Origin of the sequence: Wenyingzhuangia marina, from assembly GCF_900130035.1 — a bacterium.
In the GTDB taxonomy this organism is placed as follows: Bacteria; Bacteroidota; Bacteroidia; order Flavobacteriales; family Flavobacteriaceae; genus Wenyingzhuangia; species Wenyingzhuangia marina.
In genome coordinates, this window is sequence record NZ_FQXQ01000003.1 from 57,672 (window position 1) to 115,342 (window position 57,671).

General features: G+C 30.7%; 44 protein-coding genes and 1 tRNA gene (2 of these 45 cut by a window edge). 15 read left to right on the forward strand and 30 right to left on the reverse strand.

Annotated elements, in window-relative coordinates; translation table 11 throughout:
- From BUB70_RS07185 to BUB70_RS07195, 3 genes are all read right to left on the reverse strand, one after another.
- A protein-coding gene (locus BUB70_RS07185; RefSeq protein WP_073119986.1) for a TonB-dependent receptor crosses the window boundary here: on the reverse strand, positions 1 to 784 show its 5' portion. Its footprint begins 1,685 nt before the window's first position; only the first 784 of its 2,469 coding nucleotides appear in the window; the start codon lies at positions 782 to 784; the stop codon falls past the left edge of the window.
- Between the two features lie 461 nt (positions 785 to 1,245).
- On the reverse strand, positions 1,246 to 3,648 hold the full coding sequence (locus BUB70_RS07190) for a glycoside hydrolase family 127 protein (protein ID WP_073119988.1): 2,403 nt from the start codon (positions 3,646 to 3,648) through the stop codon (positions 1,246 to 1,248).
- A 24-nt stretch (positions 3,649 to 3,672) separates the two neighbouring features.
- Positions 3,673 to 5,622, reverse strand: a complete 1,950-nt coding sequence (locus tag BUB70_RS07195) for a glycoside hydrolase family 97 protein (protein ID WP_084730216.1) — start codon at positions 5,620 to 5,622, stop codon at positions 3,673 to 3,675.
- Positions 5,623 to 6,103: 481 nt separating this feature from the next.
- Between BUB70_RS07195 and BUB70_RS07200 the strand changes: the two genes are divergently transcribed.
- Genes BUB70_RS07200 through BUB70_RS07220 form a run of 5 tightly spaced genes read left to right on the forward strand, consistent with a single transcriptional unit; the run spans position 6,104 to position 17,388 of the window.
- Positions 6,104 to 9,319 (forward strand): SusC/RagA family TonB-linked outer membrane protein, encoded by a 3,216-nt coding sequence (locus BUB70_RS07200; protein ID WP_084730217.1) that lies wholly within the window; start codon positions 6,104 to 6,106, stop codon positions 9,317 to 9,319.
- 15 nt (positions 9,320 to 9,334) lie between these two features.
- Positions 9,335 to 11,122, forward strand: coding sequence for a RagB/SusD family nutrient uptake outer membrane protein (locus BUB70_RS07205; protein ID WP_073119993.1), 1,788 nt, complete (start codon positions 9,335 to 9,337; stop codon positions 11,120 to 11,122).
- 32 nt (positions 11,123 to 11,154) lie between these two features.
- A complete protein-coding gene (locus BUB70_RS07210; protein WP_159431419.1) occupies positions 11,155 to 14,226 on the forward strand; it encodes a SusC/RagA family TonB-linked outer membrane protein in 3,072 nt (1,023 codons plus the stop codon).
- A gap of 17 nt (positions 14,227 to 14,243) precedes the next feature.
- Positions 14,244 to 15,926, forward strand: coding sequence for a RagB/SusD family nutrient uptake outer membrane protein (locus BUB70_RS07215; RefSeq protein WP_159431420.1), 1,683 nt, complete (start codon positions 14,244 to 14,246; stop codon positions 15,924 to 15,926).
- Positions 15,927 to 15,951: 25 nt separating this feature from the next.
- Positions 15,952 to 17,388, forward strand: a complete 1,437-nt coding sequence (locus BUB70_RS07220; RefSeq protein WP_084730218.1) for a DUF1735 domain-containing protein — start codon at positions 15,952 to 15,954, stop codon at positions 17,386 to 17,388.
- A 425-nt stretch (positions 17,389 to 17,813) separates the two neighbouring features.
- Here BUB70_RS07220 and BUB70_RS07225 read toward each other — a convergent pair whose 3' ends face one another.
- On the reverse strand, positions 17,814 to 21,893 hold the full coding sequence (locus tag BUB70_RS07225; RefSeq protein WP_073120004.1) for an FG-GAP-like repeat-containing protein: 4,080 nt from the start codon (positions 21,891 to 21,893) through the stop codon (positions 17,814 to 17,816).
- A 332-nt stretch (positions 21,894 to 22,225) separates the two neighbouring features.
- Positions 22,226 to 23,170 (reverse strand): calcium/sodium antiporter, encoded by a 945-nt coding sequence (locus tag BUB70_RS07230; protein ID WP_073120007.1) that lies wholly within the window; start codon positions 23,168 to 23,170, stop codon positions 22,226 to 22,228.
- A 249-nt stretch (positions 23,171 to 23,419) separates the two neighbouring features.
- Between BUB70_RS07230 and BUB70_RS07240 the strand changes: the two genes are divergently transcribed.
- A tRNA-Arg gene (locus BUB70_RS07240) sits at positions 23,420 to 23,493 on the forward strand.
- Between the two features lie 118 nt (positions 23,494 to 23,611).
- Here the strand turns inward: BUB70_RS07240 and BUB70_RS07245 are convergent.
- The 3 genes from BUB70_RS07245 to prmA are packed head-to-tail and all read right to left on the reverse strand — an operon-like array spanning position 23,612 to position 25,009.
- Positions 23,612 to 23,884 (reverse strand): hypothetical protein, encoded by a 273-nt coding sequence (locus tag BUB70_RS07245; RefSeq protein WP_073120012.1) that lies wholly within the window; start codon positions 23,882 to 23,884, stop codon positions 23,612 to 23,614.
- A gap of 1 nt (position 23,885) precedes the next feature.
- Positions 23,886 to 24,161 (reverse strand): ATP-dependent Clp protease adaptor ClpS, encoded by a 276-nt coding sequence (locus tag BUB70_RS07250; protein WP_073120015.1) that lies wholly within the window; start codon positions 24,159 to 24,161, stop codon positions 23,886 to 23,888.
- Between the two features lie 20 nt (positions 24,162 to 24,181).
- Positions 24,182 to 25,009 (reverse strand): 50S ribosomal protein L11 methyltransferase, encoded by an 828-nt coding sequence (gene prmA / locus BUB70_RS07255; RefSeq protein ID WP_073120018.1) that lies wholly within the window; start codon positions 25,007 to 25,009, stop codon positions 24,182 to 24,184.
- A gap of 194 nt (positions 25,010 to 25,203) precedes the next feature.
- On the opposite strand from prmA, the gene BUB70_RS07260 reads away from it, so the two are divergent.
- Both BUB70_RS07260 and BUB70_RS07265 read left to right on the forward strand, forming a co-directional pair.
- Positions 25,204 to 27,273, forward strand: a complete 2,070-nt coding sequence (locus tag BUB70_RS07260) for an AAA family ATPase (RefSeq protein ID WP_073120897.1) — start codon at positions 25,204 to 25,206, stop codon at positions 27,271 to 27,273.
- A complete protein-coding gene (locus BUB70_RS07265) occupies positions 27,258 to 29,273 on the forward strand; it encodes a UvrD-helicase domain-containing protein (RefSeq protein ID WP_073120021.1) in 2,016 nt (671 codons plus the stop codon). The genes BUB70_RS07260 and BUB70_RS07265 overlap by 16 nt, the downstream gene beginning before the upstream one ends.
- 80 nt (positions 29,274 to 29,353) lie before the next feature.
- On the opposite strand, the gene tpiA is transcribed toward BUB70_RS07265, so the two are convergent.
- From tpiA to BUB70_RS07280, 3 genes are read right to left on the reverse strand one after another with little or no spacing between them, the layout of a single operon-like run.
- Positions 29,354 to 30,112, reverse strand: a complete 759-nt coding sequence (tpiA, locus tag BUB70_RS07270) for a triose-phosphate isomerase (RefSeq protein ID WP_073120024.1) — start codon at positions 30,110 to 30,112, stop codon at positions 29,354 to 29,356.
- Between the two features lie 11 nt (positions 30,113 to 30,123).
- Entirely contained in the window at positions 30,124 to 30,612 is a 489-nt protein-coding gene (locus BUB70_RS07275; RefSeq protein WP_073120027.1) for a TlpA family protein disulfide reductase, read from the reverse strand.
- Positions 30,613 to 30,619: 7 nt separating this feature from the next.
- Positions 30,620 to 31,690, reverse strand: coding sequence for an ABC transporter permease (locus tag BUB70_RS07280; protein WP_073120031.1), 1,071 nt, complete (start codon positions 31,688 to 31,690; stop codon positions 30,620 to 30,622).
- Positions 31,691 to 31,803: 113 nt separating this feature from the next.
- Here BUB70_RS07280 and BUB70_RS07285 point away from each other — a divergent pair, with 113 nt between their 5' ends.
- Positions 31,804 to 32,820 carry a Gfo/Idh/MocA family oxidoreductase gene (locus BUB70_RS07285; RefSeq protein WP_073120034.1) on the forward strand — a complete coding sequence of 339 codons (1,017 nt, stop codon included), beginning with the start codon at positions 31,804 to 31,806 and terminating at the stop codon, positions 32,818 to 32,820.
- Here BUB70_RS07285 and BUB70_RS07290 read toward each other — a convergent pair whose 3' ends face one another.
- From BUB70_RS07290 to BUB70_RS07305, 4 genes are all read right to left on the reverse strand, one after another.
- On the reverse strand, positions 32,821 to 33,774 hold the full coding sequence (locus BUB70_RS07290) for a transglutaminase family protein (protein ID WP_073120037.1): 954 nt from the start codon (positions 33,772 to 33,774) through the stop codon (positions 32,821 to 32,823).
- On the reverse strand, positions 33,774 to 36,329 hold the full coding sequence (locus BUB70_RS07295) for a circularly permuted type 2 ATP-grasp protein (RefSeq protein ID WP_073120041.1): 2,556 nt from the start codon (positions 36,327 to 36,329) through the stop codon (positions 33,774 to 33,776). Before BUB70_RS07295 ends, BUB70_RS07290 begins: the two co-directional genes overlap by 1 nt.
- 10 nt (positions 36,330 to 36,339) lie before the next feature.
- Positions 36,340 to 39,684: a transglutaminase family protein gene (locus tag BUB70_RS07300; protein ID WP_073120044.1), complete on the reverse strand. Its 3,345-nt coding sequence runs from the start codon at positions 39,682 to 39,684 to the stop codon at positions 36,340 to 36,342.
- Between the two features lie 163 nt (positions 39,685 to 39,847).
- A complete protein-coding gene (locus tag BUB70_RS07305) occupies positions 39,848 to 40,741 on the reverse strand; it encodes a YihY/virulence factor BrkB family protein (protein WP_073120048.1) in 894 nt (297 codons plus the stop codon).
- A 223-nt stretch (positions 40,742 to 40,964) separates the two neighbouring features.
- Here BUB70_RS07305 and BUB70_RS07310 point away from each other — a divergent pair, with 223 nt between their 5' ends.
- Positions 40,965 to 41,528, forward strand: a complete 564-nt coding sequence (locus tag BUB70_RS07310; protein ID WP_234950297.1) for a hypothetical protein — start codon at positions 40,965 to 40,967, stop codon at positions 41,526 to 41,528.
- A 2-nt stretch (positions 41,529 to 41,530) separates the two neighbouring features.
- On the forward strand, positions 41,531 to 43,066 hold the full coding sequence (locus BUB70_RS07315) for a GH3 family acyl-acid amido synthetase (protein ID WP_073120054.1): 1,536 nt from the start codon (positions 41,531 to 41,533) through the stop codon (positions 43,064 to 43,066).
- Between the two features lie 52 nt (positions 43,067 to 43,118).
- Here the strand turns inward: BUB70_RS07315 and BUB70_RS07320 are convergent, their stop codons facing one another.
- From BUB70_RS07320 to BUB70_RS07335, 4 genes are all read right to left on the reverse strand, one after another.
- Entirely contained in the window at positions 43,119 to 44,024 is a 906-nt protein-coding gene (locus BUB70_RS07320) for a carbohydrate kinase family protein (RefSeq protein WP_308691427.1), read from the reverse strand.
- Positions 44,025 to 44,139: 115 nt separating this feature from the next.
- Entirely contained in the window at positions 44,140 to 44,346 is a 207-nt protein-coding gene (locus tag BUB70_RS07325) for a hypothetical protein (RefSeq protein WP_073120057.1), read from the reverse strand.
- A 50-nt stretch (positions 44,347 to 44,396) separates the two neighbouring features.
- Positions 44,397 to 44,603, reverse strand: a complete 207-nt coding sequence (locus BUB70_RS07330; RefSeq protein WP_073120061.1) for a hypothetical protein — start codon at positions 44,601 to 44,603, stop codon at positions 44,397 to 44,399.
- A 33-nt stretch (positions 44,604 to 44,636) separates the two neighbouring features.
- The gene (locus BUB70_RS07335) at positions 44,637 to 44,798 is read right to left on the reverse strand and encodes a DUF1328 domain-containing protein (RefSeq protein WP_073120065.1); all 162 of its coding nucleotides are present in this window, start codon (positions 44,796 to 44,798) and stop codon (positions 44,637 to 44,639) included.
- Positions 44,799 to 45,005: 207 nt separating this feature from the next.
- Between BUB70_RS07335 and BUB70_RS07340 the strand changes: the two genes are divergently transcribed.
- Complete coding sequence (locus BUB70_RS07340; protein WP_073120068.1) at positions 45,006 to 46,049, forward strand: AraC family transcriptional regulator; 1,044 nt, start codon at positions 45,006 to 45,008, stop codon at positions 46,047 to 46,049.
- A gap of 5 nt (positions 46,050 to 46,054) precedes the next feature.
- Here the strand turns inward: BUB70_RS07340 and BUB70_RS07345 are convergent, their stop codons facing one another.
- From BUB70_RS07345 to BUB70_RS07375, 7 genes are all read right to left on the reverse strand, one after another.
- The gene (locus tag BUB70_RS07345; protein ID WP_073120071.1) at positions 46,055 to 46,261 is read right to left on the reverse strand and encodes a hypothetical protein; all 207 of its coding nucleotides are present in this window, start codon (positions 46,259 to 46,261) and stop codon (positions 46,055 to 46,057) included.
- 10 nt (positions 46,262 to 46,271) lie between these two features.
- On the reverse strand, positions 46,272 to 46,628 hold the full coding sequence (locus tag BUB70_RS07350; RefSeq protein WP_073120074.1) for a hypothetical protein: 357 nt from the start codon (positions 46,626 to 46,628) through the stop codon (positions 46,272 to 46,274).
- On the reverse strand, positions 46,628 to 46,957 hold the full coding sequence (locus BUB70_RS07355) for a YtxH domain-containing protein (protein WP_073120077.1): 330 nt from the start codon (positions 46,955 to 46,957) through the stop codon (positions 46,628 to 46,630). The genes BUB70_RS07350 and BUB70_RS07355 overlap by 1 nt, the downstream gene beginning before the upstream one ends.
- Before the next feature lie 40 nt (positions 46,958 to 46,997).
- On the reverse strand, positions 46,998 to 47,642 hold the full coding sequence (locus BUB70_RS07360; RefSeq protein WP_073120080.1) for an SOS response-associated peptidase family protein: 645 nt from the start codon (positions 47,640 to 47,642) through the stop codon (positions 46,998 to 47,000).
- Positions 47,643 to 47,680: 38 nt separating this feature from the next.
- Positions 47,681 to 48,172: a Dps family protein gene (locus BUB70_RS07365; protein WP_073120085.1), complete on the reverse strand. Its 492-nt coding sequence runs from the start codon at positions 48,170 to 48,172 to the stop codon at positions 47,681 to 47,683.
- Positions 48,173 to 48,297: 125 nt separating this feature from the next.
- On the reverse strand, positions 48,298 to 49,221 hold the full coding sequence (locus tag BUB70_RS07370; protein ID WP_073120089.1) for a mechanosensitive ion channel family protein: 924 nt from the start codon (positions 49,219 to 49,221) through the stop codon (positions 48,298 to 48,300).
- A gap of 109 nt (positions 49,222 to 49,330) precedes the next feature.
- Entirely contained in the window at positions 49,331 to 50,095 is a 765-nt protein-coding gene (locus BUB70_RS07375) for a TIGR02757 family protein (RefSeq protein ID WP_073120092.1), read from the reverse strand.
- 336 nt (positions 50,096 to 50,431) lie between these two features.
- Here BUB70_RS07375 and BUB70_RS07380 point away from each other — a divergent pair, with 336 nt between their 5' ends.
- Together BUB70_RS07380 and BUB70_RS07385 are read left to right on the forward strand one after the other, a co-directional pair.
- Positions 50,432 to 51,976 carry an alkaline phosphatase PhoX gene (locus BUB70_RS07380; RefSeq protein ID WP_073120096.1) on the forward strand — a complete coding sequence of 515 codons (1,545 nt, stop codon included), beginning with the start codon at positions 50,432 to 50,434 and terminating at the stop codon, positions 51,974 to 51,976.
- Between the two features lie 96 nt (positions 51,977 to 52,072).
- Positions 52,073 to 53,788: a cytochrome-c peroxidase gene (locus BUB70_RS07385; RefSeq protein WP_229742981.1), complete on the forward strand. Its 1,716-nt coding sequence runs from the start codon at positions 52,073 to 52,075 to the stop codon at positions 53,786 to 53,788.
- Between the two features lie 28 nt (positions 53,789 to 53,816).
- On the opposite strand, the gene BUB70_RS07390 is transcribed toward BUB70_RS07385, so the two are convergent.
- The 3 genes from BUB70_RS07390 to BUB70_RS07400 form a co-directional block, all read right to left on the reverse strand.
- Positions 53,817 to 54,116: a hypothetical protein gene (locus BUB70_RS07390; protein ID WP_073120102.1), complete on the reverse strand. Its 300-nt coding sequence runs from the start codon at positions 54,114 to 54,116 to the stop codon at positions 53,817 to 53,819.
- A 114-nt stretch (positions 54,117 to 54,230) separates the two neighbouring features.
- A complete protein-coding gene (gene cydB, locus BUB70_RS07395) occupies positions 54,231 to 55,304 on the reverse strand; it encodes a cytochrome d ubiquinol oxidase subunit II (RefSeq protein ID WP_073120105.1) in 1,074 nt (357 codons plus the stop codon).
- A 3-nt stretch (positions 55,305 to 55,307) separates the two neighbouring features.
- A complete protein-coding gene (locus tag BUB70_RS07400) occupies positions 55,308 to 56,639 on the reverse strand; it encodes a cytochrome ubiquinol oxidase subunit I (RefSeq protein WP_073120108.1) in 1,332 nt (443 codons plus the stop codon).
- A gap of 190 nt (positions 56,640 to 56,829) precedes the next feature.
- On the opposite strand from BUB70_RS07400, the gene BUB70_RS07405 reads away from it, so the two are divergent.
- Entirely contained in the window at positions 56,830 to 57,507 is a 678-nt protein-coding gene (locus tag BUB70_RS07405) for a DUF2461 domain-containing protein (RefSeq protein ID WP_073120111.1), read from the forward strand.
- On the opposite strand, the gene BUB70_RS07410 is transcribed toward BUB70_RS07405, so the two are convergent.
- A protein-coding gene (locus BUB70_RS07410; RefSeq protein ID WP_073120114.1) for a carboxypeptidase-like regulatory domain-containing protein crosses the window boundary here: on the reverse strand, positions 57,500 to 57,671 show its 3' end. The gene runs 635 nt beyond the window's last position; the window shows 172 of its 807 coding nt (coding positions 636-807); its start codon lies off the right edge, out of view; the stop codon is at positions 57,500 to 57,502. The genes BUB70_RS07405 and BUB70_RS07410 overlap by 8 nt on opposite strands.

The following is a 57,671-nucleotide window of genomic DNA, read 5'->3' on the forward strand; positions in this document are numbered from 1 at the left end:
TTAAACCGTAAGTACCTGCTGTATAAGAAATATTACCACCTGTACTATAATAAGGTTTTTTAGTATTCACATTAATTAGTCCTCCATAGGATATTAAACTACTTCCAAATAAAGTTCCCGAAGGTCCTTTTATAACATCAATACTTTCTATGTTGGCAGGATCAGGACTTCCATTTGTTAAACCAGGTAAACCGTTAATCATTGTTGGTTGTACAGCAAAACCTCTTAAGGAGAAGTATCCTGCACCATCACTTCCTCTACCGGTAGATTCCCACAGTTTATCAATTCCAGAAACGTTTTTTAAAGCATCATCAAAATTTGTAGTAATTTGTTCTTCTAGTATAGTTTTAGAAATGCTGTTATAAACTTGTGGATTTTCAATATCTTTTAAAGGCATTTTAGAAACAACTTGACTTTCTTTTGCTAAAAATTTATTTTGTTTATGACCTTCTAAAACAACTTCTTTTAATTGTTCTTGATTTTCAATTAAAGTAATTACAGAAAGAGTGGTTGTTTTACTAGAATTTATAATGATTTCTGATGTATATTCTTTATATCCTAAAAATTTAATACTCAATATATATACTCCAGTTTTAATGTTTTCTATTTTAAAGTAGCCATTTTTATCTGTAATAGTTTTATAATTTGTTTTATTTAGTTGGATATTAGCATAAGAAATAGGATGGTTATTTTTAGATACTACTTTTCCGGATATAGATCCTGTTTGAGCATTTGCAAAAACACTTATCAACATGATGAATGATAAGATTATTAATTTTTTCATTTTAATTGTTATTTAGATTTATTTAAAACAGTTCAAAAGTATAAAGTATTTTTGTTTCTGAAAATTTATTTAGATTTATTTTAAATAAACTTATGTTAAAATAATATTTATCCTAATCAGCAATTTTTGAATGATGATTTTGTTTAGATATTAAATAGATATTGTTTTTGCTGTAACTATTGTTATTTTAGGGTTGATATGTAAGAGTGATAAAAACTTTGTTAGATAAAGAATCTATTAAATGTGGATTGTTTAGGTATTATTTTAAACTTACCTATGATAGAAATAACTTTTGTAGCAAAACCATTATGATAAGGATGGATTTTAATATTTTTTCTGTAATAACAAATGAATTAAGAAGACAAAGAAATTAAGTCAATATTTTAGGATAATAAAAAAATGCCTTCGTGAAATCTTCACAAAGGCATTTTTATATATGTATTTAGTTTTATAGAAGAGTTTTACTCAATTTCCCATTCAAATATACCCGCAGCATTTTTTTCTGCTAATTTTACTTCTAACTTTAAAGCTTTTGTTTTTACAGGTTTAAAACTAACTTCATTTCCAATTCCTTTCACAGTACCATAATCAGACGTATTTTCTACAGGAATCCATTCGTTATTATCATTTTTATAGTATAAGGTCCAACTATCAGGAACTTTACATCCCCCCCAAGGTTTATCATCATACCAATAAATCGTTGATCGGCTTATTGTTTTTGCTTCAGAAAAATCATAGGAAATCCATTCAGTAGTTCCTTCTTTTGGCCACCAATGGTAATATGGTAAAGCTTTATCGTTTTCATCTTTAGGAATAAGTCCATCATTAATAGCCACAATAGGTTTAGTATTGTGTGAAGCATTTATTTTACTTTCAGAAGCAATAGTTGGGGCTATAGTAGGACGTGTTGCATTTATATCAATTGGCAACCAAACGGCCATGTCTCCATTTCCACGATGTGCCCATGAATAATATGGAATCATATTAAGGTTTACATCTTTAACAACTAATTTACCATCATCATCATAACTTAGAGATTGTGCATTGGTTTGGATAGTGTTAATACCATAAAGTAAATCGTCTTTCTTTTCTACTTTAAACTCAGGTTTCTTGCTTAAAATAGTACTAAAAATATCAAAATCATTATCAGGCCATTCTGCACAATAAACAATGGGACCACGTTCAATAGATACTTTACCTTGATCTTCTTTAACAGCAGGATGTGCTTTTACAATTCTAGGTTCCATTTCAAAACTGATTTCTACTTTATCTTCTTTTTTCCACTTTCTATTAATATCAAAATACCCCTTGTTAATAGTACTTGTGACTACTTTTCCGTTTACTTTAACTGAAAAGCTAAGTTCTTTTTTATCAGCATAGTTATAAAGATCTGAAGGTACAACAGTATTTTGTAACCATCCAGGAAGACGAACCTTAAGATTAAATTTTTGACTATGTTTAGGAGTTATTTCAATATTTACATTACCAGACCAAGGGTAATTGGTCGTCTGAGTTATTTTTAATGATTTACCTTTTACTTTTAAATCTGATTGATTTGCCATAAATAGGTTTACATATACATCAGATTCGTTAACGGCATAAATATAGCCTGGAACTGATGGAATAAAACGGCTAATGTTTGATGGGCAACAAGCACAACCAAACCAAGCTTTACGTTGATGTTGACCAATTGATTCTAGTGGATTAGGGTAGAAGAAGCTTCCACCATCTAAAGAGACACCAGAAATAAGTCCGTTGTATAAAGTACGCTCTAAAACATCATAATACTTAGCATCACCATGTAACAAGAACAAACGATAATTTAAATATACATTACCAATAGCAGCACAAGTTTCACAGTAGGCAGACATGTTTGGTAATTCGTAATTCTTACCAAAGGCTTCCCCGTGACCAGTAGCACCAATACCACCAGTGATGTATAATTTTTTTGAAACTATATTATCCCAAATTTTATCAATGGCATGAATATAATCTTTATCGCCAGTAAGTGCGGCAACGTCTGCCATTCCAGAGTACATATATGCAGCACGAACCGCGTGTCCTACAGCTTCATCTTGTTCTAATACAGGTTTATGAGATTGACTATATTCCGATTTAATGTGTGTATGACCACGTTTGTCTAAAATTAGTTTAGCGAAATCAAGATATTTTTTATTTCCAGTAACTACAGAAAGTTTAGCCAACGCCATTTCAGTAATTTGATGCCCAGGAACCACCATTACTTGTCCAGGTTGATCTCCAACTTCTCTTACGGCACAATCGGCAAATTTTATGGCAATATCAAGAAAACTTCTTTTTCCAGTTGCTTGATAATGTGCTATGGCACCTTCAACCATGTGTCCAAGGTTATAAAGTTCATGACTTAAATCTTCTTCTTTTTCCCAACGCTTTTTACCTGCCCAATCATGCGTGTTTTCTGGATTCATGGTTCTAAACGTATATAAATATCCGTCAGGTTCTTGGGCTTTACCAATAATGGTAATAAGGCTGTCAATGTACTTGTCTAGTTTTGCATCTGGAAAAGTTTGCATGGAATAACTAGCACCCTCAATAGTTTTATATACATCGGTATCGTCAAATGTAAAACCTTCTACTTTATTAGTCGTATTTGGGTTTGCTGCCATTAGAAAGTTTTCATAACGCCCTGTCGATTCACATTTTCCAAAAGCAAGAGGTATGGTTGTTACTCGACTAGCTTTAAGTCGTTGCCCCCAAAAGGTATCAGTTACATTTACGGAAGTAAATGGAACAGGGGAAATGGGATATCCTGTAGTTTCTTTTTTTTGAGCATGGCCTATAAAAAGACTTAATGCAAATAAATAAATGATTGATGTACGTATCATAATGTATTTTTTAATTAGGATGATTTAATTTTTTGATTTTGTGATAATCGCAACCCATCCACCAGATTTGTTTAAACGAATATTCATTTTAGATGTGTTATTAATAGAATCTTCTTCAATACTGTAATCTCTAGCTATTTTATCAGAGTTAACTCCATCTCTCATCCATCTTATGTGATAATTTCCCGTATCTAAAAAGGAAAAATCAATAATAAATTCTTTTGGTGTTTCGTCATTCATAGCACCAATATACCATGTGTCTCCATTTTTTCTGGCCATCATGATATAATCTGAAACTTTAGCTTCTAAGACTAAAGATTTTTCCCAAACGGTTGGTATTTTAGAGATAAAATCTGTGGTTTCATGTTCTCTATAATAATTACTAGGTGTGTCACTTAGCATTTGAAGAGGAGCTTCATAAATAACATACATAGCTAATTGATGAGCTCTAGTTCCCATTACCATTGGCCTGTCTAAACGTGCTGCAAAATTTTCTTTATGAACATTGTCTAGACCACCAGGTGTAAAATCCATGATTCCAGCTGTCATTCTTGTAAAAGGAAGTGTTAGCTCATGTTCTGAAGTTATTTGATCTTCCCATTTACAGTTTTCTAAACCTTTTACTCCTTCATAATTTATAACGTTTGGATAAGCTCTTCTTAATCCTGAAGGTTTAAAAGCACCATGATAATCTACCAGCATTTTATATTCTGCAGCTTTTTTTGCCATACGTTCATAGAAGTTAACCACATATTGATCGGCTCTTTGTATAAAGTCAATTTTTACACCTTTTACTCCCCAATTTTTAAAAATAGTTAAAATGGTATCCATTTCTTCGTCTAACGGACGCCATAAACTCCAAAGTATAATGTCTACACCTTTATCTTTCCCATATGCCACCAATTCTGGTATATCAATATTAGGATTTGATTCTTTTACGTTTAGGGTAGTTTTAGACCATCCTTCATCAAGAATAATATATTCCAAACCATATTTAGAAGCAAAATCAATATAATATTTATAAGTTTCTGTGTTAATTCCCGATTCAAAATCAACCCCATCAATATTGTTAGCATTCCACCAATCCCATGCTACTTTTCCTGGCTTAATCCATGAAACATTTTTAATTTTTAAAGGATTGGCTAATTGATATACTAAGTTGTTAGATATGATATCACTATCTTTTGGTGAAATCATGAAGACACGCCAAGGAAACGCTCTATTACCTGATGTTTTTGCTATATAATTTGCTTCGGTTCCTATGATCTCTGCACGATCTCGTTTTCCTTTTATGGTGGATAAAACAACTTTTGGAAATATACTTTTAAATCCAGACTCTTTTTTTTGTAAAAATAAATGAGGATAATCGTAAATGTTTGATTCAGTAAAACTGATGCTTGGTGTATTAGTTTTTGTAAATAGTAATGGTAAATTGGCTATAGTACCTTTAGAAATATTATTAGGATTAAGTGCTTTAAAGTAATTTTCAAAATGGGAAATCAACGTTTTTTCCTCGGGTAGATAGCACGTAAATTCAGGAGTCATATTAAAATCTAAGATTTCGTTAGAAATATTAATATCTTTCCTTCCTAACTTTGTTACATATCTATAAGCTATACCATTATTGTAGACTCTAACTTCAAAATTAAAATGATTGTAATTAAGTGTTAGTAGATTGTAAGAATCTTGAATCATTTTGTTTTTAGTAGGAATAATTGCTTCAATTACTTTGTTCTCAGAAGAAATTTTAGCCTTTTTAAATTTAGAAGCAGAAACTAATGATCCTTTTTTTTCTATTATTAAATCTGAGTTAACATCCTTAACAAGAGTTACTCCTAAATAATCAATGGTAAGGTGTAGAGTGTTTTTCTCTTTTACGGAAACAACAATAGCTCCGTTAGGGGATTGAACTGTTTGTTGTCCAAAAACAAAAACAGAACAAAAAAAGAATAATGTAATGAGTTTATGTATCATATAATGTTTAATTAATAGTTTTTAAACCCATAAAGTTAATTTATATGCATGTACTTATTTAGTTGTTTATTGTCATATAGTTTGTAAATGTTAACCACTTTTAATTAATAAACAGATAATTATTTTTTGATTTTGTGGACATAATATGAGCTTTCCGAAATTAATTATTAAAGGAAATAAACTCATAAATATATTAAGATACTCCCTTGTTTTTATTGTTAATTTTTTGTCCGTGTAGCCTTTTTATACAGCTTGTTTTTTCATGTTTTTTTTCTAGAGAAAGTAGTTAAACTGCTTTAAGTCAGTTTTTTTTATGTGGGTTGATTGTCTCGTGTTATTTTGACAAGTGTATTTGTTAATATAATACAATTATGAGATAATATAGGGTTAACAAAAAATAAACATGTTGATGTAATATTGTTATAAAATGTTTGTTTATCAAAAATTAACTAATTATAAAAACTTTAAAAAACAATGATTTATGAAAAAAAACAACTTTAGTCCTTGTAGGAAAGGAGTGCTGCATAAAAGCAGATTTATGCATAAAGGAGTACTCTTTATTTTTCTGTTTTTTTTAAGTATTGCAATGTTTGCTCAACAGAAAAAAAATATTACGGGGGTGGTAACAGATTACAATGGTGAGCCGTTAATTGGGGTTACGGTTTTACAAAAAGGAACTAGTAATGGTGTTTACACGGGATTTGATGGTGAGTTTTCTATATCGGTACCTTTAAATGAAATTATAGTTTTTACTTATGTAGGTTTTAAAACCAGAGAAGTCGTAGTTAGAAAGGAAACCCCGCTTAAAATAAAAATGGCTGAATCTTCAGAATCTTTAGATGAGGTTGTAATTGTAGCTTTTGGTAAGCCACAAAAGAAAGAATCTATTGTAGGGGCTGTTTCTAAAATAAGTGGAGATAAACTTATGTCTGTAAGAATGGGTAGTAGTGTAGAGAATAGCTTACAAGGTAGATTACCTGGTTTAACAGTTATTATGACTGACCCTACACCAGGAGAAGAAGCTCTAGGTAACTATTATGGTGCGAACCCAATACAAATGTCTATTCGTGGTAATTCATCAATGGGAAGCAATTCTCCTTTAATTATTGTTGATGGTGTTGAGAGACCTTTCTCAAATTTAGATCCTAATGATATTGAGTCTATTTCAATTCTTAAAGATGCGTCAGCAACTGCTGTTTATGGTGTAAAGGGAGCAAATGGAGTAATAATTGTTACAACAAAAAGAGGTAAAAAGGGAGTGGTTGAATTAGATTTTTCTGCTACTGTAAGTATGAAAACTCCTGCTATTTTACCCGAGTATATGAATGCCTATGAAACAATGAAATTAAGAAATGAAGCATGGGCTAATGATGGTCTTTGGGACTTAATGGTTTCTGATGAAGTTCTTAATCATTATAGAGATCAAGATTTACCTTATTTATATCCAGATTTTGATTGGATGGATTATTATTTTAAGCCTGCTTTTGATCAAACTTATAATTTAAATGCAAGAGGAGGTAACAATTTTGTTCAATATTATGCTTCTATAGGTTATTTAAAAGAAGGTGATATTTGGTCAGTTGGTAATAGTGAAGCTTTTCCATATAGCTATGATAAACAAAACGCACATTATGGTAGTAAAAGATATAATTTCAAGAACAATCTTGATTTTAATTTGTCTAAATCATCAAAACTGACTATTAACTTAGGGGGGAATATTAAAGAATGGGGAAAGCCAGAAGATACTTTTACTCAACCTATATGGTATGAGCCAGTAACTTCGTTGCCTTATTATCCTGAAGAAGCCCTTCAACAATATCCAGATAATTCAATACCCTATAATCAAACAGGTGTAAGACCTTTTCTTAAACCAGGACAAGGGGAAGTTGAGATGAATTGGATTGGTGCTCAAGGATTTAAAAGATATAAGTCAAATGAGATTAATGCTGATATCAAATTTAATCAAAAGCTTGACTTTATTACAAAAGGGTTATCTATTGATGGATTGTATTCTTATAATTCAAATGTTGTTTATGAAAGAGTTTTTAATTTAAATCAATATTTCGGATATTATTTAGATCCTGTAACCCAGCAATGGGGAAGATATGATAATGGAGGTGGTGTAAATTTAGATACGCCACAACCAAAATTACAAGTAAATAATACAGAAAGTGTTTTTAAGGGATGGAGAAGTCATTATATTCAAGGTACTTTAGCTTATAATCGTTCATTTGGTAAGCATTCCGTTTCTGGTTTAGGACTTTTTAGTCGTAGAGAATCACTTGTTGAAAATTTAGCTCAATTTCCTCATTATGAAGAAAACTGGGTAGGTAGTGGATCATATAGTTATGATGATCGTTATTTTTTAGAAGCGAGTGTAGCTCATACTGGTTCTGAGAAATTTGCACCAGGACTTCGTTTTGGAACATTCCCAGCAGGTGGACTTGGATGGGTAATTTCTAATGAAGAATTTTTTGACAATCTTAGTGAAACGGTCAACATGTTAAAACTAAAATACTCTTACGGTGTTGTAGGAAGTGATGTTGGAATTGCAAGATGGTTATATCAATCTGAGTATAATCAAAGTGGAGTTACTAACTTTGGTTTTCCTCGTCAAAATTATGGATATATAAATGAAGGTAGTTTACCAATAAAAAATGCTACATGGGAAAAAGCATATAAGCAAAATGTAGGACTTGAACTTGGTTTGTTTAGAGATTTAGTTACATTAAATGTTGATTTATTTGATGAGCGCAGAGAAGATATACTTCAACCTAGACAAAGAGTTCCTGCATGGGCAGGTGTTCCAACTATAAGTTCTAATATTGGAACCTCTAAAAGTCATGGTTTTGAGGTTGAGTTAGGATTTAACAAAGCTTTTAATGACGGTTCATTTATCACATTTAAGGGGAATCTTACTGCTCAAGAAAATAGAATGGTTTATTATGATGAATCTAAAAATGTACCATTTAACCTTAAAGCAGAAGGGAAGCCGGTAGATATTGCTAGAAGGTTAGGGTCATATACTCCAGGTACAGGTATTGTAGATAAAGGTTTTTATCAAAACTTTGATGAATTGTTTTTATGGCCAAGAGCAGGAGGACCTAGTCCAATTGTTGGAGATTTAAAGTTTCTTGATTTTAATGGAGATGGTACTGTTGATGGGCAAGATAGAGTTGTTGCAGAAAGTCTTACTATACCAGCTGTAACTTGGAACGGTATCATTGGAGGTGGTTATAAAAATTTATCACTTGAATTAAATTTTTATGGAATTAGTAGTGTACAAACACCAATGAGGCAAGGGGGGATGTTTTATTTATACCCTTTTACCGAAAATAAGAACAATGCTTATACAGCTCATGCAGATCATTGGAGTGCAACAAACACTAATGCTCAATTCCCTTCAGTTCATGCTGAAGCAACAAAGCAGTACAATTATCAAATCAGTAGTTTTTCAATGATAGAAGGTCAGTATTTTCGTTTAAGAAGTGCTAATCTTAGATATACGATTCAATCAGACGCTATGAAAAAAACTACAGGTATTTCAAGTTTAGATATAGGACTAATAGGAACAAATTTATTCACTTGGAGAAAACGTAAATGGGGAGGTGATCCTGAGGGAGGAAATTATGGGGTTGATTTCGGTGCATACCCACAAATGAAGAGATACACTTTAGAACTTCGTGCAAAATTCTAACAAAAAATCAAAAACATGAAAAAAACACAAAAATATATATTAACTATTATTGGTTTTTTTGCAATTATCAATCTTAATAGTTGTGAAGATTATCTTGATAAAGTACAAGAATCTGATGGAATACAAGAAGAGGCTATTCTAAAAGATTACGTAATGTTTAGACAGTATGAAGATGGAATGTACCAGGACTTATTAAACTATCTTTCATCTTCAGATTATAGTTTTATTTCAGCACTTTCTGATGAAGGTTATGTTAATTCTATAAATTGGGAAACTATGCCGATAGCACAGAGTGGAGACTGGCTTAGATCTTACAGTACAGGGCAAGCCCTTCAATTTTTTAGAGTATGGGGATCTTGGAGAAGCATACGTATTGCGAATAGAGTTATTGAATTACTCCCTAAGTTAGAGGGGGCTACTGATGCTCAAAAAGACGAATTAAAAGGGCAAGCACATTTTATGAGAGCATGGTATTATTACGAAATGCTTAAGCGACAAGGAGGAATGCCTTATATTACAACTGCCTTTAGTGCTGATGATTCTACAGAAGAATTTGCATTGCCACGTCTTTCATATCATGAAACAGCTTTAAAAATTGCAGCAGATTGTGACTCTGCAGCTGTATTGTTGCCAGAAAGATGGAATCAACAAAATTTAGGTAGACCTGAAAAAGGAGCTGCTATGGCAGTTAAAGCTGCAGCTTTATTGTTTAGTGCAAGTCCAAGTAATAATCCAAGTGATGACCAGTCAAAGTGGGAGTTAGCCGCTAAAGCTTCATGGGATTTATTATCGGACTTAGGTAATTATGGAAATAATAGATATAGCCTTGTTGAATCTAATGGTACTGATAAAGTAACTTATAAAATTCCTTCTATAGCAGGTGAAAAATCAATAGAGTACAGTAGTGGGTTTGATAGTATCTTTATGTATCAACCATTTCATGATGAAATTATTTGGGAAAATTATGCTGTTTCTAGTGGAGCTGATAATACGCATGTTGTCTTTACAACAAGAGGGCTTCAATACACCAATGTTATTCAAGGGTACAGTGTTAATGCAAGTTTTGTTGATTTGTTTGAAACAAAGAATGGATTAGCTATTGGAGATGATCCGGATTTCGATAGTCAAGATCCTTATATCAATAGAGATCCTAGGTTTTATCACTCTATTCTATTTAATGGAGAAAGATGGACAAGTGAATCTGATAGATATTTAGAGTTATTTGATGGTGGTGAAGAAAGAAAATCTGAACCTGGTTATAATCAATCTGGTTATATGGCAAGAAAATTCTGGGCAAGAAATGTAGATGGATTTCCTGGAGGAATTAGTTCACCAATTACACATGTCATTTATTTTAGGTTAGCAGATATCTTATTACAATATGCTGAAGCAGCAAATGAAATAGGAGGTCCAAATTATACACTACCTGGGGCGGCTATTAGTGCAGTAGAAGCTGTTAATATTGTAAGGGCACGTGTGCAAATGCCTCCAGTAAATGCAATGTATTTAAGTGATAAAAATTCTTTTAGAGAAAGAATTAAGAATGAGAGAGCGGTAGAGTTTTATTTAGAAGGGAAACGCTTTTTTGATTTATCTAGATGGGGTGATGCACATAAAATAGAGCATAAAGCTTATTATGCTGATCAATTTTTAGAAAATCCAGCAGCTCCTACTGGGTATGATATTAATAGAGCATCAACACCATTTTATATACGCACATTTGAGCAAAAGCAATATAAATGGCCTATTCCGTTGAGTGATGCGTTTATGTTTGAAGAATTTAAACAAAACCCAGGATGGTAGAATTATTAATAAAACGACAAAATATAACAATTATGTATAGAAAAATTGTAAACATGTTGATGTTTTTTGCAATCATTGGCATATTTGGTTCTACATCTTTACTTGCACAGAATCAGGATGATAAATCATCTACATCTGTTTTTACTGGAAAGGTTGTGAATAGTGACGGTGAACCTATTTCAAATGTTTTTGTAAAATCATTTGAAGCAAATGGTAAAAGTGTTACAAATAAAGAAGGTGAATTTACAATAGAAGTATCTAATGAAAATGATCAAATTACAATAGACGAATTCGGATATTTATTTAGTACAACCGAAATTACAGATGGTAAACTCGAAGACAATAATATTAATATTGTGTTATCAAAAGTTGGAACACTTCAAAATAGTACAGTAAAATTGCCATATCAATCGTTTTCTAATAATAGAAGTGTATCTGCTACCTATACTATTTCGGGAGAAGAGCTTCAATCTTATCCAGCAAGTACATTTTTAGAAACACTTTCAGGTAGGATACCTGGTTTGACAGTAAATACTTATAGTAACGGATCAGGTTCTATTAGGTTTGATTTAAATACAGGAGGTATCAATACAGGAGAAGACGTTTATGCTAGTATAAGAGGAGATAATGTATCTTTTTATATAGATGGTATAAGAAGAGATCCATCAGATCTTAATGTTTTTGAAGTAGAATCAGTACAGGTTATAAAAGATATGTCAGGAAGAGCTGTTCTTGGATTGGCTGGTTTAAATCCTGTAATTTGGATTACTACTAAAACAGGAAAAAAATTCAAAAAAGAAATATCAGTAACTACTGAAACAGGTATAAGCTCTCCAACTTCACAACCTGAATATTTAGATTCCTATAATTATGCATCATTGTTTAATGAAGCTCTAACAAATGATGGTTTAAGTGCATTATATTCTTCTGACGATTTAGCTGCTTATAAAAATGGTACAGATCCTCTATACTATCCTAATGTTGATTATTTTGACGATTATGTTAAAACATCAAGTAAATTTACTAGAGCTAATATTAATTTTAGTGGTGGAGATGAAAAAGTAAATTATTTTTCATTATTAGATTATGTACAAACCAATGGTTTAGAAAAGATAGGAGAAAGTTCTATAAACAACAGATTTAAAGCAAGAGGAGGTGTAAATATTAAATTGACTGATAAAATTGAGTTTAGAGTTAATATAGCAGGAACGTACCAAGCACAAAAATTTCCAAATGAAGGAAATGGTCCTAATCCATTTAACTTATTTAATTTTATTGCAACCAATCCAGCAAATGCACACGCTATTTCATATGATGGTAAATATATTATTAATGATAATTACCCTTTAAATATTGAAAATGAACTTTTGTATGGTGGATATGCTGAATCTGCAAATCTTAATTCACAAAACAGTACTTCTTTATTAATAGATCTTAATGAACTAACTAAAGGCCTTACCTTTACAGGAACTGCTGGTTTTGATACTTATAGCACAGTTGTTACTAATAAAGGAGGAACAGCAGACCTTTATAGATTACAGAACAATAATGAATTAGTTCGTGTACAACAAGCTACTGTTGTTCCAAATCTTAACTTAGGTAATGATTTCTTTTCAAGAAATACTACTGCTTTTTTACATTTTGATTATGATAGAACTTTTGATAAACATGCTTTAACTATGAATGCATCATATTATGCGGGTCTTGTAGAGTATCGTGGTTGGGGAAATTATCAACCTATTAAAAAACAAGATTTTGGTTATAGAGCAAATTATGTTTATGATGAAAAGTATGTTGTGCAGTTAGATTTATCTTATACAGGGAGTATGAAGTTGCCTGAAGGGGATAGATATAATTTATATCCTACTATTGGAGCTGCTTGGGTAGCTAGTAATGAATCTTTCCTAAGCTCTAGTAAGGTTGTAAATTACTTAAAAGCTTTTGCTTCATATGGAATTATGGGTAATGATGATTTTAGAACAGGTTTTAGTTCTACTTATAATCCTTATTATTTAAGTACTACTTTATGGCAACAAGTCGGAACCTGGCAATCTGGTATTAATGATAATAGAGGTAACAGCGTAAGCGTATTTAATATTCAACAGGAAGGAAGTACAAATTATCAATTGCCTGAAATGAGCTATTTAAATATTGGTACACAAGGAGAATTTTTTGATAAATCATTGTCATTCGAAGTAAATTATTTTAGTCAAGTATATTCTAATCAAATATCTCAAAGAAGTTCTTTAATTCCTTCTTTATTTGGTTCGGGTAGTTTTTTACCATTAACTAACTATGGTAAAACAAAATATTGGGGGCTTGATGGATATTTACAATATTCTAATAAAGTAGGTGATTTAGAATATAGCTTAGGAGGTAATGCACAATACAAAAGAGGTAAATATGTAGATGTAGATGAGCCAGCAGCTTTAGAAGATTATAGAAAATTAGCTGGAAAGGAAGTTGATATGTTTAGAGGATATCAAGCAGAAGGTTTATATCAATCTGAAGAAGAAATTACCTCTAGAGGTGTTACTCAAAGTTGGGGTGATGTACAGCCAGGAGATATTCGTTATAGAGATTATAATGAAGATGGCGTAGTTGATGAAAAGGATGTTTTTACTACTGATGAACACGCTGCTAGAGTGTTTTATGGTGCAAACTTAAGATTAAAGTACAAAGGTTTTGGTCTTTTCGTAGTAGGTCAAGGTCGAGCTGATGGTACAATTTCAGTAAATAGCGATTATTTTACAGGAAGAAATCCAAGAGCAAACTATTCTACAGTTATGTTAGATAGGTATCCGGAAACAAATAATTTACCACGATTAACAACACAATCGCAAAACAATTATCAAAACTCTACTTTTTGGAGAAAAAGTGCAGCATACTTTACTATTAAAAATATAGAGTTTAGTTATACCATGCCTAAATCTATAGCAAATAATATTTTGCTTCCTAATTTAAAATTCTTTGTAAGAGGTAAAAACGTAGCTTCTTTTTCAGAATTTTCTGATTATAATATAGATCCAGAAAGTTTAAATTCAGGTGTTACTGTATTCCCTATACTAAGAACATTTACTTTAGGAGTATCATGCAAATTTTAACTAATAACTACAAGATTATGAAACATAAAATATTATATTATTTAATTTTAGGCTTCTTTTTTACAGCTTGTGATATTGATCCTTTGCCAATACAAGATCAAACAACAGAAGAACTTTGGAGTCATTCGACAACAGGAGAAGGTATTCTAACAAATGCTTATACCAATTTAAATACTGGTTATCCTATTTTTATGGATTACTATACAGATAATGCAGTACCATCTACACCAGGTGATAATCAACTTGCCTTAGGTTCTTGGACCGTAGAAAGTAGCCCTATTGGAAATTGGAATAATAATTATACGACAATTAAATACCTTAATTTGTTTATAGAGAATGGAACAGATTTAGTATATGGTGTTTCTGACAAACAAAGAGACTCTATTCTTAAATCAAATAGAGTAGGAGAAGCTTATTTTTTAAGAGCTTGGTATCAATCAGAATTGTTAAAAAACTATGCTGGTAAAGCAGAAGGTACTTCAGAAGTTCTTGGTTTTCCAATTGTAACAACTGTTTTGAAACAAGATGATAATTTAGACCTTCCTAGAAATACTTATGAAGAGTGTGTTGCACAAATAGCAAATGACTGTGATAAAGCAATAGAATTACTTCCTATTAAATATGATGGAGGAACTGATGTTTATACTGGAATCATTAATAGAGGTAGAGCTTCTGGTTTAGCTGCTATGGCTTTAAAGGCTAGGGTGTATTTAAGTGCTGCTAGTCCTGCATATGGAGATGCTACAAAGGCTTTATGGGAAAGAGCTGCTACAGCAGCTTATGAAGCTATTGAAGCTTCCGGAGGATTGGTTGATTTAGATAATTATAATAATTTTAATGATATTCAAAGTTTTGACAATATTTGGGTAGAACCAGAATATTCAGCAAATGGATTTGAAAGAACTTACTATCCTCCATCTCTTTTTGGAGCAGGTGTTTGTAATCCTTCTCAAAACCTTGTCAATGAATTTCCAACACTTGATGGATATCCAATAGATAATACAACTTCTATGTATGATTCAGATCAACCATATTCAAATAGAGATAATAGGTTTTATCGTTTTATTTTCTTTAATGATGATAATTACAATGGAACTACTATTGAAACTTTTGTTGGTGGTAACGATGCATCTGGAGGATTAAACCAGCAGGGGACTCGTACAGGATACTTTATGAAAAAGCTGACAAGTAAAAATGTTAACCTTGAAATAGGACAAAATACTACAGATTCTAAATTCTATGTTTATTTAGGAAAAACGGAGTTGTATCTTAATTTTGCTGAAGCTGCTAATGAAGCTTATGGTCCCAATGGTACTGAATTTTCATTTTCAGCAGCTGATGTGATGGCTAAAATAAGAATGAGAGCTGGAATAGATTCAGACCCTATAACAGCAGAAATGCAAGATCAATACATGGATGATCAAGTTTTAGCAGGTAAAGATGCTTTTAGAGATTTTATTAAAAGTAATAGAAGAATTGAATTGTGTTTTGAAGGATTTAGATTCTGGGATATTCGTAGATGGAATGAATCTTTAAACCACACCATTAGAGGGGTAGAGATAACTAGAGGTACAAATGGAGATGAATATGACTATTTTGATGTAGAGAATCATACTTTTTCAGATTATATGAGGTATGCACCAGTACCTTTTTCTCAAACTTTAATTATGAATAATCTTAAACAAAATGCGGGTTGGTAACCCTTAATTTAAAACGTAACATACTATGAAAAAAATATTAATTTTTTCAATAATCATTAGTGTTCTAACAAGTTGCTATGATGAATTTAGATTGGATAATGAGTTTTCTGCAGTTGCATTCTCAAATGTAACAGGAGGTTCAAATGAGCAAGGTGTTCTTTGGAGAACAGTTGTAAAAGATGAAGGGTTAAAGTTGAATGCAGGAGTTTATCTAGCGGGTATTTTAGATAATGAAAAAGAAAGATGGGTTGATTTTGAATTAGATCCAGCGCTTTTATCAGGTACAGATTACACGTTGTTACCTAGTGATTATTATACTTTAAGTAATAATAGTAGATTTATAATACCTTCAGGTAAATCTATTGGTACCGTTGAGGTTCTATTAGATTCTATAAAGTTTTTGAATGATCCGTTAGCAATAAAAGCAAATTATGCAATTCCTTTTAAATTAACAGAAACTTCTGAAGATAGTATTTTAAGTACTCAAAATACACAAATTCTTGTTTTAAAATATATCAACCGTCAAGAGGGTTATTATAACCAGAAAGCAAACTATGCAACTATTAATAATGCTGGAGATACTTTAAATACTGGTTCTGTTGAAAATTTGTTAATGGCAAGTACTTTAGCTTACAACAGTGTTCAGACTAATGGAACAATCAATATTGGTGATTATTATAATATGAAGTATGTTGTTAATGATAATAATGAAGTATCAGTAGAGTATGTTCCTAATTTAGATCCAATAGAGATAAGAAATGTAGCTTTAGAGTCAAAAGTAATCGCTGCTAAAGTGTCTGATTGGGAAGTTGCAGATGCTATTAAAGACGATTATCAACCGACAAGTTCTGAAGATAAAAATGGTGCTGCTTTTGGTAACTGGCCTAACCCTAATGCTTGGGATTTTGTTGAATATGAGTTTCCAAGTACATATTCAATTACTAATTCAAATGTATATTGGTGGACTGATTTAGGTGGAATACAAATCCCATATAACACGTATTTAGAATATTGGGATCTTGATTCTGAAGAATGGAAATTAATAAGTGGTAGTATTGTTGTTAATGGAGTTTCTATACCAGACGATCAATATGGACTAACAACATATGATGAAAACAATAAAGCACCAGGAACTGATGCAGATATGTATAATGAAACTTTCTTTGACCCTATTACTACAAATAAAGTTAGAATTCATTTTATTTCAATTGAATCTCAAGGTATTTTAGAATGGCAAGTATGGGGACTGCCAGCTTCATCTAGTCTTGAAACGGCTAGTTATAAAACTATTATTTCAAATGGTGTTAGTAATTATGATCCGGCTAAGAGTTCTTTTGATTTGAAATATAGAATTTATTACAAAGATCAGAATGATGTGGTTTTAGATTATTATACAGATGTTTATTCTAATATTAAGTGGAGAAATAGAATAAGAGATGGTGTTAACGAATGGAGACGTTAGTTTAGATATACGATAAAGTATAAAATTTGTTTTAGTTTTATTTAAAAAAATAACCTAAACTATTTCGTGTGTTGAAATAGCTTAGGTTATTTTTTTTGAAGTTTATTTTAAAGTTGATAGTTTCAGTTGCTATATAATTATATCAGCATTTTATTTTTAATATAACTTGTTGAGTGGGCTATTTTGTTTTTTATGAGTGAAAGAAAATTAAGTAGATTACTGACAATAGAGTACAACGTTGAATATAGTCTTTTAGGTAGTGTGAAAACAATTAATTTCTATATTACATGTTTTAATTCTATGCTATAATACAGCTTAAAACGTATTAATTCATAAAGAATAAATCTCAAATTAAAATACTATTTATAAAAAAAACAGGATCTGATGAGGATGTCATATAATTTTACATTATATATGGGGTATATTTATTCTTTAACTATTATCTTTCTTATATTTTTTTGACCATTTGAGACTTCCAATATATATATTCCACTAGAAAGAAATTGTAGATTAATTTTATAGTCAGTACGATCTGTAATTTTAGTGAGGACTTTTTCTCCTAACATATTATAAAAAGATATTTTTTTAGTACTCTTAATTCGTCCAAATTTCTCTCTAATATTTATAACTAATTCATCAGAAACAGGGTTTGGATATGCATTAAGAATCATGGAATCATCCTCAGGAAATTCTTGTTGATTGTTAAAATATTGGGTAGCAAAATTAAAAGTATTAACGCCAATTTTCTCCCCGATAATTCTACCAGGAATATCATCTATTGGTGGGTGTATACCACCCCAAATTCTAGACAGACTACATTGATCAGATGCATCTCTATAAGTAGCCCATTGCAGTTTAATATCTTGAGAAGGGCCTTCTTCAAAAACTAAAAAGTCATTCTTACGAGCTAAAAATTCACCATAACCTCCAGGAAAATAAGCATTTCCTGTTAGTAAAGTTAAGACTTCAGCAGCAGCTCTAGAATAAGTGGAATGCCCTGATACATAACCAGCAAATGGAGGGGTGACAAATGTAGGACGTTGATATGGCCACCAATTTTCAGCTAAAATCCATCCTACCCCTGCTTCATCAACCTCAGGATTATTAATATAGTCATGACCTTTCCAACTATATAATTTTATTTTTCCTAAGTTTTCATTATTAGCTCCTACCAAAGGATCATTTTCTGTAATAATTTCAATATATCTTTCATCTAAAGGAATCCCAGCAACATTATAATTTTCTAAAGAAGGATCCGAACTTTGTCCTTTTTTTGCCATGTAACGAATAGCAGAGATAGGTCTAATATAATCATACCATCCTTTAATTCCCCATGCAGATATAGCTGAATCATGCATTGCTCCACCTAAAATAAAATATGATTTGACATCCCATTCTAAATTAGACAAAACATCTCCTTTACCTTTAAATTTTTTTTCTAGTAAAGGATTATCATTTATATAATTTAAGATGGTAAACCAATGCCCAGGTGGTGTTTCTGAGTCTGGACCATCAGCCCAAAATTCTGCTAAAACTCTAGCGTAATCAGCTCTATGAACTAATTGCGTTTTGTAAGGTTGATTAGTGTATGGGTTTAGAGCATGACCTTTACCAATGTCACCTCCATCAATTTCTTTATAAAAATTTGGATATTCAGAATAAGTAGATGGAAAGTCTTTAAGATCAATATTTCCTATTGATTTTGGTGAAATATCCCATATAACACCATCTTTAGGATCTAATTGTGCTCCCCATTTAGAAACTAAAGCAAATGCCCATTTATAAGAATCACTTTCAGAGGTTGATTCAGTTGTGTTTAAATAAGGAGGAGGTCCTGGATCATCATAAACGCTATATGTATTTCCAGAACGTTGATAATTTTTCTGATCATCTTCTTTAAGAGCAAAGGGTAGTACTTTACCCCATTCTGGTCCTAAAAAACTTGGTGTAGTACCAGTTATTATATTTCCACTTTGATCTATAAAAGAGTTAAATTTTAAAGGTTGCCAACGATTAGGATTAATATTACTGATATCATCAGGAGCCAAAAGATTCAATGGCTCATTTACAGGTTCATAATAAGAGTTTTTGTATTGATTAATTTCATTAGAACCATCTGTAAAACCATAATTAATAATAATTTGTGCAATGAAATTACCTAATGCCGCACCATCTCCATCTGAATAATCAACAGATGTGATTGTTTTGTCATAACCAAGCTCATCCATTGTTGAATTGAAGACTTCTTGTGTTTTTAATTTATTTGGCGAGTTTTTAAAACGATGTGTTAGTAATCTATAGGCAGCATAACTAATGGCTTTGTGTCTTGAAATTTCTATATCTTCTGACGGAGTAAACCCATTAAATACATTGTTGAAATTGTGTACCTGTTTTCCTAAAAGATAAGTTTCTGCATTATCATCAAACACCGCCCAAGCATCATACATAGCAATACTTGTATGAAATAAATTACGTGCATGAACAGTTGGTCTTGCATAGTCTTTTCTAATACCTTCTAACAGGGCTTCATTCCAAACTCTCGCTACTGAAGGCTTATTTTTATCGATATCAGCACCATCTTCAGATAAGGAAATATTTAATTCTATTTTTTCACTATGGCATTGTCCATTATTTTCAATTAAAGATATGGTACCTTGATTTTGTGCTCCCCATTTTATTTTAATACTATTGTTTATTTCCTCAATAATTTGTCCTCCTGAAACATCCCAGTTAAGATCAGAATTGATTCCTGAAGGATAGGTGTAAATTTCTATACTATTATTTTTAGGGTTTGTGTTTCCTGATATTTCATCAGGTTCCAAATAATTACAACTTCCTGAACTAATGGTTGCATTTGGGTTGTAGTTACAAGAATAAGGGTCTGTACATCCATATATTTTTACACTAGGTTCTGATTCAAGTACTGAAAAACCGTTGTTTTCAATAGCAAGTATGGTTTTGTCTACAGGTAAATTTTTATAGATTTCTACTAGACCGGATGGCCATGATATTTTTAATTCTAATACTTTTGTTTGTTTACCTAAACCAAAATGAACAGGTTGTAAACTTTGAGAAATAAAACCTATACCGGTATAGTATCTATGTAAAATTCCATCTGAACCTTCATGCGTTTTTATGGATATGGTTGTTCCAATAGCATCTCTATTAGATACAGTACCTTGTAACTTAATTTTTAACCAATGGAGGTTGTTTTTTTCTTGTGTAAAATCTCTAATTTTGTTTTCATAAAAATATGATGGACTGTCATTGTTCGTGACAAAAAGATCTAAATCTCCATCATTATCATAATCAAAAACAGCAGCACCAACACTAATTGTTAAGGCATCTAATTTTGTCTTTTCAGAACTGTCAATAAAACCTTCTACGCCATTGTTGTCAATATATAAATTTTCAAAATAGACATTTTTTTGATTGCTAATATTTCCATATTTATAACCATTAACTACAAATAAATCTTCATCTCTGTCTAAGTCAAAATCTGAAAAATTAACATCCCAAGCCCAGCCAGTATTTTTTACACCTAAACTTTCTGCTATATCTGTATATTTAGCCTTTGCTGTTTTTTTATAAAAGGTGTTGTTAAATATTGCTGTTATATAAAAATCGAAGTTCCCATCATTATTATAGTCTCCAATAGCAACTCCCATATCATTTTTGGAGTTATCTAAGTTGTAGGCTTCAGCTTGTTCTGTAAATCCTGTTCCTTGATTATTAATAAATAATTCATTTGTTTCTGCTTGAGAATCATTGGCAACTAATAAATCTAACCATCCATCATTATTAAAATCAAATGGAAAAGCAAGAAAAGCAAACTTGTCATCTAAAATACCTTTAAATATGTTGCTAACATTTGTGAATGTACCATCACCATTATTTTTATACAAGCTATTTCCATCACAGTCTTTACTCCAATCACAGATGTATAAGTCTAGAAAACCATCTTTATTATAGTCAAACCAGGTAGCTCCTGTGCTATCACATGAATCGTATTTTTTAATTCCAGCATTCTCTGTTACATCTATAAAAGTACCATTACCTTTATTATGAAAAAGTAGGTTTTTATTAGAGTTTGTAAAAAAGATATCTGGATATCCATCATTGTCATAATCTCCCCAAAAAGCACCATGTTTATCACCTTTTATACTACTCTCAAATGATTTAGTATTTTCGCTTTTAAGTAATAAATTAATAATACCAGATGATTCTGTTACATCGGTAAAGGTACCATCGTTATTGTTTCTAAATAATTTACTATGGCTAATTTCTACTCCGTCCTTATCTTTTGCCTTGGCAACAACAAAAATATCCAAATCATTATCCTTATCATAATCTGCAACAGAAACACCATTATTTTCTTCTAATGTACTTAAGCCAGATTCTATTTCTATTCTTTCAAAAGTTTGTGCTTTTAAGGAAAATCTAGAGATTAAAATGCCATATATTAAAATTATAAAGTAACATTTTAGAAATTTTTTGTTAAGCATTTATTTAGTATATCTTTTGATAATATTAATTTATTTTAAACCCATAACATAATGTATGAAAAAACTAAAAGTATTGTATAGCAAAAATACTATAATGGTCTGGTTTTGAATAAGTGTGATTATGTTAAAAGTAATACTATATTATCTTTTTTGCTTATATTTTAAATATAAGCATTATAGTACTAATAATTATTTCTAATTATTATAGAAGTAAATTTTATATCTAAATTAAAATGATTAATACTACCAATTCAGATAAGTTTGGTACTTAGGTTTCAATTGTTTTTCTTGTGCTAAGAAAGCGACTAGATAAATTCTTGGAAAAATTATAATTACACAAAAACAGTAAAGTAAATAAAGGCAGTATATACAGATAGTAAAACAATTCCTTCTTTAAGCCCAAATTTTAATTTGGTGGGAATAAAACACAATGGAAAAACCAATAAAGCTACTGCAAGCATCCAGTATATATCGTTGGTTACAATATTCAAATCCCCCACTTTTATAGGGGTAATCATAGAAGTAATTCCTAATACAGCCAAAATATTAAAAATATTAGATCCTATTAAGTTTCCTAAAGAAATGGCTTTTTCTTTTTTAATGATGGCAATAATAGAAGCGGCAAGTTCTGGAATACTGGTTCCTATAGACACAATGGTTACGCCAATAATACGTTCACTAATTCCTATGGCTTCAGCAAAACCAACAGCTCCTTTTATTAATAATTCCGAACCACCCCATAATCCAAGACCACCAATGAATAATAAAAACAAGGTTTTTGTTAATGGAGTTTCATCGCTTTGTATGTTTAACTCCTCATCGGTAATGGTTTTTTTGCTTTGTAAGCGAAGTAAGTAATATAGAAATGCAACAAGCAACACAAATAAGATAACTCCTTCAGTTCTATCTAAAACCAAATCATAACTAATAAATAAGTAAAGTAGCACAGAAGAAACCATCATCATAGGCCAGTCAATGGTGTAAAAAGATTTTCCTACATCAATGGTTCCTAAACATACTGTAACTCCTAAAACCAATGCTAAATTAGCTATGTTAGATCCGATTACATTCCCTAGTGCTAAATCAGGAAACCCATCTAAAGCCGATTTAATACTTACAATAAGTTCAGGTGCAGAGGTTGCAAATGAAACCACTGTCATTCCTATAACTATCTTAGAAATATTTAATTTTAAGGAGATGTTTACAGAAGCTTTTAAAAGCCAGTCACCACCAAAAATTAATAGCACCAAACCGATAACAATGTAAAGTATGTTCATTTTTTATTAATTTAGTGCGAATATACTTTTAATTTGTATGCTATGAAAAAAACAATCTTTAGATCTTTAGCTAAATGCAACAAGTTATTATTGCCTTCATATGGACGTAAACAATTGGATATTAGCAGGGCATCTAAATTGCAATTAATGTTAATAGGATGGAGGTGCTATGTTACTAAAAATTCTCTATAAAAAGTTTATATTTATTTTGCGACATTGTAATAAAGCTCTATATTTGCATCCGCAATCGGCTCCGTAGCATAACTGAATAGTGCACTTGATTACGGCTCAAGAGGTTGGAGGTTTGAATCCTCCCGGAGTCACAACAAAAACTCATTATATTAATTTATGATGAGTTTTTTTATGTGCTATATAGTTAGAGATGTTTAAGAGTATATTTTCTAAAATAAAAAAGGAAGCTATTTATAGCTTCCTTTTTTATTAATTATAATCTAAATATTGTTGTACCACTTTTCGATGATCGTTGTCATCTAGTTTAAAATCTTCAATCAAGGTATTTAATCCGTTAGGTTTTTGTTTTCCAATATTTTCTTTGGCATCGTAGCTTGTAAAATGAATATTATAAACATTCTCTTTTTTTTCTAACACAAGATATAAATCGTCTTTAATCCATGAATAGGCTATGGTATCAAAAAATGAAGAAAGGTCTTTGCTAAATTCTGAAAAATTGTAGTAATCTAAAAATTGTTCCATATTAATGTATTTCAGCAGATAAGCCTAATTCTAACAATTTAGAACATTTAGGTTTTAATTCTTCGTAACTTCCTGTTTTAACAGCACATTTTCCTTTGTAATGAACCAACATAGTGCATTGTTCAGCCTGAATTGGATCGTGTTCACAAACATCTATCAAGGCATCAATCACAAAATCAAATGAGTTTACATCATCGTTATACAAAACAATTTCATATTCCTTGATTAATTGTTCAAGGACATCTATACTTTCTAAGGTTTTTTCTATTGTGTTCATAATCAGTGCAAAATTAAGAATTATTTATCTAATTGTAAACCAACCCAGTTGTTTTTAGTATAAGTTTTTTGAATAGTTAATCCTAAGTCTTTGGTTCTTTCTTCAAGAAAAGGAATGTCTTGTGTGTAAAACCCACTTAGCAGCAATTTACCTCCGTTGTTTAAACACTTATTATAAGTTTCCATATCATTCAACAAAATGTTTCTGTTGATGTTGGCAATAATCACATCGTATTTTTGATCCACCAACATAGAGGCATCTCCTTGGTAGGCACTAATATGTTTACAGTTGTTTTTCTCAACATTTTCTTCAGTATTGATAAAACACCATTCATCAATATCAATAGCATCAATAGGATGCGCTCCTTTCATTTCAGCAAAAATGGCTAAAATTCCAGTTCCAGTTCCCATGTCTAAAACACTCTTATTTGTTAGATCTAATTCTAACAAATGTTTAATCATTAAATGAGTAGTTTCATGATGACCGGTACCAAAACTCATTTTAGGTTCTATCACAATTTCATACTCCATTCCTGTTTTTTCGTGAAAAGGAGCAATTACACTTACTTTGTTATCAACATGAATAGGTTCAAAATTCTTTTCCCATTCCAAATTCCAGTTTACTTGTTCAATTTCTTGATAAGTATAGGAAATGTCAAACTCTTCAGATTGTAATGCAAAAACATCATCTAAAATATCTTCATTCCAATCTTGTGTTTGTATATAAGCTTCTAACCCTGTGTTTGTTTCTTCAAAACTTTCAAAACCTAATTCACCCAATTCTGCAATTAAAATTTCAGTAGCGGGTTGTAGTGGTGTAATAGTAAAAGTGTAACCTGTGTAATTCATTTTTATGTGATATTTCTGGGTACAAAAATAGCTAAAAGCAAAAGCTTTTAGCTATTAAAGAATATATTTTGTTGTTTTCTTAGATGGCTTTCACCACAGCAGCAAAATAAACAGTAAATAAATTAATAAAGAACTATATTGTATAACAAAAAAGTATCTGATAGTTTATTCTATTAGACTTAAATAAGATGTCTATGAAAATTAATAAAATCAAAATTGAAAACTTTAGACTTTTAAAACAGTTTTCAATTGATTTAGAGGATAAGCTTTCTTTAGTAATTGGTAAAAATAATACAGGTAAAACATCTTTGTTATCTGTTATTGAAAAATTTTTAACTGAAAAAAGTAAATTTTCTATAAACGACTTTAATCTAGATGAACAGAAGAGGTTAAAGGATTTAGAGCAAAATAATTCTATTGAGATCCCCGAAGATTTTATCTTTAGAATTAAACTTCAATTTGAAATCCTGTATGATGATTTAGATAGTTTAAAAAATTTATCAGCACTAATTCTTAATCTAGAATCAGAAAATGTTGTGGTATTAGGGTTTGAGTATATTTTAAATCCTTTACAGTTTAAATACCTAAAAGCAGATTTTGAAATTTATAAAAAAGAAAATTCTAAAAAGAATATTATAGCTTTTCTTAATCTACCAAAAAGCATCAAATATTTTAAAATAGAAGTTAGAGCTCATGAATACTTAAATGAAAATGAATTAGGTAAGTCTAAAATAATAACGGATAAAAAACTAATATCCAGAATACTTAATATTCAAAGTATTAAAGCGAAAAGAGAAGTTAATAATTCTGATTCAAATAAGACAGATAAAACGCTTTCTAAGTTATCATCAGATTATTATGAAAGTCTAGAAAATACATTTGAAGAGGAAGATGTTATAAAAGAATTAAATAAAAAGTTAGAGCATACAGATGAAGAGCTTGATAAAGTATATCCAACGGTTTTTAAGGAAGTTATAGATAAAGTTCAGCTTTTTGGCGGAATGAATGAAGGAGAATCTTTAATAAAGGTTGTTTCGAGCTTACAAGGAAAAAATATATTAAAAGAGAATACATCTGTTGTGTATGAATATGCTAAAACGTTTCTTCCAGAAGATTATAATGGTTTGGGCTATTTAAATCTTTTTTCTATAATTTTTGATTTGGAAATTCGATTTAGAGAGTTTCGTAAAGAACGAGAACTTAAAGATGACCAAATACCTGCTGATATAAATATTCTATTTATAGAAGAACCAGAAGCACATACGCACCCACAAATGCAGCATGTATTTATAAAAAAAATAACAGAGATTTTAGATAAAGAAAAACGGGGATTAGATATTAATGGTAATCTGGATGGTAAAAAGACTAAATTCAATTTACAGAGTATTGTAACTACGCATTCTTCACATATCGTAGCTGAAAGTGATTTTGATGATATAAAGTATTTCCACAAGAAAAGTAATAAAGTTGATTCTAAAAACCTAAAAGATTTACAGGCTAATTATGATATTAATACAAGTCAATATCAATTTTTAAAACAATATTTAACTTTAAATAGGGCTGAATTGTTTTTTGCAGATAAAGCTATCTTGATAGAAGGTGATACGGAGCGGATTTTACTACCAGCAATGATGAGTAAGTTAGATATAGAGAATCAATTTGATTTACCATTATTGTCTCAGAATATTTCAATTATAGAAGTCGGAGCTTATGCTCATATATTTGAAGAATTTATTGCTTTTATAGGTGTTAAGTTTCTTTTAATTACTGATATTGATACATTTAAGTTGGTACTTACTGGTGAGAAAAACAAAGATGGTAAAGATAAAACTAAAGAGGAACCTTGTTCTCCTGTTGATGTAGATGTTGCAGGAATAAGTAATGCCTCATTAAACCATTTTACAAAAAAAGATTTTAAAGAATTAATTAGTTCTACCAAAAATATTATAATAAAAGAGAATAATTTATGTGTTGCTTTTCAGCATAAAGAAGAAGACTATCATGCAAGGAGTTTTGAGGATTCTTTTATTCATGTTAATGAGAAATTTCTCAAAAAGAATAAAGATAATTGCAAAGGATTAAAAAATAAAAAAGATTTTGATTTAGTAGGAGAAGATAAAAAAATAGCATATGAACTTGCTGAAAAATGTATTATTAAGAAAACTCATTTTGCTTTGGATATTGTTTATCACAGTGATAATAAATATAGTAATTGGAATATTCCATCATATATAAAAGAAGGATTACTATGGCTTCAGAAGTAGACAAGATTATAGAAACGATGGAAGAAGGAAACCACTTTTTACTATGTGGTGGTGCTGGTAGTGGAAAAACGCATACTTTAATAGAGCTTATTCAACGAATAAATGAGGAGAATCCAAAAGCAAAAATAGCATGTATAACATACACAAATGTTGCTGCCGATGAAATTTCTGAAAGAGCAAATTCATTTTCTTTAAAAGCAAGTACAATTCATGATTTTCTTTGGGATAATATAAAAGCTTTTCAAGCAAATTTAAGAAAAGGAATTATTGAGTTAAATACTAACATAGCAGAAGAGGACTTATTAGACGATGTTGAAATTCAATATAGAGAATATGTTAGCTTAAAAAAAGGTGTTATTTCACATAGTGATGTTATAAAGTTAACAAAATACATTTTTGAGAAACACCCATTATTATCAAAAATAATAAGTGATAAATTTGATTATATTTTTGTAGATGAATATCAGGATACTTCTCAAGAAGTGATAGATATTTTATTTAAGCATCTTAATTCAAAATTTTTTGATTTAAGAATAGGCCTTTTTGGAGATAGTATGCAGTCAATTTATGATGGAGTTGGAGAAATAGAAACCGATACTATAACTAATGAAGATTCTAAAAGAAATCTTATAGAAATTACAAAGGTATTAAATAGAAGAAATCCTCAGTCTATAATTGATTTAGCTAATAAATTAAGAAATGATGAGTTAAAACAAAAACCTTCAATATATAAAAGAGCTCCTAATGTTAATGAGGATGGAACAATAAAAAAAGGGGAGCTTACTTTTCTTTATTCATCATCAACACTTAAAAATATTGATGATGTTAAAAAAAGTAAATATTGTTCTAACTGGGATTATAAAAATTATGATGATAAAGGAAAACCTTTTTCTAAAATTCTTTTAATAAAAAATGGATTAATAGCTGAAAAAGCAGGGTTTAATTCTCTCTTTGAAGTTTATACAAAAGATAAAATAGTAGGAGCAGGTTATATAAAACGTATTAAAGACTTTTTAAAAGAATCTAAAAAAGATTACGATATAGAATCTATTACATTTTTAAAACTTTTAGATAAGCTAACTAAAGAATTCAATAAAGAGTTAAACTTTAATAAAGCTATCGATTTAATTAAAGACGAGGAACTAAATTATTGTACAATTCAAAAAGCTATTAATTCGGTAAAAAAGTTATATCCAGGAATTGAAAAAATTCTTCCAACAGGTTCTATGTACACTTACATTATTGCTAATAAAGATTTATTTAATATTGCTCTTTCAATGCAGTTTAGTGATTTACTAAATATACATTTAAATAAAGATAAACTTGTAGGGAAAAAGAAAAGTAAAAATTCAGACTCTAATATTAGAAATGATGAGAAAGATATTTTGATTAAATATCTATTCAAAATTCAAGAAATTATAACTTTCTATGAGAATAGAAACATTAATGAATTATTAAAAAAAGTTGATTATAAAATTGAATTAGGAAAGCATAAGTCTACTTTAAAAGATAAAATGGAGATGTTATGCTCTATGACTAATCTAAAAATCAAAGATGTTATAAATTTTGCTGATTCATCGGGACTTTTAAAAATAGATTCAAAAGTTTCTGAATTTATGAGTTCAAAAGCTTACTTGATAGAAAGAATTAATAATGTCAATTTTTCTGAGATTACTAATCTTTATAATTATATTGAAGGATTGACTCCTTATTCTACTCAACATGGGGTTAAAGGAGATGAATTTGATAATGTATTAGTAGTTGTAAATAAAGATAAAACTCCGCAGATATCTGTTTGTTATGAATCTCTTTTTGAAAATAAAATAGTTGAAGATAAATATTTTAATAGAACTTTAAATTTGTTTTATGTTGCTTGTACTAGAGCTAAAGAAAGCTTAGTAGTATTTTATGAAGGAGAATGTTCAACTAAAGTTTTAAGTAAAGCTAAGGAATGGTTTGGTGATGAAAATGTTATTGATTTAGATAATGGATTAATTTAATAATGAGCTAGCTATTAAAAAACAAAACCCCGCTAAAAGCAAATGCTCTCAGCGGGGTTTTATATATTATTGTTTTCTTCTTAGATTGCCTTGATCACAGCAGCAAAATCAGCAGCTACCAAGGAAGCTCCACCAATTAAACCACCATCAACATCTGGCTTAGAGAAAATTTCTTCAGCGTTAGATGGTTTACAAGAACCTCCATATAGAATAGATACGTTTTCAGCAACTTCAGCTCCATATTTATCAGCAACAAATCCACGGATAAAAGCATGCATTTCTTGTGCTTGCTCTGCAGAAGCAGTTAATCCTGTTCCAATTGCCCAAACTGGTTCGTAAGCCAATACAATGTTGGACCATGCAGCAGCATCTAAATGAAATAAAGCTCCAGAAATTTGTTCTGCAACTACTTTTTCTTGAATGTTAGCTTCTCTTTCTTCTTTAACTTCACCAAAACAGTAAATTACTTCTAAACCGTTTGCCAAAGCAGCATCAGTCTTTTTAGCTAATAATGCTTCGTCTTCACCAAAGTATTCTCTTCTTTCAGAGTGTCCTAAGATTACAGATTTAATTCCAACGCTAGTTAACATATCTGCAGAAATTTCTCCTGTATATGCTCCGCTAGCCTCTTGGTGCATGTTTTGAGCAGCAACTTCTACAGCAGAACCTTCAGTAGCTGCTAATACAGTAGTTAAGTTTACAAATGTAGGTGAAACAATAACTCTTGTGTTGTCTAAAGAAACACCATTTAATTCGCTTACTAATCCTTCTGCTAAAGCTTTAGACTCGGCAACGTTTTTGTTCATTTTCCAGTTACCTGCTACAATTTTACTTCTCATTTTATATAAATTTAGTTTTCTAATACGTTTGTTATTCTAGAATCATCTGCCTCAATAGCTCTGTAAATAAGGACTTTTCCAGTTTCATCAATTACAATGTATCTTGGAATCCAATCAAGGTCTATGTTTTTAGCAAAAATACTCTTCCATCCGCCTTCTACATAGTAATGATCTCCTTTTATACTAAAACGATTGATACCCTTTTTCCAATCGGTTTGATTCTTGTCCAAAGATATAAATACATAGTTAGCATTTGGGTGTTTTTCTTGAAGTTTTTTAAGTTTTGGAAGTCCTTTGATACAGTCGCTACACCAAGATGCCCAAACTTCTATAACCGTAATTTTTCCTTGTTGGTTATCTATTAATTGTTGAAAAGTAAGATCATCACCAGACAATGAAACCATTGGAGCAGCTAATACTTCTTTACTAAATGCTGTTTTTTCTTGTGCTTTACAGGCAAAGAATAAAAAGCTAACTAAAATTAAGGTAATTTTTTTCATGATATTTTTATTTTAATTCAACACTTGGGTCTAAAATGCTGTAAGAAATATCTACCAAAATATTTAGGAGGATAAAAAATGCAGCAATGGTTAATATACTTCCTGAGATTACAGGTAAGTCGGAAGAATTTAGAGCGTTTACAATTTCTTTTCCTAAACCGTTCCAGTTAAAAATATATTCTACAAAAACCGCACCAGCTAATAAAGAAGCAAACCAACCTGATAGAGTTGTAATAACAGGATTTAAAGCGTTTTTTAAAGCGTGCTTTTTGATAATAACATACGTAGACAATCCTTTTGATTTTGCAGTTCTAATATAATCTTTACTTAAAATATCCAATAAACTATTTCTAGTCAACTGAACAATGACTGCTAAGGGTCTTATTCCTAAAACAATACTTGGTAAAATGGCATTTTTCCAAACAATTTTGGTTCCTTCACCAAAGTCATCAACTTCCACAATATTACCTGTCATCCCTAAACCAGTGTATTTGTGTAATACAAATCCGAACAACCAAGCAAATAAAATGGCAGAGAAAAAAGAAGGTAAACTCATTCCCAAAGTACTAATGACCATAATACATTTGTCTAAAAAAGTATTGACTTGCAATGCAGATACAATACCTAATAACAAACCAATTATAAAAGCAATACTAATGGCTGTTACCGCTAATAATAAAGTGTTTGGTAATGTTTCCACTAAAATGCTACTCACTTCTTTATCATTTTTTTGAAAAGAATTTCTAAGATTTGGAAACTTTAAAACTCCCACAAAATCATTGGTACTTAAGAAGGTAATTCTAGATTTATTCTTAGGTAAAAAAGAATAATCATTTTGATGAGTACTGTGGAAAGATATAGGAGACAAATCATTTAAATAATTAAAGTACTGTGTGTGTAAAGGTAAATTTAAACCGTACTTAATTTTAATGTTTTCTAATTGTTCCTGATCTTCTCTTTGATCTAATAACATTCTAGAAGGATCTCCCAATAAATTGAACAAAAAGAAAAGTAGCGTGGCCACTCCAAATAAGCTGATGAATCCTTTAAAGATGTTTTTAATTAAAAATGAAATCAATGTAATATTGTTTTAATTTCAAAGATATCATTTACAACAATTATATGCATGTGATGTGTTTAAAAGATTTTAAATATTTAAATTGCTGTCAATAATTAAAAAAGAACTTATCAATGTCAAAAATCATCAAAACAGGATTGTTATCTTTTGGACTTTCAGGAAAAGTTTTTCATGCACCTTTTGTAAATGAGCATATAGGATTTGAACTAACAGCTGTGGTAGAAAGAAGTAAAAAAACAATCAAAGAGGTCTATCCTGATGTAATTAGTTACGATAGTGTTGATGAGATTTTAGCAGATAATAATCTAGATTTAATTATTGTAAATACGCCCAACAATACTCATTACGATTTTGCTGTAAAAGCTTTACAAGCAAAAAAACATGTGTTGATGGAAAAGCCATTTGCCATCACTTCAAAAGAAGCAAAAGAATTATATAAAGTAGCTGCTGAAAATGATTGTAAAATATTAGCATATCATAACAGGAGATACGACAGTGATTACCTTTCTGTAAAAAAAGTATTGGAATCTGGTGATTTAGGAAATGTGGTAGAAGCACATATTAGATTTGATAGATACAAAACAGAAATAGGACCAAAAGCTGTTAAAGAAACTGCAGAAGTTCCTGGAAGTGGAATTACTTATGATTTAGGTTCTCACATTGTTGATGCTGCGATTTCCTTATTTGGACTTCCTGTGAGTTGGCATAAAAAGAAAGGATATTATAGAGAAAATACTCAAGTAGATGATTTTATGTGTGCTTATATTGAGTTTCCTAACAATATTCATGTTCATGTAACAACAAGCCTGTTAGTACCTAATCCACAATCGTCTTTTGTAATACATGGAACCAAAGGAACATATGTAAAACAAAGAATTAATTTACAAGAAGAGCAATTGATGACTGGTATGCAAATTACTGATGCTAATTATGGAGTAGAGCCTAAAGGAATAGAAGGGGAATTAACCATTGCTTTAAATGCAACAGAAAGAAAAACCATTAAAATTCCTGCTGAACCTGCTACTTATATGCATATTTTTGAAGCCGTTTATCAAACCATTATCAATGGAAAAGAATATCCAATTACCGAAGCACAGATTGTTAAACAACTAGAAATTTTAGAAGCATAATTATTGCTGTTGTTGTTGCTGTTGAGAGCTTGATCCCGGAATTTTTATTTGAGTTTGTTGATAACCACCATCAGGTCTAATATCAACAGATACTCGTAAAGTACTTTTTCCACTGCTGTATAACACTCCTTTTAATGGGGCAACATCATAATAATCTCTTCCCCAAGCGACCACAATGTGTTGGTTTTTTGGAATTTGATTATTGGTAGGATCAAAATCTAACCAACCAAAAGTGGGTATGTAAACCGAAAACCATGCATGGGAAGCATCGGTTCCAATTAATTTTTCTTTCCCCGGAGGAGGTAAAGTTTCTATGTAGCCACTTACATATTTGGCGGGAAGTTTTACAGAACGCAAACAAGCAATGGCAATTTGTGCAAAATCCTGACAAACCCCTTTTTTCTCTTTCATTACTTCGCTAATGGGGGTAGCTACGTTAGAAAAAGTAGTGTTGAATTCAAAATCTTTAAAAATACGTTGCATCAGTTCGTAACTCGCTTCATATACAGATCTGTCGGGTTTAAAAGAAACTTCAGCATAGGCTTTTATTTTCTCATCAATATTTTTAATCAATACAGATTCTAATTGAAATTGTCTGGCTTCTAAAATTTCATCACTTACTCCTTTTAAAAGTTCTAAAGATTCAGATAAAGTAATGTTTTTAGCCGCTTCAAAATCATCAATAGAAGGACAAAGAAGGATATTTCTATCAACTTTGCTAATGGCAGAAACTTTTAATTGCTTGTGATGTTCTTGAATAGAAAAACGAGTAATGGTATTGCCAAAAAAATCAACTCTTTCAGAAAATTCTACAGGTTTTGGACTGATTTGTAAATCATAAGAAATTAATCTTTGTCCTAAAATATTCTTAGGTTTTAAAATAGCCATGTTATGACAAAAGGTAACTCCTTCTTCATAATCATATTGAGTTGTATGGATGACTTTATAAACCATTATATCACAATTTTTTGTTTAACCATTTGTGTTTGTTGATAGGTATGATCAAAGTATGTATTGGAAATAGATAAAGAAGTTTCGTGTAGCAAATCACTTAATTCAGATAATAAATCTTCTAAGTTATTTCTTAATGTTTTGTCTTCGTTTAAATTCAATAAAGTGATTGAATCAACATTTTTAATAAGTTTATTGGCCACTCTAATAGTTTCTAAAGATTTAGAAAAACCTAAAGTTCCTTTTGGAATAGGTAATCTTTCTATGTCTTTTTCTATTCTTTTTAACTGATATGACAGCGATTTTGGATATTCTTTGTCTAATAATACCAAGTTTACCACATTGTCTATACTTAAATAAGAACGATAACTATATCTGTAAATATTTAAACTTTCGTGGCTAGATAACAACGATTCTAATATTTCGTAGTTTAATTGTTCTTCATAATTAAACACAATTAAAGATCTACATTTGGCAATATTCATAGTGGCTTGCTCCATTTGTAGACCAATAAAATAAAGTAGTAAACCTTGGTTTACCAAAATACTTTCTTCTATTAATCCCATAAAAGCAATTAATCTTGTTACGGTTCTATCTAATAATTTTGTTAAAGAAGCAATAGAAGGTTGTTCATCAGCATTGTAGTTTCTCCATAATTTTTTAATACTATCAAAAACTCGCCACATGTCTTTAGACCAAAGATTTCTTAAACTATAATAAGAATTGTTAAAACTATTTAAAGTTTGAGCCAAACTACCTATTCTATTTTCATCTAAAATTAAAGATTGAATTTCTTTTAAAGGATTCTCTAATGTTTTTTCTGAACCTTCCCCAACAAAACCGGGAAAAGTAGAGGTGATGTTTGTAATGGCTTTGTACAAATAATTTAATATTTCCGACTCTGATTTTCTAGAGTTGTACTGCTCATTATTCATGTTATTCAATACCATTCTAATAAATCTAGAAGTTACCAAAGCTCTTCCTAAATACCTACCAGACCAAAATAAGTTTTCGGCTGTATTACTAGGTAAATCATTAATATCTGACACAGAAATGTTTTGAGAACTATTCCATGTGTATTGTTGAATATTGGTTTGTAGTTCATTACTAATAACCCAAAAATCTTTACTAACACCACCACGTTGGTTAGAAACGCGTAATTCTTTTCTTTCTGAAGCCACACGCACCAAACCACCTGGCATTACTGTATAACCGTTTCCTTTGGCAATGCTAAACGTTCTACAAACTATTTTTCTAGGTTCTAATTTTCCGTTGATGTAGGTAGGGGCTGAAGAAAATGATATTTTTTCTTGAGCCACAAATCGGCAAGGATTTTTTAGAATTTCTTTTTTTAGTACTTCAATTTCTACTTCTGATAAAAACTCGCAAAAGAATAAACTTTCTCTGTTAGATCTATCAATTCTTTTAACAACAAAATTTTTGATGTTTTTAAGTACAAAATTTAATTCCTTTTCTTGTCCACACCACCATGAGGCAATTTGCGGAAGGATTAAATCTTCTTTAAAAAAGTAGTTACAAATAGCGTTCATAAAAGGAACCAAACCAGAGTTCTCTATCACACCACTTCCTACAGGGTTTACAACAGTAATGTTTTGATTTCTTACAACTTCTAACAATCCTGCAATTCCTAAATAAGAATCTTCTCTTAATTCTAGCGGATCTACAAAAACATCATCCACACGTCTTAAAATAACATCAACTTTTTTTAGTCCGTCCAAAGATTTCATCCAAACAAAACCATTACGAACAATCAAATCATTCCCTTTTACCAAAGGATAACCTAACAAAGATGATAAATAAGCGTGCTCAAAATAAGTTTCGTTATGCGGTCCAGGAGTTAAAATAACAATGTTCGGATTTTCAACATCTTTAGGAGCCGCATCAATCAACATTTGATTGAAGTCGTTAAAAAAAGCAGAAGGCTGTTTTACATTGATATTGTTGTATAATTCCGAGGCAATTCTACTGGTGGTAAAACGATTTTCCAAAGCATAACCCATTCCAGATGGGGCTTGAGTTCTATCATTCACTACCCACATTCTACCATCGGGACCCCTAGAAATTTCTGCAGAATAAATCATTAAAGATTTTGCAGTGGTATATTTTATTTGATCACAATGTCTTAAAAAACCTCTGTGCTCATAAATAACTTCTGGAGGGAGAATTTTGTTTTTAATTAACTTTCTTTCTCCGTAAATATCTTTTAAAATTAAATCTAAAAGTTCAGCTCTTTGTTTAATTCCTCTTTCTACTTCTTTCCACTCATCTTCATTAATCACAAAAGGAATAATGTTTAAGTTCCAAGGTCTGTTTAAACCATTAGGATCGTTGTAAACATTATAAGTTACCCCGTTCTCAGCCATTAACCAATCAATTTCACTTTGAAGGCTTTTTAGTTTTTCATCACCAATAGTGCTGATGTTTTCCAATAATGTGTTCCAATTTTGATTGATTTCTTTATTGGGTTTTAAAACTTCATCATAATTCTTAATATCAGATAAGTAATCTTTAAAAAGTTTATTTGAATCAATAGTCATTTAGGGTACTCTATTTTTTACGCAAATCTAAGGTATTTGGGAATTCTTTATCGACTGGAATGGTTTTATATCTGAATTTTTTTGAACTACCTAACTCTTCCACAGTTCTTTTAGGAGCTTCTGTCTCACTTTGGGTAATCTCTTCAATATTATCAACATATGTTTGTGTTTCTCCAATATCCCAAAAACGGTTAATTCTTCTAGATTCTGCTTCAAAACTATTCACAGGGAAGGTTTCGTATGATCTACCACCTGGATGAGCAACAAAATATTTGCACCCTCCAATAGATTTTCTACTCCAAGTATCTACAATATCAAATGCTAGGGGAGTGTCTACTCCAATAGTTGGATGTAAAGCAGAATATGGATCCCATGCTTTGTATCTAATTCCAGCTACAAATTCACCTTTTACAGCTGTAGGTTGCATTTGTACTTTTACGCCATTACAAGTCAATACATATCTTTCATTAACAAAGTTTGATACTTTTACTTGCAAACGCTCTAAAGAAGAATCTACATAACGGGCTGTTCCGCCACCAGTCATTTCTTCCCCTAATACATTCCAAGGTTCAATACCTGCTCTAAGTTCTAAATGAATATTGTTGATGTCTACCATTCCATGTAAAGGAAATCTGAATTCAAAGAAAGGATCAAACCAATCTAACTCAAATTTGTATCCAGCTTTGTTTAATTGGGTAACAATATCTTTAATGTCTTCTCTAACAAAATGTTCTATTAGGAATTTATCGTGTAATTCTGTTCCCCATCTAACCAAATCGTGTTCGTATGGTTTTTTCCAGAACCAAGCTACTAAGGTTCTAACCAATAGCATTTGTAACAAACTCATTTGAGGATGAGGAGGCATGTCAAAACCACGAAGTTCTAATATTCCTAATCGACCAGAAGAGGAGTCTGGAGAATATAATTTATCAATACAAAACTCTGCTCTGTGTGTGTTACCTGTTAAATCGGTTAATAAATGTCTAAATAACCTATCGGTTAACCAAAAAGGAACTTCTCCATCTTTGGGAATTTGACTAAAGGCAATTTCTAACTCGTATAAGTTTTCCATTCTGGCCTCATCAATTCTTGGTGCTTGACTGGTAGCTCCCACAAAGGCTCCAGAAAATAAATAAGACAATCCTGGGTGATGTTGCCAAAAAGTAAGCAAGCTTCTTAATAAACTAGGTTTTCTTAATAAAGGACTGTCCGCAGGAGTGGTTCCTCCTAAAGTTACATGATTTCCTCCACCAGTTCCTGTATGTTTTCCATCAAGCATAAACTTCTCTGTTCCCAAACGAGCTTTTTTTGCTTCCCCATACAAAGTCATGGTATTGTTAACCAATTCTTCCCAATTTTTCATTGGGTGCACGTTGACTTCTATTACTCCCGGATCTGGAGTGATTTTCATAGATTCTACTCTATTGTCATGTGGTGGATTATATCCTTCTAAAATAACAGGAATGTTAAGTTCTTTAGCAGTGGCTTCTATAGAAGCAATTAAATCAAGAAAAGCATCAGCACTATCTAAAGGTGGTAAGAATAAGTACAATTTACCATATCTAACTTCGGAACAAATTGCAGTTCTAACAAAATATTTAGGTTTGTTAGTGTCTATTCCGTTGATACAAAAATCTTTATATCTGGTGTTTACCAATCTTTTAAAACTAGGTAAAGGTTTACGTTCTTTAAATAAATCTGGTTCGTAAACAGGAAAAATTTCGTATTCAGGTTTGGTGATTAAAGAGCTTAAAGGTAATCTTAACCCAATAGGAGAAGTTCCAGGGGTTAAGTGTAAATTTTTACGTCTAAAAACCCATTCGCTTGTAAACCATTGGTCTTTATGTTTGTTTAATGGCAATACATAACCAACTGCTTTATTGGTTCCTTGTGCTAAAATTTCTGCAAGTCTTTTTCTGATTAAATCTTCGCTGTTTGGTTTGCTAATATCAATATCAACAGGAATGTTTCCTTCTTCCCAGAGCATGTAAAAAGCATCTTCATAAGTAGGAATAATGTGTTGATGAGAAACGTTTAAATATTTGGTTAAGGTTTTTAAAAACTTAAGATCACTTCCTTCTGGAACTATAGGATTTGGTGAAAAACAAGAAAGTAATTCTGGAGTATGCCAAATGGGTTTTCCATCTTTTCTCCAATACAACTGAATTTCCCATCTAGGTAAAGGTTCTCCAGGATACCATTTTCCTTGCGCATGATGTAGCATTCCGCCTACACCAATTTTATCCATTAACCTTTTGGTTAAATCGTTGGCTAATTTTCTTTTGTGGGATCCATCAGCATCGGTATTCCATTCGGGAGATTCCATATCATCAATAGAAACAAAGGTAGGTTCTCCACCCATGGTTAATCTAACATCTCCTTTTTGTAAATCTTTTTCAACTTTATATCCAAGTTTTTCAATGGCTTTCCATTGTTCTTCGGTATAAGGTTTGGTAACTCTTGGCGATTCTAAAATTCTAGTGACTGAATTTTCAAATTCAAATTCGGTATTAATTTCTTTATCACTTAAAATTCCTCCACTAACTGCAGCAGCACTTTCATAATGTGGTGTACAAGATAAAGGAATATGTCCCTCACCGGCTAACAAACCAGAAGTGGAGTCAAAACCAATCCAACCTGCACCAGGAATATAAACTTCTGTCCATGCATGTAAATCTGTAAAATCTTCTTCAGGTCCGGAAGGTCCATCTAATGATTTTTCATCAGATTTTAATTGCACAATATATCCAGAGACAAATCTGGCTCCAAATCCTAAATGTCTCATAACTTGTACAAATAACCAAGAGTAGTCTCTACAAGATCCAGTTCCACATTTTAAGGTTTCCTCAGCGGTCTGCACTCCAGGTTCTAATCGTATGTTATATTTTAAAAACTCATATATTTTTCGGTTGATATCAATTAAAAAATAAATGGTTTTTCTAGGCGTGTAATCAATGGTTTTTAAAAACTCTTGTAGTAAATCACTATCCTCATTTATTTCTAAGTAAGGAGTCAATTCTTTTTTGGTAATCTCATTATATTCAAAAGGATATTCTTCGGCACTATCATCTACAAAAAAATCAAAGGGATTGATGGTTTTTAAATCGGCCACAATTTCTACTGAAATAGATAATTCTTTGGTTTTTTCAGGAAAAACAACACGTGCTTGGTAATTTCCAAATGGATCTTGTTGCCAGTTAAAAAAGTGCTCTTCGGGCTCAATTTTTAAAGAATAAGACTCAATAGGAGTTCTACTATGTGGTGCAGGTCTTAGTCTAAAAATATGTGGCGATAAGCTTACCGAACGATCGTATTTGTATTTTGTCTTATGGGAGATTACTACTTTTAGAGCCATATGTTGTTGATAGTTTGTTTGGACTGATTGTCCTTTTTCTAAAACAAACTAAGTTAAATGAATTCTATTTTAGAATATCTGTGTTTCCTCAGTTTTAACAAAGATTTATTAATTAGCTATTATAGTGTGTGAAATTTATGTTTCTGTTAATTTATGATGATTTTTAATCTACAATTTTTGCATAATGATTTGGATGAAGTCCTTTTCCGTATTTTGATGCATATACTTTTGTAAATTCCGCTCCTAAAAAAAGAATTAAACAAGAATAAGATACCCATAATAGAATTAAAATTACTGATCCAGCAGCCCCAAAAGTAGAACCAGGATTTGTAGTACCAAAATAAATCCCCAACGCAAATTTACCAATACTAAAAAGTAAGCTAGTAACAAAAGCACCTAGCCAAACATCTTTCCAAGAAATAATTACGTCTGGTAGAATTTTAAAAATTAAAGCAAATAAAACGGTAATCAACCCTAAGGGAATGATAAAGTTTATGATTTGAAAAAGGTAAAGAATTAGATTTGAAAAATGACTTTGAATCCAATCTGTAAGTATACTAATTATGGTTGTTAGAATTAAAGAGATCAGTAGCAGAAACCCTATAATTAAGACCAGACCTAATGAAAACAATCTATCTTTTACAATTTTAAAAAAACTATTATCAGGTAAAGGTTCTACACTCCATATGTTGTTAAGTGCTTTTTGTAAGGCAATAAACATTCCTGTAGCACCATAAATTAAAGAGGCAATACCAATAATTAAGGCAATGGTAGATTGTTCTTTATCAAAAGTATTTTGAAGCATGGTTTCAATCAAATTGGCAGAATCACTTCCTAAAACACTAGAGACTTCATTAATAATTTTAGTTTTTACTTCAATTTTATCATAGATAAGTCCCACGGAATGAATAGAAATAATGATTAAGGCGGGAAAAGAAAATAAAGCATAATAACTAACGGCAGCACTCATTTGAAAAGGACTGTTTTTGTTCCAGTTTTTATAGGTTTCTACACTTAAATTTTTAAATACTACAAAATAATTCAGGAGTTTTTTCATTGCCAATGCCTTTAATGGGTTGATAACATTAACGAACTTAACTTTAATTTTATTAATAATAAAGCATTCAAATTAATAACGTTCATATTTAATTTATATGGGTTCATATAAGGTGTGATTCGTGTTTAACTTGCAAATAGTTATGAAAACAAAGAAAAGAATCATATTAATCTTACTTTTTCCTATCACATTAGGATTTATTTATAGCATGAATTCAAAAAAAATGACACATAAAATTATTCCTAAAATAATTAAAGAAGAAGCGTTAATTGCTTTGTCTCATTATCCTGATTTAAAAGATACAGCAATTGAGTTTGTCATCAAACCAAGTTTAAAAACTTCTTTTATGAAAGCTCAGCCTGTTTTCAAAACGATTTTAAATCCATCAAAAAACAGGTGTTATAAAATTTTTATCAGTGAGCATTTTGTGGTTGAAAATAAAAAAGTAAGTCTAGATGAAATTCCTAAAAATGTATTAATTGGTTGGTTAGGACATGAATTAGGACATATCATGGATTATAAAAATAGAAGTGGATTTGATTTAATTGCTTTTGGAATTAGGTATTTGTTTTCGCAAAAACATATTAGAGAAGCAGAAAGAGTAGCAGATTCTTATGCAGTTTCTAATGGCATGGGAGATTATATTTTGGCAACCAAGAATTACATCTTAAATCATGCAGATTTTTCGGATGCTTATAAAAACAGAATTAAAAGATTATATGTGTCTCCTGATGAAATTTTAGAATTGATTGAAGAAACAGATAGTATTAACAATTTAAAAGAATAGAGATGGCAATTATAGGAAGCATTATAAAAACAGCAATAGAGTTAAAAGAAAAATTAACTCCAGAAGTAGCCCCTAAAGAGGCTCAGTTAGAAGTTTTAAAATATTTAATAGAAAGAGGAAGAGATACTGAGTTTGGTAAAGCCTACGGTTTTAAAGAAATATTAGCATCGGACGATATTCAAAAAGCTTTTCAAGAGAAAGTACCTTATTTTGATTATCATCAAATGGAAGAGGAGTGGTGGTACAAAACTATTGAAGGAAGGCCTAATGTAAGTTGGCCAGGAAGTCCTGATTATTTTGCATTGAGTTCTGGAACTACGGGTAAAAAAAGCAAAAGAATTCCTGTAACCGAAGAAATGATTACAGCTATTAGAGATGCAGGAATTAAACAAGTAGAAGCCTTGGCTAATTTTGATTTACCTGCAGAATTCTTTGAAAAAGAAATGATGATGTTAGGAAGTTCTACGGATTTAGAGGAAAATAACAATAGGTTAGAAGGAGAAATTAGTGGTATTTCTGCCGCGAATATTCCGTCTTGGTTTAGAGGGTATTACAAACCAGGAGAAGACATTGCTAAAATTGATGATTGGGATGAGCGTGTGGAAGAAATTGCAGAAAGAGCTAAAGATTGGGATATTGCTGGGTTAAGTGGAATTCCATCGTGGATGGAAATGATGATGCAAAAAGTAATTGAATATCATGGAGTAAATGATATTCATGATGTTTGGCCAAGCTTACAAGTTTATACTTCTGGTGGAGTGGCATTTTCTGCTTATGAAAAAAGCTTTAATAAATTATTAAAACATCCTATTAAGGTGATTGATACTTATTTGGCTTCGGAAGGTTTTATTGCATTTCAAGAAAGACCAGAAACAGATGCGATGAAATTGGTATTAGACAACGGAATTTATTTTGAGTTTGTGCCTTTTGAACCAGATTATATTTTAGAAGATGGTTCTTTAGATCAGAATGCTCCAGTTTTAAGTATTGATGAGGTAGAAAAAGATAAAGATTATGTGTTGTTAATTTCTACTGTTTCAGGAGCTTGGCGATATTTAATTGGAGATACTATTGCGTTTACAGATGTAGAACGTGCCGAAATTAAAATTACGGGGAGAACTAAATTCTTTTTAAATGTAGTAGGTTCTCAATTATCCGTTAGTAAAATGGATGCAGCGCTAAGAGAATTAGAAACAAAGTATGATGTAGAAATCCCTGAATTTACTTTAGCAGCTACTAGAATTAATGAGGAATTTCATCATCATTGGTATTTAGGTATTGATGACTCTTCATTAAACGAAGAGGAAATAGCAAATACTTTAGATGTTTTATTATCAGAAGCTAATAACAATTATAAAGTAGCAAGAACCAAAGCCTTAAAAGGTGTAAAAGTTACCATTGTTCCTACCAATGTTTTTACGGAATGGAATGGTCATCAAAAGAAAAAAGGAGGACAGGTAAAAATGGCTAGGGTAATGAGTGAAGAAAAATTTAAAGAATGGGAAGATTTTGTGTTTTCTATAAACAAAGCTTCTTAGAAAAATATTTTTGTAAAAAAGGTCAAATCATTAATTAATGATTTGACCTTTTTTAGTTTAAAGTATCTAGATATTGATTGATTTCTTCTTCCCTAATTATAGGATTAGCTCCCTCGTTACTAGCTACAATTGATCCTACAGCACAAGCAAAATCAATGGCGTGTTGAGGTTTTCCGTTACTTAATAATTGACTAATTAATGAAGCTAGAAAAGAATCTCCCGCACCAACTGTATCTGCCACAGTTATAGGAAAGCCAGTATTGTTATATAACTTTCCATTCCACAGCAACACGGCTCCGTCTTTTCCTTTGGTTACACACAAAGAATGGGTGTTGGTGTGTTTTGAAATAAATTTAATATTATCTTCAATAGTAGTAAAGTTAGATTCTAGTTCTGCAGAAATTTCTAACAATTCTTCATCGTTGAATTTTATAAAATCAGCATGATTCATCAATGTTTCTAAAGTTTCCATTTGATAATGAGGAGCTCTTAAATTTACATCAAATACTTTATACGGTTGTTTGTTTTTTAATAAATGATACAAAGTGTTTCTAGAAACTTCATCACGACAAGCCAAACTTCCGAATAAAAAAACATCTGATGTTTTTACAATGTTATTTAATGTTTCATCATACTCCATTTTATCCCATGCGGATGGATGTTTAATAATATAAGTTGCAGATTTGTGTTCGTCTAGTTTAACATTTACCAATCCTGTTGGATAATTATTAGTTATAACACCATTTGTATTGATGCCATTTTTGTGTAAATAATTAAGCAATATTTGTCCATCTTCATCATTTCCTACTGCACTAATCATGGATACAGTAAAACCAAAAGAACTTATTCTAGAAGCTAAATTTAATGGAGCTCCACCTATTTTTTTAGTGTTTTTAAAAACATCAAATAAAATTTCTCCGTAACTAACAAATTTTAAGTTTTTATTGTTAAACATCATATTGTAATGGGTTTATAGTTGTTGCAACAAAAAACCAGAGAAGAAATTCTCTGGTTTTTTAGTATAATAAAATTAAAATTTTATTCTTAATCTTTAATAAGTTATCTATTATTTATTATTCGGCAGCATCTTCAGCTTCGTCAGCTACTTCATCAGCAGCATCTTTTACTGCATCTCCTGCATCGTGAGCAGCATCATCGATGTCATCACCTACTTGTTCTATTTTGTCTTCTACTTTTTCTGATTTTGATTTTTCTTTACAAGAGAAAGAAATTATAGATATAAATAATACGATTGCAATTGGTAAAATTGATTTTTTCATGATTTTTTTGGTTTTATAATTAATATTTAAGTTGTAATTTTTGAGAGATGCTATTCTACAGCATCTTCAACTTCATCAGCTACTTCTTCTGCAGCATCTTTAATTTCATCTCCTGCATCGTGTGCAGCATCTCCTATGTCATCACTAATTTCTTCTATTTTGTCTTCAACTTTTTCAGAAGTTGATTTTTCTTTACAAGAAAAAGTTAGCGTTGAGGCAAATAATATAATAGCGATTGGGATGATTGATTTTTTCATAACGTGTTTTTTTTAGGGGTTGATAAATAAGTTTTAAATCATTCTTTTCCCAAACAATAGGGATAATACAAATAGAACGATAAAAATAAAGAATAGTATTTTTGCGATACTAGCAGCTCCAGCTGCAATTCCTGTAAATCCGAATAAACCTGCAATGATTGCAAGAATAATAAATGATATTGTCCATCTTAACATAACGTAGTTTTTTTTGATTAATTGTAATGTAAAAGTATACTTAAAGCTTCTATTGTAAAGATAATGAGATAAAGAGTCTAAGATGAACGCTATCGGATTTAAGATGAACGCTATTCCTATTCATTGTAATAAAATAACAGGAAATTAATTTTTATAGAATATAAATAAGAAGATAAGCTTATCTTTACGTTCAAAAAAATCTCTGCTATGATAGAAATTAACATTACCGCTACCAATTTAAAGGAATCTGTAAAGCAAATACAAGTTGTTTTAGGAGGTGTTATTAAAGAAAGATGGGGAGAACATAACCTAACCATTAACAATGAAAAGGTATTTGGAACCATCCGTTATATTGAGTTTGATAGGGGAGTGAGTATGTTTGAAATCGATATGCTTTTTCATGAGGAGGTTTTGTTGCTTAGAGATACTTCTCTATACAATCCTATCCGTTTTTCTTATTGTTTAGAAGGTTTTTACGAGCATCATTTCGATAATACTACTGTTAGAAAAAAGATAGATCAGTTTCAGTCTGTTATTATTTCTGGTAAAGATGGTGGTCATACGCATAGTTATTTGCCTAAAGGTATTAAGGTAAGAACTAATGAAATTCAGGTGTTACGAAATAAATTTATGGGAAGGGCTTTAACGCCTATGGATACTTTAAATGACCAGTTGCATGAAGTGTTTTTAGATGCCGATCATGAAAATAAATTCTCTTACTTTGGAGCTCATAATTTAAAATTGGCAGATCACATTAATTTTTTATCAAACATTAAAAAGAAAGGTTTGATTAAAATGTTGTTGATAGAAAGTAAGGTTTATGAAATTTTATCGCAACATATTTTTCAGCACAATCAAGCTATGAGTGGTCAAACTATAGAAACTTCTTTGTTAAAAAGTGAGTTAAAATTGGTTAGAAAATATGCTAAAAAAATAATAAAAACGCCAGCCGTTAACTATTCTTTAGAATCTATTTCTGAAGAAACAGGATTGACACAAGCCAAATTACAAGAAGGTTTTAAATTATTATATAATAGAACAGTTACAGAATATATTAGACATGTTAGATTAAAAGAAGCCAGAGACTTAATGAATACGACTGATATGAACGTATCAGAAATTGTATATACTGTTGGGTTTAGTAGTAGAAGTTATTTTTCTAAAATTTTTAAAGCCAAGTTTAATGTTAGTCCTAGTGAATATTTAAAAATGAGGAATGAAAAAACGCTTCTTCAGAATGAAGAAGCGTAATGTTTTTAGGCTTTGTTTTTTGTTCTGAACAAAAATTCTATTCCTAATTTGGTCGCTTTTTTAATGAGATAAGCTTGTAGCCAATGGTAGGGTTGAAAGTTTTCTACTGTACTCTTTTTTACATATTTTAACTCTTCAATAGCAATTTTTCTCTTTAGCTGCAATACTTTTAAATCTCTTTTGATTTCCGCTAAGTTTTTATAATCTTTCATGTTGATGATATTATTCTGTTGAGAAAAAAGTTTTAGAAACCATTCTTATTACACGACCTTCTATAAGTGGTTTTCTAAAGATATAAATAAGCGCTGTTATTAAAAATAAAACTCCAGCAGAAAGCAACAAAGCGTAGTGTATACTTCCTAAAATTTCTTCTAGTAAAAAAACACTTTCTATAATTAATAGAATAAGACCAAAAAGTAGCAAAGAACCAATAATAAAGCTTTTAAATAATAGAATAAAAACTTTGCTTATTTGTTGAAACGTTTTTAACTCAACATATTCTTTAGTAGCGTTTAAATAGTCCTCACTACTTTTTGCTATTTGTCTTGAAGTTTTATTGATGTTTTTTAATAAACTCATTATGATTTCTGTAATTTCTTATTTTTCGCTTTTAAGACTTCTAATTGTTTTTCTAAAGAAGTAATCACATCTTCTGCTTTGTGACTTCCAGTAGAAACTAAATCTTCAATTTGCTCTTCTAAAGTTTCTTTTTTAGCACTAATGCTGTCTGCAACACTATTTCTAAGAGATTCGGCTTCATTTACCAGTGTTTCTCCAGTTTCGGTTACTTTGTCTTTAATTATTTTTCTTGTTTTACTTCCTTTAGCAGGGGCAAATAATACTCCTAAAAGTGCTCCAGTAGTTAATCCTGCTAATATTCCTAATGCTGTGTTTGTGTTCTGACTCATGTTTTTTTTATTTTAAAGTTAATACTATTTTTTTGATGATTTATGAATATTCTAAAGTGTTGTTCACTTGGGTAATATTCAGTGGCATATATGAAGTTTTTTGTATAAAATCTTCTATATGATTTAAAGTTATATCATCGGATAACCATAAATTTTTGTAGTCACTATTGATAATAGTGGGCATATATTTGGTTAGATTTTGATACTTTTTTATAGCTTCGTTTTGTGGACTAAGTAATAATGTAAAAGTTAAAAATCCATCATTTAGTTTATTGTAATATCCTGCTAAGTAAAAAGGGGTATTGTTTTTAGCAGAAACATAATATTGATGTGTTTTACCCTCTTTTAAATAGGTGGTAAAAAAACCTGTGACTAAAATTAAACAACGGTTGATGTTTTCTAATTGATCAATAACTTCGTTGTTTTTTAGTTCATCAATTTTAACGGTTAAAGTGTCTACTAAATCTTGAAACTCTAACCAATCTTCATCATAGTTTTCTGGTAACAATCCCCAAATAGCAAAAGATATTTCATGTTGATTTTCTTGCGTAATCACGGGGACTATAGTTTCTTCTTTTCCTGTAATTATATAAGATTTTTTATATAGCTCTGGGTGCTTTAGTGGAATTCCTGCGAACTCTACTAAGGCATTTTTTGAGGCCATATTTGAAATTTTTAATTTCATTTTAAAATCTTTTTTAATTCTTTAATCCTTTTTTAAAATTAGGCAGTTACTTTTTCTTTTTTGGTGCTTTTAGACCAGGCATTTAACATCCAACTTGTTTTTTCTAATTCTCTAATGTAAGCACCAACTAAATCAATGGTTCCTTCATCTTCTGCATTTTCACAAACTTTAATGATGTGAGACATTTTAGAAATTAAAATACCGTGATCTGATAATAGTGTTTCTACCATTTCTATATCTTCTAATAAAGTATCAGATTCTTCAATTTTAGAAATTTCTAAATAATCACTATATCTACTTACTGGGTGATGTCTTAATGTTAAAATACGTTCTGCAATTTCATCAATCTTGGTTCTTGCATCGTTGTACATTTCTTCAAACTTTTCGTGTAAGTCAAAAAAGTTTCTACCTTCTACATTCCAGTGGAAATTTCTTAGTTTTTGATAGTAAATATGATAATCAGCCAACAAGCCATTTAGCTCACTTACTACTGGTATTAATTTTTCGTTATTTTGATTTAGGTAATTCATTTATATATGTTTTAAAGGTTCATAAATATGTTGTTAAAAAGTGTCTAACAACGTTCTATTACAAAGATAGGGCAGGTATATGTTGTTGCTTAGCTCATATAAATTACATATGAACTCTTATGAAATTAAGAGCTAGAATCTTCGTTATTATCAGAAGTGTTTAGGGTAAAGTTTTTAGGCATATCCAAAGTTCTAATAGGAAATGGAATATTAATATCATTTGCTTTATAAGCTTCTTTAATTAACATAATACATTCACTTTTGGCTTTGGCAACTTCAAGGGCAGAGGTAGAGTTAATCCAAAATCGTAACTCATAATCAATAGAGCTGTCTCCAAATTCTCTCCATAAAAACAAAACTTCTTTTTGATTGGTTACTACATCAAAGTTTTTTACAATGGTATCAATGGTTAAATCTTTTACCATTCTTAAATCAGAATCATAACTAACCCCACATTCCAATATTACCCTAGATTGTGCTGTGGAAGAAAAGTTTTTAATAGGATGTTCTACTACTAATTTGTTGGGTATGTAAACCAAGTTATTATCAATTTGTTTAAGAGTAATTGCTCTTAAATCAATATCAATTACTTCTCCTTCATAGTCATTAGTTTGAATCCAATCTCCAAATTTTACCTGTTTAATGTATGATAACACAATTCCAGAATATGTATTGGATAGTACTCCTTGTAAAGCCAAACCAACAGCCAAACCGGCAACCCCAACCCCAGCTAAAATGGTGTTTAAAACTTTATTAAGATTAAGGATTCCTAATATTAGGAAAAGACCAAATAGAATAACAACAATAGCAATGAACTTAGAAATTAAGCCTTTCATTGAGTGTTGTAGCTTGGTTTTATTCAATAGCTTTAAACTAAATCTACTAATATATTTAGAAGCAATGATGACAATAAAAAAAACAACAATGGCAATTACAATATTGGGTAAGTTTACTACAATAACATCTAACCATGAGATGATTTTTTCAGTCATTTTATCCCAAGCATCATAAGCTCTATTGGTAATTAATTCTGTAATATTTGGAGTCATTTTGTAGTTTTTAAGTTTGCTTTTTACAAAACTACAGGATCATTACAGTTTATATTGGCTCATATAAATTTGATATGGACTCATTTACAAGTCAATTATAATTTTATGTTTAGAAGCCTTCAAAAACACCTAAACCAAATAAGGCAAAATCGTATTTAATAGGGTCTTTAGCATCTAGTTTTCTAAGGTTATTATCTAACTCTAACAAAGCTTTAGCATCATTTTGTTTGCGAGTAATCAATCCTAATTTTCTTCCCACGTTTCCTGTATGGACATCTAGAGGGCAAGATAAATAGGCTGGAGAAATGCTTTTCCAAATTCCTAAATCTACTCCTAATTTGTCTTGTCGTACCATCCACCGTAAAAACATATTGATGCGTTTGGCAGCAGAACCTTTTAAAGGATCTGAAACGTGTTTGGTAGTTCTGGTAGGATGTGGAATTTTAAAAAAAACTTTTTTAAACTCGTGTATGGCGGGTTGTAAAGAGTTGTTAGAAATATTTTTAGCAAAAACCTGTTCTAAACCTCCATAATTTGTATAGATGTTTTTTAAAGAGGTGATAAAAAACTGTAAATCGATGCCATTAAACGTTCGATGTTTAAAATTGGCTAATTTTTCTAAATCTTCTTGGGTATGATGCATCACAAAATCATGAGGAGTGTTTCCAAGTAAATCCATCATTTGTAAGCAGTTTTTAATAATCATAGGACGCTTTCCCCAAGAAATAGTAGCAGCCAAAAAACCAGCAATTTCTATGTCTTCTTTTTTCGTAAACAAATGTGGAATTTGTACAGGATCACTCTCAATAAAATTTCTGTTGTTATATTGTATTACTTTATTATCTAAAAATTCTTTTAGTTCGGTTTGGGTCATGCTTTAATATAAAAATAAGGATAAAAGTACAAAATTGCTTTAAGTCCAACCTTTTAAATTCAATATTCATAAATTTTTCTGAACTATTTACTTTTTGTTTTTTGAATTTGTAAACCTTTAGAACAAATATAAATAAGAATCTAAAGTTGTGTTAACAGCACAAATCACTTAAGAACAGTGGTTCATGAAAAACAAGGTTGGTTAGGATAAACTTTTCTTAACAAACTTTACATAGAACTAACAAAAACAGTAGCTTTTCTTAAAGCTTAGCTTACATACTTTATTAAGATCCACCGTTATGTTTGTCATATCAAAAAACAAAACAAATTATTTAAAATGAAAAATTTAAAAACATTACTATTTACATTGGCTTGTGGATCTGCTGTATTATTTTCCGCTTGTGGAGAAGATGGTTTGAATGGTACTGATGGTACAAACGGACAAGATGGTAAGGATGGAAAAGATTATACACCTCCCGTAGAAGAGTTGATTCCTTTAACAGCTTCTAAAACACCAACTTTATTAAAATTAACTTCAGATTTTTCATCTGTGGTAGTAACTCCTATCATGTCTTCAGAAGATCAATTAGAAAGTACTCCAGATTTTGTATATGGGTCTTTAGCTGATGGAGCAGGTTTGTTACCAGAAGAGGATGGTACTTTTACTTTAATTAATAATATAGAGGGAGATTATTCTATTGCTAGAATTAAATTAAATGCAAGTTTACAACCTATGTATGGAGAATATATTGTAAATGCATTTTCAACAGCATTTACAGCTCAATGTTCAGGAACTTTAGTTACACAAGAAGAGCATGGTTTTGGACCGTTGTATCTTTCAGGAGGAGAATGGGGAGGAGCTTCTAAAGGGGTTTTTGCTACAAATCCTTATAAATCAGCTGACGATGCAGATACCGCTATTATGTTACCTAAATTAGGACAATGGTCAACAGAAAATGCAGTGCCAATTGGTAAAGATGCTTTTCCTAATAACACTGTCGTTTTTATTGGTGATGATGACTCAAACAATTCTGTTCCTTCAGGACAATTAGGAATGTACATTGGAGCTCGTGGAGATCTTAAAAATGGAAGCTTATATGGTTTAAAAGTAACAACTACAGGTATAGATTTTGAAATGGATATGTCTGAAGGTACTGAATATGAAGCTGAATTTGTTAAGTTAGAAGAGACTCAAATTGACTTATTAGATACTGAAGCTAAAGCTAAAGGTGTAATGGGATTTGCTAGATTAGAGGATATAGATTGGAGAAGAGGTTCTGCAGCTAACCAAAGAGAAATTTATTTTTGTGTTACTGGTAGAATCAAGCCAGACTTAATTGGTAAAGGAACTTCTTTTGGTCGTGTTTATAAAGTAGTTTTAAATGAAGATATGACAAATAGTAATGCAGATGGTTACTTAAAAGCAACAATCACTTGTGTATTAGATGGAGATAAAGTTGGAGGAAAAGCTGATGGTTTCCATTCTCCTGATAATATTGTTGTAACAGAAAACTATGCATACATTCAAGAAGATCCAAACGGTTATGCTTCTCAAAACGCAGCTATTACAGGTTTTGCTAAATTATACCAATACAATTTGGCTACAGGAACGGTGAAAACTGTTTTGGAATGTGATCAAACAAATGCAGAGGCATTAGGGTATGGTTCTGCTTCATCTGCTTGGGAAATTACAGGAATGATTGATGTGACTGATGTGGTTAATAATGGAGAAAATACATTTATGTTAATTACACAAAACCATGGTTGGGAAGCTCCTGCCGGAACTTATTTCACAGATCCTAAAGCAAACTCAGTATTAGAAGGTGCAAGTGCAACAAACGAAGGTTCTGTATTATATAAAATTACAGGATTAGATAGATAAGAAATTTTTATGAATAACATATTATTTATAAAAGCAAAGGCATATACATTAGGTATATGTCTTTTGCTTTTAACAGTGTTGGCCTGTAAAAAGGAGATGAAAACAAAAACTCTAAAAATTTCTAAGGATAAAGAAGTTGATGTTTTTTATCAACAAGAATTAAAATTGTGTATTGAAGCTTTAGATTCAATAATTAAGTTAAGCAATCAAAACAATAAAATTGAAGTTTATAAAAGAGCACGAAAACATTTTAAAACCATCGAGCCTATTTTAGCTTTTGTAGATAGAAATAACTACAAATCTTTAAACGCTCCTAATATCTTGCAAGTTCAAGAAGAAGATGCAACGGATATAAAAATTGGAAGTCCATTTGGGTTCCAAGTAATTGAAGAAATGCTTCATGAAGATGAGGTTGATCACGTTGAATTAAATAATATAGTATCAAAAACAAGTAGCAGACTTAAATTAATTAAAGAGAATAGTTCCATTCATTTTAAAGATTATCATGTTATTTGGGTGATAAGAAATCAAATTATTAGAATTGCTACAACCGGAATTACAGGTTTTGATTCTCCTGTTTTGTCTCAATCTCTATTAGAATCTAAATACACCTATAAGACGTTGATAAAACTTATTGAAGTATGTCAAGATTATTTTACTTCTAATGGATTAAAGAAAGAAATTGTTGTTTCGTTTCAAGATGCCATCAAAACTTTAGATGGAGATTTTAATGATTTTGACAGATATACATTTATTAAAAATTATACAGATCATCAATTAAAATTATTAGTTAAGATCCAAAAAGATTGGGCGGTTAATTTTCCTTTCGAAATGGCTGTCTCAAATAACATCACCTCACTTTTTGGTAAGGAGGCTCTTAATGTTTATTTTTTTACAGATTTTAAAAGTGATACTACAAAAATTAAAGAAAAGGAACATTTTGGAAAGTTATTGTTCAATGATAAAATGTTATCAAAAGATAACAATTTAGCTTGTGCATCTTGCCATATCAAAGAGTTAGCCTTTACTGATGGTAGAAAAACATTTAGTAATAAACAAACAAGAAATAGTCCAACACTTACTTATGCAGCTTACCAGCAATCATTTTTTATGGATGCACGCACGGGTAGTTTAGAAGGTCAAATTGTAGGGGTAGCAAACAATCATGATGAATTTAATTTACCTATGGATTCTATTGTAAATAGAGTGCTTAAAGCTCCTGTATACAAAAGACTGTTAGACTCTTTATATGGTTTAAAAAGAGTTGATTTTAATATAAGACATGCCATTGCTTCTTATATAAGAACCTTAAATAGTTTTGATTCAAAATTTGATAGAAATATCAATGGAGTAGAAAATACCTTAACTAATTCAGAAAAAAAAGGGTTCAATTTATTTATGGGAAAAGCAGTTTGTGCTACTTGTCATTTTCCTCCATTATTTAACGGAACGGTTCCTCCGGATTTTAAGGATACTGAATTAGAATTGATTGGTGTTCCAGAAGAGAATGATACAATCAATGCTATGGTTAGTTCTGATTTTGGTAGATATAATATTTTTAAAACTAAGGAAAGAAAACATTTTTTTAAGACTCCAACCGTCAGAAATATTGAAAAAACAAGTCCATATATGCATAATGGTGTATACAATACTTTAGATGAAGTAGTAGATTTTTATAATCGAGGAGGGGGACAAGGAATTGGAATTCACGAAGAATATCAAACCTTACCTTTTGATGAGTTAAATTTATCGGATCAAGAAATAAAAGATATTATTGCTTTTATGAAAACATTGACGGATGTACCGGAATAAAATATATTAAGAATTAAAAAAGCCTTCTCTATTTAGAGGAGGTTTTTTTGTATAAATATGCTGCTAATAAAAATAATAGTATGCCTCCCAAGGTAGAAACCATCAAGTTGATAATAAATGGAAACATGTTTATCTGATGATTCATCATAACGTCAGTTGGAGTAAAACCCAACCTACTAAAAGATTTGATGAATAAAATACTTCCAAAAACACCAATAATGGTATTTCCTGTAAAACCAAATTGCTTTTTGTTTAAAAAATAAGCGTATAGGTTTACACTTATAATTCCTACAAGAATACTTAACAAAGAAATAGATGTTTCTGTCATTTTTAGTTTTGATAGGTAGAAAACATCTCGACTATGTTCATTGACGATTACTTATTTTTTTGAAAATATCATCGATGATCATCGAACGTAGTCGAGAATTAAATTTTTAAATTATTAGTGTCCGTAATCCATATTATCTATTTTACCTCCTAATAATTTTTTTTGGATGATGAAGTAAATAATTAACAAAATAATTCCAATAATCATCCAAGGTATGGCAACTGACATTCCGTATTCGCTTGTAGCAGTATTGTATATGGTTAAGTCAGGGTTTAGATTATTAGTAGAAGGCAATAAAGTAGGAAACATAGTTGCCAAGGTAGAAGTTACTCCACCACTAATCATTAGACAAGAACAGGTAAATGCATACACTTCTTTTTTAAATTTTTTAACAAAGAACAAACCTATTAAGCCTGTAAAGTAAATCGTAGGGAAAATTAAAAAGATGGGGTATTCCAAATAATTAGCCAAAGGATGGGGTTCTACAATATGCCAAATACTTACAGAAAAAATAGTTAACACAGCTAGGGTAATATTTAAATTAAACACAACATTTTTTAGTTGTGTGTTAATACTAGCATTGGTTTTTAAAACAATCCAGTTGGCACCGTGAATAGTTAAGGTTACCACAGCAATAATTCCTATAACTATAGTAAACCAATCAATCACACCAGGATGGGTAGTAGAAGGGCTAAAACTAGCATCCCACAAAGGCAAAAAGAAATAGTGAGGTTCATAGGCGGATAGATTATTTTCTACACCTCCTAAATTTACCCCTCTGGCAATATTTCCTAATGCAATTCCAAAAAACAAAGCCAATAACAAACTAGATACACCAAAAGATTTATCCCAAATGGTTTTCCATATAGGATGATTTATATGTCCTCTTAATTCTAAGCCTATAGCTCTAAAAATAATTAACCATAATATAATAATTAGTGGAAGATAAAATCCACTAAATGCCGAAGCGTAAAGAGTAGGAAAGGCCATAAACAATAAACCACCTGCTGCAACCAACCAAACTTCATTAGAGTCCCAAAAGAGACCAGCCGCTTTAGCAATTACTTCTTTGTCCTTTTCTTTTTTAGCAAAAAATAAATGAATAATTCCTGTTCCAAAATCGTACCCATCTAAAATAAAAAAGATGGTTAAAATCAATGCGATAATAACAAACCAAAAGATTTCCATAGTTTAATGTTTTTGATGTTGAGGTCCGTGATAAATTGTTTTTCCTACTAAGACTAAAAATAACAAGCCTAAGAGCATGTATAGAGCTACAAATCCTAATAAGGTAAATAAAGTGTTTCCTGAAGATACAGTTAGCGAAACTCCATCAACTGTTTTTAATAATCCATAAACCAAATAAGGTTGTCTACCTAATTCTGCCACATACCAACCTGTAATATTAGCAATAAATGGAAATGGAACCAAGAATAGAATGGTCCACAATAAAGGTTTAAAGTTGTACAGTTTTTTACGATATAGAAATAAGATTGAAATCCCCATAATTCCAATAAAAATAGTTCCCAAACCAACCATAATATGATAAGAGTAGTATAAAGCAGGAATGTTGTCTGGTAATTCACTTTCATCAAAATGATCCATTCCAATAATTTGTTTGTCCCATTCTTGATAGGTTAAAAAGCTAAGAATATTTGGAACGGCTATTTTGTTGTCTAATTTCTTTTCTACCATGTTTGGCTGACCAATCAAAACAATTTCTGCTCCAGCATCTTCTGTTTCAAAAATTCCTTCCATAGCAGCAAAGGCAGCAGGTTGATATTTTGCTACATTTTTAGCATTTAAATCTCCTGTTGGAAAGGCAACCAATAAACTTGAAATCAATCCGATGATAACTCCTGTTTTTAAGAATAATTTTCCGTGTGCTTCGTGTTTTTTTATCAATAAATAAAAAGCCCCAATACTTGCTACTACAAAAGAAGAAGTAACCAAAGAAGCCATTTGATTGTGCAAAAAAGCAGGTAATAACCAAGGGTTGCTAAAAAGTTTTGAAAAATGAGTCAATACAAATTTTCCGTTTTCTAAAATTTCATATCCTACAGGATGTTGCATCCAAGCGTTGGTGGCTAAAATTAAATAACCACTTGCCCAAGAGCCTAAAAAAACAAAAAATCCGGTTAAAAAATGGAGTTTTTGTCCCATCAATTTTTCACCAAAAATAAACAAGGCTAAAAAAGAAGATTCTAAGAAAAAAGAAAAAGTTCCTTCCATGGCCAAAGTTTGTCCAATAATTCCCCCTGTTAATTCAGAAAATTTAGCCCAGTTGGTTCCAAACTGAAACTCCATAGGAATTCCGGTAATGACTCCCATGGTAAAGTTGATGGCAAAAATCTTCATAAAAAACTTAGCTGCATCGTTATAAATTTCTTTGTTAGATTTTAAATAATATCCTTTAAAAAGAATAATAATTAAAGAGAGTCCCATGGTGAGTTGTGGGAAAATGTAGTGGAATGTGATCGTAAAAGCAAACTGCAGTCGATCGTAAAAAATCATGTCTTCCATGCTTTGTCTTGTTGTGACTAAAAAGTCGGTGTAATTGTATAATAAAAGCCAGTGTTTTTAAGGCTTTTTAAATTTAGAATGAACACTTAAATTTAAGGTATTTTGATGATTTAGCTGTTTATTTATAGAAGAAAAGTAAGTGTGTTTTCGCATGAATTTGTACATTTATAAAAATCAAAAACAACAGTGTATGTCTATCCAAATTCAACCGTCTATTTTTAACTTTTTAAATGCTTTAAAAGAAAATAATACTCGTGAGTGGTTTGCAGAAAACAAAGCTTGGTTTACGGAAGAAGAAATTCAATTAAAGTTCTTTTTTACCAAGGTGATGGAAGGTTTGAGAGAAGAAGATGATATTGAAGGAATGAAAGCTTACAGAATTTATAGAGATGTAAGATTTTCTAAAGACAAGTCGCCCTATAAAATTTATAGAAGTTGTAGTTATAAAAGAGCTACAGAAGCTTTAAGAGGTGGTTATCATGTAGAAATTACCCCAGGAGGTTCTTTTCTTGCATGTGGTTTTTGGCAGCCTAATAAAGAAGATTTGTTAAGAATTAGAAAAGAATTTGAAATGGACAGTGATGAAATTAATGAAATCATTAATTCTGTGTCAATTCAGAAAATTTTTGGAGGTTTTCATGATGGAGAGACCTTAAAAACTGCTCCCAAAGGTTTTGATAAAGAACACAAAGATATTGAGTTAATACGCAAAAAAGATTTTATCCTATTAAGAAAATTTACGGATGAAGAAGTTCTTGATCCTAATTTTTATAAAGAAGTGATAAAATCTTTTAAAGCAGCAAGACCTTATTTAGATTATATGAGTGATGTGTTAACTACAAATCTAAACGGAGAGTCTCTTATTTAGTTTTTTCTGATTTTGAAGTATGGCCGTTTTTAACCGCTTTATGGTTGTCATAACATTCTAACACAGCCTCAATTAATTGTAAATCGGTAGCCTTGTTAATAAAATATGGAGAGTAATCACAATCAGATAAAACTTCGGTTAGTTTGTTAATATCCATTTGTAAA

Excerpts from the sequence above, each read along its gene's own strand:
- BUB70_RS07365 (WP_073120085.1), bottom strand. The coding sequence starts at position 48,172 with ATGAATTACCTAAATCAAAATAACGAAAAATTAATACCAGTAGTAAGT.
- BUB70_RS07230 (WP_073120007.1), bottom strand. The coding sequence starts at position 23,170 with ATGAACATACTTTACATTGTTATCGGTTTGGTGCTATTAATTTTTGGT.
- BUB70_RS07315 (WP_073120054.1), top strand. The coding sequence starts at position 41,531 with ATGGCAATTATAGGAAGCATTATAAAAACAGCAATAGAGTTAAAAGAA.
- BUB70_RS07390 (WP_073120102.1), bottom strand. The coding sequence starts at position 54,116 with ATGACAGAAACATCTATTTCTTTGTTAAGTATTCTTGTAGGAATTATA.
- prmA (WP_073120018.1), bottom strand. The coding sequence starts at position 25,009 with ATGAATTACACAGGTTACACTTTTACTATTACACCACTACAACCCGCT.
- BUB70_RS07350 (WP_073120074.1), bottom strand. The coding sequence starts at position 46,628 with ATGAGTTTATTAAAAAACATCAATAAAACTTCAAGACAAATAGCAAAA.
- BUB70_RS07375 (WP_073120092.1), bottom strand. The coding sequence starts at position 50,095 with ATGACCCAAACCGAACTAAAAGAATTTTTAGATAATAAAGTAATACAA.
- BUB70_RS07295 (WP_073120041.1), bottom strand. The coding sequence starts at position 36,329 with ATGACTATTGATTCAAATAAACTTTTTAAAGATTACTTATCTGATATT.
- BUB70_RS07200 (WP_084730217.1), top strand. The coding sequence starts at position 6,104 with ATGAAAAAAAACAACTTTAGTCCTTGTAGGAAAGGAGTGCTGCATAAA.
- BUB70_RS07370 (WP_073120089.1), bottom strand. The coding sequence starts at position 49,221 with ATGACTCCAAATATTACAGAATTAATTACCAATAGAGCTTATGATGCT.
- BUB70_RS07265 (WP_073120021.1), top strand. The coding sequence starts at position 27,258 with ATGGCTTCAGAAGTAGACAAGATTATAGAAACGATGGAAGAAGGAAAC.
- BUB70_RS07405 (WP_073120111.1), top strand. The coding sequence starts at position 56,830 with ATGTCTATCCAAATTCAACCGTCTATTTTTAACTTTTTAAATGCTTTA.
- tpiA (WP_073120024.1), bottom strand. The coding sequence starts at position 30,112 with ATGAGAAGTAAAATTGTAGCAGGTAACTGGAAAATGAACAAAAACGTT.
- BUB70_RS07310 (WP_234950297.1), top strand. The coding sequence starts at position 40,965 with ATGACACATAAAATTATTCCTAAAATAATTAAAGAAGAAGCGTTAATT.
- BUB70_RS07210 (WP_159431419.1), top strand. The coding sequence starts at position 11,155 with ATGTATAGAAAAATTGTAAACATGTTGATGTTTTTTGCAATCATTGGC.
- BUB70_RS07195 (WP_084730216.1), bottom strand. The coding sequence starts at position 5,622 with ATGATACATAAACTCATTACATTATTCTTTTTTTGTTCTGTTTTTGTT.
- BUB70_RS07300 (WP_073120044.1), bottom strand. The coding sequence starts at position 39,684 with ATGGCTCTAAAAGTAGTAATCTCCCATAAGACAAAATACAAATACGAT.
- BUB70_RS07245 (WP_073120012.1), bottom strand. The coding sequence starts at position 23,884 with ATGGAACAATTTTTAGATTACTACAATTTTTCAGAATTTAGCAAAGAC.
- BUB70_RS07190 (WP_073119988.1), bottom strand. The coding sequence starts at position 3,648 with ATGATACGTACATCAATCATTTATTTATTTGCATTAAGTCTTTTTATA.
- BUB70_RS07385 (WP_229742981.1), top strand. The coding sequence starts at position 52,073 with ATGAAAACAAAAACTCTAAAAATTTCTAAGGATAAAGAAGTTGATGTT.
- BUB70_RS07205 (WP_073119993.1), top strand. The coding sequence starts at position 9,335 with ATGAAAAAAACACAAAAATATATATTAACTATTATTGGTTTTTTTGCA.
- BUB70_RS07220 (WP_084730218.1), top strand. The coding sequence starts at position 15,952 with ATGAAAAAAATATTAATTTTTTCAATAATCATTAGTGTTCTAACAAGT.
- BUB70_RS07225 (WP_073120004.1), bottom strand. The coding sequence starts at position 21,893 with ATGCTTAACAAAAAATTTCTAAAATGTTACTTTATAATTTTAATATAT.
- BUB70_RS07335 (WP_073120065.1), bottom strand. The coding sequence starts at position 44,798 with ATGTTAAGATGGACAATATCATTTATTATTCTTGCAATCATTGCAGGT.
- BUB70_RS07340 (WP_073120068.1), top strand. The coding sequence starts at position 45,006 with ATGATAGAAATTAACATTACCGCTACCAATTTAAAGGAATCTGTAAAG.
- BUB70_RS07380 (WP_073120096.1), top strand. The coding sequence starts at position 50,432 with ATGAAAAATTTAAAAACATTACTATTTACATTGGCTTGTGGATCTGCT.
- BUB70_RS07290 (WP_073120037.1), bottom strand. The coding sequence starts at position 33,774 with ATGGTTTATAAAGTCATCCATACAACTCAATATGATTATGAAGAAGGA.
- BUB70_RS07400 (WP_073120108.1), bottom strand. The coding sequence starts at position 56,639 with ATGGAAGACATGATTTTTTACGATCGACTGCAGTTTGCTTTTACGATC.
- BUB70_RS07355 (WP_073120077.1), bottom strand. The coding sequence starts at position 46,957 with ATGAGTCAGAACACAAACACAGCATTAGGAATATTAGCAGGATTAACT.
- BUB70_RS07330 (WP_073120061.1), bottom strand. The coding sequence starts at position 44,603 with ATGAAAAAATCAATCATCCCAATCGCTATTATATTATTTGCCTCAACG.
- BUB70_RS07285 (WP_073120034.1), top strand. The coding sequence starts at position 31,804 with ATGTCAAAAATCATCAAAACAGGATTGTTATCTTTTGGACTTTCAGGA.
- BUB70_RS07325 (WP_073120057.1), bottom strand. The coding sequence starts at position 44,346 with ATGAAAAAATCAATTTTACCAATTGCAATCGTATTATTTATATCTATA.
- BUB70_RS07360 (WP_073120080.1), bottom strand. The coding sequence starts at position 47,642 with ATGAAATTAAAAATTTCAAATATGGCCTCAAAAAATGCCTTAGTAGAG.
- BUB70_RS07215 (WP_159431420.1), top strand. The coding sequence starts at position 14,244 with ATGAAACATAAAATATTATATTATTTAATTTTAGGCTTCTTTTTTACA.
- BUB70_RS07260 (WP_073120897.1), top strand. The coding sequence starts at position 25,204 with ATGAAAATTAATAAAATCAAAATTGAAAACTTTAGACTTTTAAAACAG.
- BUB70_RS07320 (WP_308691427.1), bottom strand. The coding sequence starts at position 44,024 with ATGATGTTTAACAATAAAAACTTAAAATTTGTTAGTTACGGAGAAATT.
- BUB70_RS07250 (WP_073120015.1), bottom strand. The coding sequence starts at position 24,161 with ATGAACACAATAGAAAAAACCTTAGAAAGTATAGATGTCCTTGAACAA.
- BUB70_RS07275 (WP_073120027.1), bottom strand. The coding sequence starts at position 30,612 with ATGAAAAAAATTACCTTAATTTTAGTTAGCTTTTTATTCTTTGCCTGT.
- cydB (WP_073120105.1), bottom strand. The coding sequence starts at position 55,304 with ATGGAAATCTTTTGGTTTGTTATTATCGCATTGATTTTAACCATCTTT.
- BUB70_RS07305 (WP_073120048.1), bottom strand. The coding sequence starts at position 40,741 with ATGAAAAAACTCCTGAATTATTTTGTAGTATTTAAAAATTTAAGTGTA.
- BUB70_RS07345 (WP_073120071.1), bottom strand. The coding sequence starts at position 46,261 with ATGAAAGATTATAAAAACTTAGCGGAAATCAAAAGAGATTTAAAAGTA.